This is a genomic window from Streptomyces sp. NBC_01515, from assembly GCF_045040345.1.
GTDB lineage: Bacteria > Actinomycetota > Actinomycetes > Streptomycetales > Streptomycetaceae > Streptomyces.
In genome coordinates, this window is the sequence record NZ_CP109416.1 from 576715 (window position 1) to 631068 (window position 54354).

60 protein-coding genes, 1 pseudogene and 2 riboswitches (2 of these 63 cut by a window edge) are annotated in these 54354 nt (G+C 70.3%); of the genes and pseudogenes, 28 read left to right on the forward strand and 33 right to left on the reverse strand.

Going from position 1 to position 54354, the window contains the following annotated elements; translation table 11 throughout:
- The 3 genes in view from OG407_RS02185 to OG407_RS02195 are tightly spaced (each overlapping or abutting the next) and all read right to left on the reverse strand, a layout consistent with a single transcriptional unit that may run on beyond the window.
- Positions 1–357, reverse strand: partial view of a dihydrofolate reductase family protein gene (locus OG407_RS02185; RefSeq protein WP_405854430.1) — the 5' portion only. 309 nt of this gene lie to the left of the window's left edge; the window shows 357 of its 666 coding nt (coding positions 1–357); the start codon lies at positions 355–357; its stop codon lies off the left edge, out of view.
- A complete protein-coding gene (locus tag OG407_RS02190; protein ID WP_405868247.1) occupies positions 357–884 on the reverse strand; it encodes an SRPBCC family protein in 528 nt (175 codons plus the stop codon). The genes OG407_RS02185 and OG407_RS02190 overlap by 1 nt, the downstream gene beginning before the upstream one ends.
- A complete protein-coding gene (locus OG407_RS02195) occupies positions 868–1233 on the reverse strand; it encodes an ArsR/SmtB family transcription factor (protein ID WP_405854432.1) in 366 nt (121 codons plus the stop codon). The genes OG407_RS02190 and OG407_RS02195 overlap by 17 nt, the downstream gene beginning before the upstream one ends.
- Before the next feature lie 119 nt (positions 1234–1352).
- On the opposite strand from OG407_RS02195, the pseudogene OG407_RS02200 reads away from it, so the two are divergent.
- The 4 genes and pseudogenes from OG407_RS02200 to OG407_RS02215 form a co-directional block, all read left to right on the forward strand.
- A pseudogene (locus OG407_RS02200) lies at positions 1353–1406 on the forward strand (hypothetical protein); the annotation flags it as partial.
- Between the two features lie 49 nt (positions 1407–1455).
- Positions 1456–2154, forward strand: coding sequence for a CocE/NonD family hydrolase C-terminal non-catalytic domain-containing protein (locus OG407_RS02205; RefSeq protein WP_405854434.1), 699 nt, complete (start codon positions 1456–1458; stop codon positions 2152–2154).
- A gap of 132 nt (positions 2155–2286) precedes the next feature.
- Positions 2287–2550, forward strand: coding sequence for a hypothetical protein (locus tag OG407_RS02210; RefSeq protein WP_405854436.1), 264 nt, complete (start codon positions 2287–2289; stop codon positions 2548–2550).
- Between the two features lie 25 nt (positions 2551–2575).
- Positions 2576–3067: a GNAT family N-acetyltransferase gene (locus tag OG407_RS02215; RefSeq protein ID WP_405854438.1), complete on the forward strand. Its 492-nt coding sequence runs from the start codon at positions 2576–2578 to the stop codon at positions 3065–3067.
- 388 nt (positions 3068–3455) lie between these two features.
- Here the strand turns inward: OG407_RS02215 and gap are convergent, their stop codons facing one another.
- The 4 genes from gap to OG407_RS02235 form a co-directional block, all read right to left on the reverse strand.
- Positions 3456–4454, reverse strand: a complete 999-nt coding sequence (gene gap, locus OG407_RS02220) for a type I glyceraldehyde-3-phosphate dehydrogenase (protein ID WP_405854440.1) — start codon at positions 4452–4454, stop codon at positions 3456–3458.
- A gap of 111 nt (positions 4455–4565) precedes the next feature.
- On the reverse strand, positions 4566–5522 hold the full coding sequence (locus OG407_RS02225; protein WP_405854442.1) for a GlxA family transcriptional regulator: 957 nt from the start codon (positions 5520–5522) through the stop codon (positions 4566–4568).
- 61 nt (positions 5523–5583) lie between these two features.
- Positions 5584–5961, reverse strand: coding sequence for a hypothetical protein (locus tag OG407_RS02230; RefSeq protein WP_033281017.1), 378 nt, complete (start codon positions 5959–5961; stop codon positions 5584–5586).
- Positions 5961–6197 (reverse strand): hypothetical protein, encoded by a 237-nt coding sequence (locus OG407_RS02235; RefSeq protein WP_365304615.1) that lies wholly within the window; start codon positions 6195–6197, stop codon positions 5961–5963. The genes OG407_RS02230 and OG407_RS02235 overlap by 1 nt, the downstream gene beginning before the upstream one ends.
- A 138-nt stretch (positions 6198–6335) precedes the next feature.
- On the opposite strand from OG407_RS02235, the gene OG407_RS02240 reads away from it, so the two are divergent.
- Positions 6336–7115: an SDR family NAD(P)-dependent oxidoreductase gene (locus OG407_RS02240; protein ID WP_405854445.1), complete on the forward strand. Its 780-nt coding sequence runs from the start codon at positions 6336–6338 to the stop codon at positions 7113–7115.
- Between the two features lie 48 nt (positions 7116–7163).
- On the opposite strand, the gene OG407_RS02245 is transcribed toward OG407_RS02240, so the two are convergent.
- The 3 genes from OG407_RS02245 to OG407_RS02255 are packed head-to-tail and all read right to left on the reverse strand — an operon-like array spanning position 7164 to position 10026.
- Positions 7164–7958, reverse strand: a complete 795-nt coding sequence (locus OG407_RS02245) for an ABC transporter ATP-binding protein (protein WP_405854447.1) — start codon at positions 7956–7958, stop codon at positions 7164–7166.
- Positions 7955–8968: a FecCD family ABC transporter permease gene (locus OG407_RS02250; RefSeq protein WP_405854449.1), complete on the reverse strand. Its 1014-nt coding sequence runs from the start codon at positions 8966–8968 to the stop codon at positions 7955–7957. The genes OG407_RS02245 and OG407_RS02250 overlap by 4 nt, the downstream gene beginning before the upstream one ends.
- Entirely contained in the window at positions 8965–10026 is a 1062-nt protein-coding gene (locus OG407_RS02255) for an ABC transporter substrate-binding protein (RefSeq protein ID WP_405854451.1), read from the reverse strand. Before OG407_RS02255 ends, OG407_RS02250 begins: the two co-directional genes overlap by 4 nt.
- 53 nt (positions 10027–10079) lie before the next feature.
- Positions 10080–10293, reverse strand: a riboswitch (cobalamin riboswitch).
- Between the two features lie 172 nt (positions 10294–10465).
- Between OG407_RS02255 and OG407_RS02260 the strand changes: the two genes are divergently transcribed.
- Together OG407_RS02260 and OG407_RS02265 are read left to right on the forward strand one after the other, a co-directional pair.
- Positions 10466–11314, forward strand: coding sequence for a universal stress protein (locus OG407_RS02260; protein WP_405854453.1), 849 nt, complete (start codon positions 10466–10468; stop codon positions 11312–11314).
- Between the two features lie 76 nt (positions 11315–11390).
- Complete coding sequence (locus OG407_RS02265) at positions 11391–12194, forward strand: SAM-dependent methyltransferase (RefSeq protein ID WP_405854455.1); 804 nt, start codon at positions 11391–11393, stop codon at positions 12192–12194.
- Between the two features lie 79 nt (positions 12195–12273).
- Here the strand turns inward: OG407_RS02265 and OG407_RS02270 are convergent, their stop codons facing one another.
- From OG407_RS02270 to OG407_RS02285, 4 genes are all read right to left on the reverse strand, one after another.
- Entirely contained in the window at positions 12274–13140 is an 867-nt protein-coding gene (locus OG407_RS02270) for a CbtA family protein (protein WP_405854457.1), read from the reverse strand.
- A 36-nt stretch (positions 13141–13176) separates the two neighbouring features.
- Positions 13177–13395 carry a CbtB domain-containing protein gene (locus OG407_RS02275; RefSeq protein ID WP_405854459.1) on the reverse strand — a complete coding sequence of 73 codons (219 nt, stop codon included), beginning with the start codon at positions 13393–13395 and terminating at the stop codon, positions 13177–13179.
- A 57-nt stretch (positions 13396–13452) separates the two neighbouring features.
- Positions 13453–13526: riboswitch (cobalamin riboswitch) on the reverse strand.
- A gap of 124 nt (positions 13527–13650) precedes the next feature.
- Positions 13651–13995: a hypothetical protein gene (locus OG407_RS02280; protein WP_405854461.1), complete on the reverse strand. Its 345-nt coding sequence runs from the start codon at positions 13993–13995 to the stop codon at positions 13651–13653.
- A gap of 49 nt (positions 13996–14044) precedes the next feature.
- The gene (locus tag OG407_RS02285; protein ID WP_405868249.1) at positions 14045–14371 is read right to left on the reverse strand and encodes a plasmid stabilization protein; all 327 of its coding nucleotides are present in this window, start codon (positions 14369–14371) and stop codon (positions 14045–14047) included.
- 337 nt (positions 14372–14708) lie between these two features.
- Here OG407_RS02285 and OG407_RS02290 point away from each other — a divergent pair, with 337 nt between their 5' ends.
- Entirely contained in the window at positions 14709–15869 is a 1161-nt protein-coding gene (locus tag OG407_RS02290; RefSeq protein ID WP_405854463.1) for a hypothetical protein, read from the forward strand.
- Positions 15870–15882: 13 nt separating this feature from the next.
- On the opposite strand, the gene OG407_RS02295 is transcribed toward OG407_RS02290, so the two are convergent.
- Positions 15883–16707, reverse strand: coding sequence for a hypothetical protein (locus OG407_RS02295; RefSeq protein WP_405854465.1), 825 nt, complete (start codon positions 16705–16707; stop codon positions 15883–15885).
- Positions 16708–16840: 133 nt separating this feature from the next.
- The gene (locus OG407_RS02300) at positions 16841–17665 is read right to left on the reverse strand and encodes a DUF427 domain-containing protein (RefSeq protein WP_405854467.1); all 825 of its coding nucleotides are present in this window, start codon (positions 17663–17665) and stop codon (positions 16841–16843) included.
- 241 nt (positions 17666–17906) lie between these two features.
- Between OG407_RS02300 and OG407_RS02305 the strand changes: the two genes are divergently transcribed.
- The 4 genes from OG407_RS02305 (at position 17907) to OG407_RS02320 (ending at position 21675) form a co-directional block, all read left to right on the forward strand.
- Entirely contained in the window at positions 17907–18395 is a 489-nt protein-coding gene (locus tag OG407_RS02305) for a beta-class carbonic anhydrase (protein ID WP_405854468.1), read from the forward strand.
- A 369-nt stretch (positions 18396–18764) separates the two neighbouring features.
- Entirely contained in the window at positions 18765–19202 is a 438-nt protein-coding gene (locus OG407_RS02310) for a sigma factor-like helix-turn-helix DNA-binding protein (protein WP_405854470.1), read from the forward strand.
- A gap of 456 nt (positions 19203–19658) precedes the next feature.
- A complete protein-coding gene (locus OG407_RS02315; RefSeq protein WP_405854472.1) occupies positions 19659–20486 on the forward strand; it encodes a DUF1684 domain-containing protein in 828 nt (275 codons plus the stop codon).
- 208 nt (positions 20487–20694) lie between these two features.
- On the forward strand, positions 20695–21675 hold the full coding sequence (locus OG407_RS02320) for an ArsR/SmtB family transcription factor (protein WP_405854474.1): 981 nt from the start codon (positions 20695–20697) through the stop codon (positions 21673–21675).
- A 185-nt stretch (positions 21676–21860) separates the two neighbouring features.
- Here the strand turns inward: OG407_RS02320 and OG407_RS02325 are convergent, their stop codons facing one another.
- Both OG407_RS02325 and OG407_RS02330 read right to left on the reverse strand, forming a co-directional pair.
- On the reverse strand, positions 21861–23261 hold the full coding sequence (locus OG407_RS02325) for an NtaA/DmoA family FMN-dependent monooxygenase (RefSeq protein ID WP_405854476.1): 1401 nt from the start codon (positions 23259–23261) through the stop codon (positions 21861–21863).
- Positions 23258–24358: an LLM class flavin-dependent oxidoreductase gene (locus OG407_RS02330; protein ID WP_405854478.1), complete on the reverse strand. Its 1101-nt coding sequence runs from the start codon at positions 24356–24358 to the stop codon at positions 23258–23260. The genes OG407_RS02325 and OG407_RS02330 overlap by 4 nt, the downstream gene beginning before the upstream one ends.
- A 455-nt stretch (positions 24359–24813) precedes the next feature.
- On the opposite strand from OG407_RS02330, the gene OG407_RS02335 reads away from it, so the two are divergent.
- Complete coding sequence (locus tag OG407_RS02335; RefSeq protein ID WP_405854480.1) at positions 24814–25593, forward strand: alpha/beta hydrolase; 780 nt, start codon at positions 24814–24816, stop codon at positions 25591–25593.
- 4 nt (positions 25594–25597) lie between these two features.
- Here OG407_RS02335 and OG407_RS02340 read toward each other — a convergent pair whose 3' ends face one another.
- Positions 25598–26833, reverse strand: a complete 1236-nt coding sequence (locus tag OG407_RS02340; RefSeq protein WP_405854482.1) for a 4-hydroxybenzoate 3-monooxygenase — start codon at positions 26831–26833, stop codon at positions 25598–25600.
- Between the two features lie 58 nt (positions 26834–26891).
- Positions 26892–27326 carry a hypothetical protein gene (locus OG407_RS02345; RefSeq protein WP_405854483.1) on the reverse strand — a complete coding sequence of 145 codons (435 nt, stop codon included), beginning with the start codon at positions 27324–27326 and terminating at the stop codon, positions 26892–26894.
- 283 nt (positions 27327–27609) lie between these two features.
- On the opposite strand from OG407_RS02345, the gene OG407_RS02350 reads away from it, so the two are divergent.
- The 3 genes from OG407_RS02350 (at position 27610) to OG407_RS02360 (ending at position 30851) form a co-directional block, all read left to right on the forward strand.
- The gene (locus OG407_RS02350; RefSeq protein WP_405854485.1) at positions 27610–29805 is read left to right on the forward strand and encodes an MMPL family transporter; all 2196 of its coding nucleotides are present in this window, start codon (positions 27610–27612) and stop codon (positions 29803–29805) included.
- A 369-nt stretch (positions 29806–30174) separates the two neighbouring features.
- The gene (locus tag OG407_RS02355; RefSeq protein ID WP_405854487.1) at positions 30175–30432 is read left to right on the forward strand and encodes a DUF5133 domain-containing protein; all 258 of its coding nucleotides are present in this window, start codon (positions 30175–30177) and stop codon (positions 30430–30432) included.
- Positions 30429–30851, forward strand: coding sequence for an SsgA family sporulation/cell division regulator (locus OG407_RS02360; RefSeq protein WP_405854489.1), 423 nt, complete (start codon positions 30429–30431; stop codon positions 30849–30851). Before OG407_RS02355 ends, OG407_RS02360 begins: the two co-directional genes overlap by 4 nt.
- A gap of 25 nt (positions 30852–30876) precedes the next feature.
- Here OG407_RS02360 and OG407_RS02365 read toward each other — a convergent pair whose 3' ends face one another.
- On the reverse strand, positions 30877–31665 hold the full coding sequence (locus OG407_RS02365) for a maleylpyruvate isomerase family mycothiol-dependent enzyme (RefSeq protein WP_405854491.1): 789 nt from the start codon (positions 31663–31665) through the stop codon (positions 30877–30879).
- Positions 31666–31743: 78 nt separating this feature from the next.
- Positions 31744–32106: an STAS domain-containing protein gene (locus OG407_RS02370; RefSeq protein WP_405854493.1), complete on the reverse strand. Its 363-nt coding sequence runs from the start codon at positions 32104–32106 to the stop codon at positions 31744–31746.
- Positions 32107–32288: 182 nt separating this feature from the next.
- On the opposite strand from OG407_RS02370, the gene OG407_RS02375 reads away from it, so the two are divergent.
- Positions 32289–32768 carry an ATP-binding protein gene (locus tag OG407_RS02375; protein ID WP_405854495.1) on the forward strand — a complete coding sequence of 160 codons (480 nt, stop codon included), beginning with the start codon at positions 32289–32291 and terminating at the stop codon, positions 32766–32768.
- 30 nt (positions 32769–32798) lie between these two features.
- On the opposite strand, the gene OG407_RS02380 is transcribed toward OG407_RS02375, so the two are convergent.
- A complete protein-coding gene (locus OG407_RS02380) occupies positions 32799–33542 on the reverse strand; it encodes a class I SAM-dependent methyltransferase (RefSeq protein ID WP_405854497.1) in 744 nt (247 codons plus the stop codon).
- Between the two features lie 288 nt (positions 33543–33830).
- Positions 33831–34727 (reverse strand): alpha/beta fold hydrolase, encoded by an 897-nt coding sequence (locus OG407_RS02385; protein WP_405854499.1) that lies wholly within the window; start codon positions 34725–34727, stop codon positions 33831–33833.
- Between the two features lie 244 nt (positions 34728–34971).
- On the opposite strand from OG407_RS02385, the gene OG407_RS02390 reads away from it, so the two are divergent.
- From OG407_RS02390 to OG407_RS02405, 4 genes are all read left to right on the forward strand, one after another.
- Positions 34972–35799: an alpha/beta fold hydrolase gene (locus tag OG407_RS02390; RefSeq protein ID WP_405854501.1), complete on the forward strand. Its 828-nt coding sequence runs from the start codon at positions 34972–34974 to the stop codon at positions 35797–35799.
- A 118-nt stretch (positions 35800–35917) separates the two neighbouring features.
- Positions 35918–36097, forward strand: a complete 180-nt coding sequence (locus OG407_RS02395) for a hypothetical protein (protein ID WP_405854503.1) — start codon at positions 35918–35920, stop codon at positions 36095–36097.
- A 179-nt stretch (positions 36098–36276) separates the two neighbouring features.
- Positions 36277–38079, forward strand: coding sequence for a thiamine pyrophosphate-requiring protein (locus OG407_RS02400; RefSeq protein ID WP_405854504.1), 1803 nt, complete (start codon positions 36277–36279; stop codon positions 38077–38079).
- Positions 38080–38176: 97 nt separating this feature from the next.
- Entirely contained in the window at positions 38177–38749 is a 573-nt protein-coding gene (locus OG407_RS02405) for a Dps family protein (RefSeq protein WP_405854506.1), read from the forward strand.
- A gap of 137 nt (positions 38750–38886) precedes the next feature.
- Here OG407_RS02405 and OG407_RS02410 read toward each other — a convergent pair whose 3' ends face one another.
- The gene (locus OG407_RS02410; protein ID WP_403597492.1) at positions 38887–39372 is read right to left on the reverse strand and encodes a MarR family transcriptional regulator; all 486 of its coding nucleotides are present in this window, start codon (positions 39370–39372) and stop codon (positions 38887–38889) included.
- Between the two features lie 160 nt (positions 39373–39532).
- On the opposite strand from OG407_RS02410, the gene OG407_RS02415 reads away from it, so the two are divergent.
- Positions 39533–40684, forward strand: a complete 1152-nt coding sequence (locus tag OG407_RS02415; RefSeq protein WP_405854508.1) for a PP2C family protein-serine/threonine phosphatase — start codon at positions 39533–39535, stop codon at positions 40682–40684.
- Positions 40685–40741: 57 nt separating this feature from the next.
- Positions 40742–41935, forward strand: a complete 1194-nt coding sequence (locus OG407_RS02420) for a PP2C family protein-serine/threonine phosphatase (protein WP_405854510.1) — start codon at positions 40742–40744, stop codon at positions 41933–41935.
- Here the strand turns inward: OG407_RS02420 and OG407_RS02425 are convergent, their stop codons facing one another.
- From OG407_RS02425 to OG407_RS02455, 7 genes are all read right to left on the reverse strand, one after another.
- Positions 41936–42424, reverse strand: a complete 489-nt coding sequence (locus tag OG407_RS02425) for a MarR family winged helix-turn-helix transcriptional regulator (RefSeq protein ID WP_405854512.1) — start codon at positions 42422–42424, stop codon at positions 41936–41938.
- 112 nt (positions 42425–42536) lie between these two features.
- Positions 42537–43163 carry an ANTAR domain-containing protein gene (locus OG407_RS02430; protein WP_405854514.1) on the reverse strand — a complete coding sequence of 209 codons (627 nt, stop codon included), beginning with the start codon at positions 43161–43163 and terminating at the stop codon, positions 42537–42539.
- A gap of 55 nt (positions 43164–43218) precedes the next feature.
- Positions 43219–43668: a response regulator gene (locus tag OG407_RS02435; RefSeq protein ID WP_405854516.1), complete on the reverse strand. Its 450-nt coding sequence runs from the start codon at positions 43666–43668 to the stop codon at positions 43219–43221.
- Positions 43665–45317, reverse strand: a complete 1653-nt coding sequence (locus tag OG407_RS02440) for an ATP-binding protein (protein ID WP_405854518.1) — start codon at positions 45315–45317, stop codon at positions 43665–43667. The genes OG407_RS02435 and OG407_RS02440 overlap by 4 nt, the downstream gene beginning before the upstream one ends.
- A gap of 85 nt (positions 45318–45402) precedes the next feature.
- Positions 45403–46629, reverse strand: coding sequence for a PP2C family protein-serine/threonine phosphatase (locus OG407_RS02445; protein ID WP_405854520.1), 1227 nt, complete (start codon positions 46627–46629; stop codon positions 45403–45405).
- A 416-nt stretch (positions 46630–47045) separates the two neighbouring features.
- Positions 47046–47843, reverse strand: coding sequence for a SigB/SigF/SigG family RNA polymerase sigma factor (locus OG407_RS02450; protein ID WP_405854522.1), 798 nt, complete (start codon positions 47841–47843; stop codon positions 47046–47048).
- 374 nt (positions 47844–48217) lie between these two features.
- Complete coding sequence (locus OG407_RS02455; RefSeq protein ID WP_365304714.1) at positions 48218–48577, reverse strand: helix-turn-helix domain-containing protein; 360 nt, start codon at positions 48575–48577, stop codon at positions 48218–48220.
- Positions 48578–48769: 192 nt separating this feature from the next.
- Between OG407_RS02455 and OG407_RS02460 the strand changes: the two genes are divergently transcribed.
- Positions 48770–49501: an STAS domain-containing protein gene (locus tag OG407_RS02460; RefSeq protein ID WP_405854524.1), complete on the forward strand. Its 732-nt coding sequence runs from the start codon at positions 48770–48772 to the stop codon at positions 49499–49501.
- A 53-nt stretch (positions 49502–49554) separates the two neighbouring features.
- On the opposite strand, the gene OG407_RS02465 is transcribed toward OG407_RS02460, so the two are convergent.
- Complete coding sequence (locus tag OG407_RS02465; protein ID WP_405854526.1) at positions 49555–50583, reverse strand: Ppx/GppA family phosphatase; 1029 nt, start codon at positions 50581–50583, stop codon at positions 49555–49557.
- Positions 50584–50786: 203 nt separating this feature from the next.
- Between OG407_RS02465 and OG407_RS02470 the strand changes: the two genes are divergently transcribed.
- The 4 genes from OG407_RS02470 to OG407_RS02485 form a co-directional block, all read left to right on the forward strand.
- Positions 50787–51371 carry a carboxymuconolactone decarboxylase family protein gene (locus OG407_RS02470; RefSeq protein WP_405854528.1) on the forward strand — a complete coding sequence of 195 codons (585 nt, stop codon included), beginning with the start codon at positions 50787–50789 and terminating at the stop codon, positions 51369–51371.
- Positions 51368–52249, forward strand: a complete 882-nt coding sequence (locus OG407_RS02475; protein WP_405854530.1) for an RNA polymerase sigma-70 factor — start codon at positions 51368–51370, stop codon at positions 52247–52249. Before OG407_RS02470 ends, OG407_RS02475 begins: the two co-directional genes overlap by 4 nt.
- A gap of 190 nt (positions 52250–52439) precedes the next feature.
- Positions 52440–53297, forward strand: a complete 858-nt coding sequence (locus OG407_RS02480; protein WP_405854532.1) for a hypothetical protein — start codon at positions 52440–52442, stop codon at positions 53295–53297.
- Positions 53297–54354, forward strand: partial view of a bifunctional serine/threonine-protein kinase/ABC transporter substrate-binding protein gene (locus OG407_RS02485; protein WP_405854534.1) — the 5' end (the start) only. The gene runs 1093 nt beyond the window's last position; 1058 of the gene's 2151 nt are visible here — the first part of the coding sequence; the start codon lies at positions 53297–53299; its stop codon lies off the right edge, out of view. Before OG407_RS02480 ends, OG407_RS02485 begins: the two co-directional genes overlap by 1 nt.

Here is a 54354-nt window from a genome sequence, read left to right on the forward strand (position 1 = left end):
GCGCCCGGTGTGGGTGAGGACGAACACCGGGGTGTGGAACGGCGCATCCTCCGGCCAGGACAGCTCACCGCCGTCGAACATGCGCCTGCCCATGACGCTCGCGCCCGTGCGCTCGAACGCCTCCCGCGCGATGTCGTTGTCGCGGCCCTCCTCGCCGCCCTCGCCCAGCTTCAGGTTCTCCCGGAAGAACCGCAGCGGGAACACCCAGGCCTGCAGCTCCGACCACTTCGCCATCCAGCGGTGGATCCTCGGGTCGCTCTGCCCCTCGGGCGAGAACACGTAGTCGACGGGCACGTCCTCCGGCGCCATGAAGCCGTCCAGGGACATCGTCACACTGAAGAACACCTTCCCGGCCATCAGCTCTCCGCTCCCTTCAAGTCCATCTCGTTCCGGGCGAGTTCGGCGACGTAGGCCGCCAGGTTGCCCAGCGTCTGCTCGCCGCCCTCGATCGCGTGGTACTTCTCCACCGCCTCGTCGCGGAGTTCCTTGGTGGGGAACACCGTGCGCATCACGATCCGGGTCTCGTCACCGGCCGCCTCGAAGGCCAGGACCGACTCGAAGGCGTTCGGGTCGTCACGCGACTCACCATGCAGCAGCGAGATCCGCTCGGGCGGGACGATCTCCCGCCAGGTGATCCACTCCTGGTAGTCGGTCCCGTCCGGCCCGTGCATCACGAAGTCCCAGGCCCCGCCGACGCGGAACTCGAAGGACCGCGTCGTAGTGGTGAAGCCTTCCGGTCCCCACCACCGCGACAGGTGCCGGACGCGCGTGAACGCCTCGAACACCAACTCCCGCGGGGCGCCGATCACCCGGGAGATCACGACCTCGCGGTCCGCGGTCACGGCCGCGTGCGCGGCATCGCCGCCGCTACTGCTCGTCGCCATCATCTGGTCCCTCCTCCTGCCTTGTCTGCTTCAGCTCCTGCACGTACTCGTCCAGCCGCTCGAAGCTCCCGCTCCAGAACCGCTCGAAGCCGCCCACCCACTCGTGGACCGGCCGCAGCCCGCTGGCGTCCAGGTCGTACAGCCGCTGCTTGCCCGCCCCGCGGACCCGCACCAGCCCGACCTCCCGGAGCACCCGCAGGTGCTTGGACGCCTGCGGCTGGGTCATCCCCAGGTTCCGCGCCAGCTCGGTCACCGGCCGCTCGCCGCCCCGCAGGAGCAGCAGGATCTCCCGCCGCTGCGGTTCGGCTATCGCGTTGAACGCATCCGAGGTCGTCGCCGCTCGTGCCATGGCGCCATCGTATGCCTATATCAGCATGTGTCAACGGCTCATGGCGCACCCGTGCACCCGTGCGGTCATGCGGTCATGCGGTCATGCGCAGAAGGGTCCGGCGCTCCCGCGCGGCCCTCATGGCGGCCGCGGTGCGCCTCGTGAGCGAGCGCGGCACCACGGACATCCCGGTCACCGATCTCGCCGAGGCGGCAAACGTCAGCCGTCGCCTCGTCTACCTGCATGCAGTTCGGGGACCGCGCCACTCTCCTGACGGAAGCCGCGATCGACCTGGTGCGACGGGAGTTGCTCCCCCGGGCCGGAGACGGCGGCGACACCTCCGAGGGAGTGGCCGCGCCGACGCGGCACTTCGCGGAACACCGCTCCTTCTACCGCCCGTTACTGACCGGCTCCTGCGCCTTCGCCATGACCAGCACCCTCAACAAACCAGCAGACGGCGGACGACCTCTCGGAGCTCATCGCGGGCGGAGCCGCCACGCCCGTCAACAACTGGGTGATCGACGGCGCGGACCCCCTCGGCCCCGCAGACCTCCCGACCGCGCTCACCCGTGCGCCGATCTGGTTCCGCTCCAGCCTGCGGACGCCGATGTGTTCGTGCGCCTCTGTGACGTGGACGAGAAAGGCCGATCCACGAACGTCTCCGACGGCCTGATCAGCCTCACCGAAGCCGACGACACGACCTGCGCGAAAGTCCAACTCTGGCCGACGGCCTACCGTTTCAAGCGCGGTCACCGCATCCGCGTCCAGATCTCCAGCGGCGCCTTCCCCCGCTACAACCGCAACCTCGACACAAGGGAACCCCGGGCGACCGCCACCACGCTCCGCGCAGCCGACCAGCGAGTACTCCACACCCCGGCCCACCCCTCCGCGGCGATCCTGCCGCTCGGCCGACCGAACCGACCCAACCTGGTGGGCCGTTGACGCACCAGCCACTGGGGCACTTGCCGCTGACGCACTAAGGGACATCCCGTAGAACCATCGCGGGTATTCCGGGCGTCCCTTACGACCTCAGGCCGATGTGGCTCAAGGGGCCGGCGGGCTTCAATGGCCCACATGCCCAGCGAAGTCGAATGCCCGCAGTACCATCACACCTTCGATTCCGGCGAGGTCCGCCCGGTCGATCCCGGCGTGGTGCGCTGGCTGACCGAGGAGTTGACCTGGTCGGGCCAGGAGCCCACCGAGCGCATGTACGCGAGCTACCTCTACTCGGCCGGCGCCATGCCCGTCTCCCGCCGGCGCTTCGTCCAAAACCTCGCCTACCTGGGCGTGCCGGAGACACGGGACCCGGACGGCACCTGCTTCCTCGTCAGGAAGTGACCAACTCCCCGAACAGGCCAGGAACATGCCCGAACTACAGCCACTCCGCGCCGCCCACGCCCCGGCGGTCCTGACCTTCGAGTTGGCCAACCGCGCCTACTTCGCCACCTCGATCTCCGACCGCGGCGACGCCTACTTCGACGAGTTCACCGCCGGCTTCGACGCCCTGCTGGCCGAACAGGAGGCCGGCATCTGCGCCTTCTACGTGCTCGTCGCCGAGGACGGCTCGGTCCTCGGCAGATTCAACCTGGTCGACATCACCGAGGAACACACGGCGACACTCGGCTACCGGGTGGCGCAACACGTCACCGGTCGCGGCGTGGCAACGGCAACCGTCAAGGAACTGTGCCGACTGGCCGCCTCACAACACGCCCTACGCACGATCAGAGCGGCCACCTCCCACGAGAACATCGCATCCCAAAGGGTCCTGGCCAAGGCCGGCTTCACCCCGGTCGGTCCCGCCCACCCGTCCGACATCGGCGGCAAGCAAGGCACTTGGTACCGGCGCGACGTCTAGGTCCAGCACCAACTCAGAGGCACTCACTCCAACAGGGCAGGAAGCTCCGGCGCAGGCAAGGGATAACACCCACGTCAGCGGGAGCGACCGTACGGCGCCGAGTTCGGCGTGCTGCGTGCTACGTGCTACGTGCTACGTGCTACGTGCTACCGAGGAGCTTGCCGTAGCCGTTGCCCGCGAACACCCCGACGGATGCCGGGCACGTCCGTGATCGCGTTGTGCGTTCCGGTGGGCAAGTCACCGACGCCGAGCCCGAGTTGACGGGCTCGGCGGGACACAGCGGGCACTTGGGGGCTTGGTGGAACGGGCATGGCGAGGCACTACGACACCGCCGGTCCCCCTGTCCCCCTCCCCCCGGCCCTGACGATCAACGCGGCCGCACGGCCGGTCAGCCCGCGGCGAGGAGTTCGAGTGTGTCGATCACACGGTTCGAGAAGCCCCACTCGTTGTCGTACCAGGCGACGACCTTCACATGGCGGCCGTCGACGCGGGTGAGGGCGGAGTCGAAGATCGACGACGCCGGGTTGCCGGTGATGTCGGAGGAGACGAGCGCGTCGTCGGAGTATTCGAGGACGCCGGCAAGGGGCCCGTCGGCCGCGGTGCGGTAGGCGGCGAGCACGTCCTCGCGGGTCACGTCCCGGGAGACGGTGGTGTTGAGTTCGACGATCGAGCCCACCGGCACGGGCACGCGGATCGAGTCGCCCGACAACTTGCCCTCCAGGTTGGGCAGTACATGCCCGATCGCCTTCGCGGCGCCCGTCGTGGTCGGCACGATGTTGACCGCGGCGGCCCTGGCTCGGCGGGCATCCCGGTGCGGGCCGTCCTGCAGGTTCTGCTCCTGCGTGTAGGCGTGCACCGTGGTCATGAAGCCGTGCTCGATACCGGCGAGTTCGTCCAGCACCGCGGCGAGGGGTGCCAGCGCGTTGGTCGTGCAGGAGGCGTTCGAGACGATCGTGTGCGTGGCCGGGTCGTAGGCGTCGTTGTTGACCCCGAACGCGAGGGTGACGTCGGCGCCGTCCGAGGGCGCGCTGACGAGTACCTTGCGCGCGCCCGCGTCGAGGTGGGCGCGGGCGGCCTTGGCGGAGGTGAAACGGCCCGTGGCCTCCAGCACGAGGTCCACTTCGAGTTCGGCCCAGGGCAGGTCGGCCGGTTCGCGCTCGGCGAGGACCTTGATGCGCCGGCCGTCGACGACAAGGGTGTCCCCGTCGACGGTCACGGGGCGGCCGAGCCGGCCGGACGTCGTGTCGAAGGCGAGCAGTCGCGCCAAAGTGGCGGGCTCCGTAAGGTCGTTGACGGCGACGACCTCCAGCTCGCTGTCGCGTTCGAGCAGGGCGCGCAGCACATTGCGTCCGATGCGGCCGAATCCATTGATGGCAATGCGAGTCATGAGTTAAGTCCCTTCGGTTCCCCACCAGGCTCGCGCGCGGCAGCCGTCGCGGACAGTGGCGCGATCGCCATGGTTCAAAAGGATCCCGCCACACCCCCGAGGAGGGCCGGGCTACTCCCCCTGCGCGAAGGTCCGCCGGTACTCGCTCGGCGTCGTACCGAGGAGACGGTGGAAGTGCAGCCGGAGATTCGCACCGGTGCCGAGACCGACGTCGGCGGCGATCTGCTCGACGCTGCGCTCGGACCGTTCGAGCAGCTCACGGGCCATGTCGATACGGGCGCGCATGACCCACTGCATCGGCGTGTAGCCGGTCTCGTCGACGAAGCGCCGCGAGAAGGTGCGCGGCGAGACCGCGGCCTGCCGGGCGAGCGTCTCCAGGGTGAGGGGTTCGCCGAGCCGGTGCAGCGCCCACTCGCGGGTCGCGGCGAACCGTTCACCGAGCGGCTCGGGCACACTGCGCGGCACGTACTGCGCCTGACCGCCGCTGCGGTAGGGGGCCGCGACCAGGCGCCGGGCCGCGTGATTGGACGCGGCCACCCCGAGGTCGCCGCGCAGGATGTGCAGGCACAGGTCGATGCCCGAGGCGGCGCCCGCCGAGGTCAGCACGCTGCCCTCGTCGACGAACAGGACGTTCTCGTCGACCTGGACGTGCGGGTACTTCGTCGCGAGCGCCCGCGTGTAGTGCCAGTGCGTCGTGGCGCGCTTCCCGTCGAGCAGCCCCGTGGCGGCGAGCGCGAAGGCCCCGGTCGAGATCGCGGCGAGCCGCGCGCCCCGGTCGTGCGCGGCGATCAGCGCGTCCAGGACACCCTGCGGCGGATCCTCCCGGTCCGGGAACCGGTACCCGGGCAGGAACACGATGTCGGCCCAGGTCAGCGCGTCGAGACCATCGGCCACGTGGTACGACAGCCCGTCGCCCCCGGTCACCAGTCCGGGCGCCGCACCGCACAACCGCACCTCGTACGGCATGCTCGCCCGCGTCGTGAACACCTGCGCGGGGATTCCGACGTCGAGCGGCTTGGCGCCTTCGAGGACGAGGACGGCGACGCGACGCAGACGGGCAGAAGACACGGGGACAGCCTACGCAGGGTTACGGGCCCACGTTCGCGGAGCCGTAGCAGGTCGCCGCAGGTCAGACCTTCCAGGACCGCAACTGATCGGCGACGGCGAGGACCCCGACCCGCGTGTCCCGGATCTTGCGGACAAGGTCGGAGAGGGCGCCGTAGGGCGGGTCGATCCCCTCCCCGGACTGGCCCATGTACTGGGCGGCGACGAACGCGGCGTAGAGGCTGTTGCGGTGCGGCAGTGGCTCCAGGCGCACGATGGTGTGCATGAGCGCGGCGGCCCGCCAGGCGGCGTCCGGGTCGGCGGCGGCGAGGGTCGGCAGCTTGGTCTTGTGCCGGGATACGGCGGCCACGAGCGCGGAGTAGTCGGAGACCGACATGTCCTCGCGGCCGAGGGCGGCCTCCTGGACGTCGAGCAGCCAGGAGACGTCGATGTACAGGTGCATCAGGCGGCCGCGGCCCCGTCACGCTCGGAAGGCGGCACCTCGTCGGGGAAGGCGTCGTCGAACTCCCCGCGCAGCCGCTCGGCCCACACGGACGCGCCGGCGACGAACCGGCCGCGCTGCATCTCGCGCACACCGAGGTCGTGCAGATACTGCTTGAGGCTCTTCCCCTCGGCCGCGGCGGCCGCACGCACTCCGTCAAGTTCCTCTTCGGTGAAGGACACATTCAGTGATGGCATGCTGCGATGGTACCTAGTTGGTGCCGCCGGTGCGAGGGGCATGCCATCAGAGCCGACACGGCAGGGGTGCGGGGCTGTCGGCCCACGTCCGACAGGGCCCCGTCCCACCCGCCCGGACCCGGCGCCTAAGCTGCGGCAATGCTCTCCAACGACTACCTCTCCGAACTGTTCTCACTCGACGGCCGAGTCGCCGTCGTGACCGGCGGCAGCTCCGGCATCGGCCGGGCCGCCGCCGGGGCACTCGCCCGGGCGGGGGCGAGCGTGGTCGTAGTGGCACGCAAGGAGCAGGAACTGACCGTCACGGTCGACGAGTTGACGGCGGCGGGCTGCCGGGCGGCGTGGGTGAGCGCCGATCTGAGCACCCGGGACGGTGTCCGGGCGGCGGCGGAAGCGGCAGCCGAGGTGTTCGGCGAGCCGGACATCCTCGTGAACAGCGCCGGCGTCAACTTGCGCCCGCCGATGGGTGAGTTGAGCGAGGAGGTATGGGACACCACGATGGCCCTGAACCTGGAGGCCCCCCACCTCCTGGGCCAGCGCTTCGGCCCCGGCATGGCCGAACGGGGCTTCGGCCGCATCATCCACATCACCTCCCAGCAGGCCCACCGCGCGTTCGCCCAGAGCGGCGCCTACGGCGTCTCCAAGGGCGCACTGGAGTCCCTGGCCCGCTCCCAGGCCGAGGCCTGGTCCCCCCACGGCGTCACCTGCAACACCCTGGTCCCGGGTTTCGTGATGACCCCGCTCAACGAACGACTCTCGTCCAACCCTGCGATGGTGACGGCCCTGGCCGCCCGCACCCTGATCGGCCGCAACGGCCTCGCCGAGGACTTCGCGGGCGCGACGGTGTTCCTGGCGAGCCGCGCCTCCGCTTACGTCACCGGGCAGTCGGTCTTCGTGGACGGCGGATTCTCCGTGCACTAGCCCAACACCGGCTGCACCTCGGCCAGTTGGAGAAGGGGTCGCCCGCCGCTACGACGCCCCGCTCCCCCGCCGCAGAAAACGAATCACAGGATGCCCAGGGTCGTGACTGACCTCGGCACGGACCCCGTAGACGTCCATGATCAGGGCCGGGGTGAGGACCTCGGTCGGGGTGCCCTCGGCGACCGTGCGGCCGGTGTCGAGGACGAGTAGGCGGTCGCAGTGCATCGCGGCGAGGTTGAGGTCGTGGAGGGCGATCACGGTGGTGACCGGGAGGTCGGCGATCAGGTCCAGCAGGTCCAACTGGTGCTGGATGTCCAGGTGGTTGGTCGGCTCGTCCAACAGGAGTTCGCGGGGTTCCTGGGCCAACGCGCGGGCGATCTGGGCGCGTTGGCGTTCGCCGCCGGAGAGGGTGTGCCAGGACTGGGCGGCCCGGTCGATCAACCCGGTGCGTTCGAGGGCCTCGGTGACGGCGTGGGCGTCGGCGGCCGACGCCGGTGACCAGGCGCGGCGGTGCGGGATGCGGCCGAGGGCGACGACCTCGCGGACGGTCAACTCGGTCTGGGTGTGGGTGTGTTGCTCGACGGTGGCGATACGGCGGGCGGTCGCGCGGCGCCCGATCTCGGGGAGCGGAAGACCGTCCAGCGTGACGACTCCGGTGGAGGTCGGGAGGACACCGGCCAGTAGGCGCAACAGGGTTGATTTTCCTGACCCGTTGGGGCCGAGGAGGCCGACGGTCTCGCCGGGGTGCAGGGCGAGCGTGACGCCGTCGACGATGAGTTGGCCGTCGGTGCGGCGGGCCACCCGGTCCGCGTGCAGGCCGGTGTCCGGAGCGCGGGTGCTCATGTCTTGCTCCGACCTCGGTGCAGGACAATCACGAACGCGGGTACGCCGATCAGTGACGTCACCACCCCCACCGGCACCTCCTGGGGATCGACGACGGTACGGGCGAGGGTGTCCACCCACACCAGGAAGACGGCTCCGGTCAGCGTGGTGACCGGCAGCAGTCGTACATGCCCGGAACCGGTCAACGCACGGGTGACATGCGGCAGGACCAGGCCGACGAAGCCGATCGCCCCGGCGCAGCTGACCAGGACGGCGGTGAGCAGCGCGGTGGCGCACAGCAGGATCAGCCGGGTTCGGGCGACGTTCACGCCGAGGCCTGCCGCTGCCTCCTCGCCGAAGGCGAACGCGTCCAACGTGGTGGCATGGCCCAGGCAGACGACCAGCACGAGCGCCAACGCGCCCGCGCACAGCAGCACTTGACCCCAGTCCGCGCCGGACAGCGAGCCGAGCAGCCAGAAGAGCACACCCTTGGTGGTCTCGGCGTCCGCCGACGTCAGCACCGTGAACGACGTGAGCGCGGAGAAGAGTTGCATGGCCGCCACGCCGGACAGCACCACCCGGTCCATGCTCGCGCCGAGGCTGTGGCTGAGCAGCATCACCAGCCCGAAGGAGAGCAGGGCACCGACGAACGCGCCCGCCGCCAGCGACACCGCCCCGCCGCCCACCCCGAGCACGACCACAGCGACCGCCCCCGTGGACGCCCCGGACGAGACGCCGAGCACGAACGGGTCCGCCAGCGGATTGCGCAGCAGGGACTGCATGACCGCGCCGCACAACGCGAGCCCGGCACCGCAGACGGCGGCGAGCAGCGTGCGCGGCATGCGCAGGTCCCAGACGATGCCGTCCCTGAGCGGGGCGAGCGTGCTCTCGCCGCCGCCGAGGTGGGACGCGATGGACGCCCACACGTCGGCCGTGGAGATGTCGGCGGGGCCGATGGTCACCGCGAAGGCCACGGAGACCAGCAGCGCGATGAGCCCGCCACCCGTCAACAGCAGGGTGCGGACGGTCACTTGGCGAGTCCGAAGTCGCGCAGGCCTGCGGCGACCTGCTCGATCCCTTCGACGGTGCGGATGGAGGGGTTCATCGCCTGGCCGCTGAGCAGGATGTACCGCTTCTTCTTGACGGCGGTGAGGTTGCGGGTGGCCGCGTTGGTCTCCAGGAAGTGGATCTTCGCCTTGGCGGTCTCGGCGGTCTGCGACTTGCGGGTCAGATCGCCGAGGACGATGACGTCGGGGTCGCGGTCGGCGACGGTCTCCCAGTTGATCTGGGGCCACTCGTCGTGGGTGTCGGAGAAGGCGTTCTTCGCTCCGACGGTGCGGGTGATGGCGCCGGGGGCGCCGCAGCAGCCCGCCAGGTAGGGCGACTGAGCGTTGGCGAACCAGTACATGAGGGTGGTGTCGGAGGCGTCGAGGCCGGTGGTGGCCTTGGTCACCCGCGCCTTCAGCTGGGCCACGAGCTGGTCGCCGCGCGCCTTCACGCCCATCGCGCGGGACAGGTCGCGTATCTCGCCGTAGACGCTGTCGAGCGTGAGCGGTGTGCTGCGCGAACCGTCGCCACCGCTGTCGTTGTCCTTGCCCGCGCAGTCGGACGGCGAGACGTACGTCGGCACGCCCAGCTTCTCGAACTGTTCGCGGGTCGCGACTCCGCCCTTGCCGAGCGTCGAGACGAAGGAGGCGGTGACGAAGTCGGGTTCGGCGTCGAGGACCTTCTCGAAGGAGGGGGCGTTGTCGGCGAGGCGCGGCACGCTCGCGTTCGCCTTCTCCAGGCCCTTGAGCACCGGGTCGGTCCAGGTGGCGGTGCCGGCGATGCGGTCGGCGAGGCCGAGGGAGAGCAGGATCTCGGTGGTGCCCTGGTTGAGGGAGACGACCCGCTCGGGGGCCGACTTCACCGTGACCTTGTGCCCGCAGTCGGTGAGCGTGAGCGGGAAGCCCGCGGCGGACTTCTCCGTCTCGCCGTCGGCGCTGTCGCCGTCGGATCCGCCGCACGCGGTGAGCAGCAGGGCGGGCGCGACGAGGAGGGCCGCGGTACGGCGGCGCAGTGGGACGGGGGCGGTACGGATCACGGGCATGCCTTGCCTGTCGGGGCTCGAACGCGGAGCCTGGCCTACGAACTCCCCCTCGCCGAGGGCGAGAAGGTGCCAGCAGGTCTTCGGACTCGGGTTCGTCCGGACGGGGCGCCTTCCCGGCGCGTCGCACACCGGCTCCCTCGGCCGGCCCGCGTCGCCCCAGTGGCGTGGATTGCCCCGCCCGTCCCCCTCACCGCTGCGCGTCAGTTCCGGATTCCCACCGGATTCCCTGGCCTCGGTTGTGGCGCGACTGGCCCGGCCAACGTATCAAGATCGGCGGTCGGCTCCCGCTGCGGGGTGCGGCACGGAGGTGCTCCTGAACCACTGCCGCTCTGTACCGGTACCGCTGGACTTTCCCCCGGTTCCGTCCGACCCCTGTGCGGCACGCTCCGCGCGGCGGATCGTAGAGGCCCCGACCCGCTCGCACGGAGGTCCAACGGCCATGGCCCAACTGATCGTTGTCGGTGTCGACGGTTCCGCGGACAGTCGCATCGCGGCCGACTGGGCAGCAACGGAAGCCGGGTTGCGTGGACTCGCCCTGCGGGTCGTCCACGTCTCGACACTCCCCGACGAGCAACTCCTCACCACCTGGCCCTACTTCCGCGAGCCCTCTCCCGACGCCCTCGTCACGTCCCTCGCGAAGGACCACCCCGAACTCCGGGCCGAGGTGGTCGCCCTCACCGGAGAGGTCGTGCCGGCCCTGCTCCCCCTGACCGCCGAGGCGGACTGCACGGTCCTCGGGCTGCGCGGTACGGGCGGTTTCGCGGGCCTGGCCCTCGGTTCCGTGGCCCACGGGGTCGCCGAGCACTCCGAGCGGCCGGTGGTGCTGGTGCCGAGCGGGTCCGTCCACAGCCGTCGCCCGCGGTCACCGTACGGCGTGACGCTGGGGGTCGACGGCGGCGAACTCCCCGGCGCCGTCGTCGACTTCGCCTTCGACGCCGCCTGCCGACGCGACACCGGCCTGCACGTCGTCCACGCCTGGCGGCTGCCCTCGCCCGCCGAGCACTGGATGCCGTACGCACCGCCCGAGAAGGACCGAGGACGCTGGGAGGACCAGGAGACGCAACGCCTCTCGGACGCGCTGCGGCCCTGGCGGGAGAAGTATCCGCACGTGGGTGTCTACGAGGATCTCCGTCTCCAGAGCCCGGCGGCCGCCCTGGTCCAGGCGTCGGTCCCGGCCTCGGCGGAACTGCTGGTGATCGGCCGCGCGGGCACGACACTCGGGCCCACCCTGCACGCCGTACTGGAACACACCGCGTGCCCGGTGGCCGTGGTCCCCCACCGCACCTGAGACCAGCTCCGCGCGTTACACTCGCGGGCCCGAACTCACCTGGCGACAAAGGCCGTTGGGCAACAGGAGAACCGAAGTGACGGATGCGGGATTCAGCGCGGACGACGTGGACACCGGCAAGCCCCAGTCGGCCCGCATGTACGACTACTTCCTGGGCGGCAAGGACAACTACCCCGTCGACTGGGAAGCCGCCGAGAAGGTCATCTCCCTGTTCCCCGCCGTCAGGCAGATGGCGCGGGTGAACCGCGACTTCATGCACCGGGCCTCGCGGCTGCTGGCGGAGCGGGGAATCAGCCAGTTCCTGGACATCGGCACCGGAATACCCACCCGCCCGAACCTCCACCAGGTGGTCCAGGCGATCAACCCCCGTGCCCGCGTGGTCTACGCGGACAACGACCCGATCGTCCTCAGGCATGCCGAGGCGCTTCTGCACAGCACGCCCGAGGGCAGCACCACCTACATCCAGGCCGACGTGCGCGAGCCGGGGAAGATCCTCGCGGCGGCGAAGGAGCAGCTGGACTTCGAGCAGCCGATCGCCCTGTCCCTGATGGCCCTCCTGCACCTGGTGGCGGACGAGGACGATCCCCATCGCATCGTGGGTGAACTGCTCGACTCCCTTACATCCGGGAGCTACCTGGCCCTGTCCCACGCGACCGGAGACTTCGATCCGGAGACCTGGGAGCGCGTCGTCGAGGTCTACCGCAAGGGCGGCACACCCGCCCAGGTACGCTCACGCGCCGAATTCACCGGTTTCTTCAGGGGACTTGAGCTTGTCGCCCCCGGCATAGAACTCGCCGCGCGCTGGCACCCCGAGCCCGGAAAACAGCACAGCGAGACCGACGAGATCCCGTTGTACGTCGGGGTCGCCCGCAAACCGTGAGCCCCAAGTCACGGACCGAGCGCGGTGATCGCATCGATCACCGCGCTCGCCGTAGAAGGAGAAAAGGTGGAAGAGGCCCTTACGCCGGGACGGGGTCCGGCTCCTGGGAGGGTGCGGTGGCGTCCGGGCGCGCGGGGTTGAGGAGGCGTTCGGCGAGGGGGGCGAAGATCAGGCCGAGGGCCGTCCAGAGGATGAGCTGCGCGGCGACCGAGTAGAAGCGGAAGGTGAAGAGCACGTCGGCGGGGAAGCCCGGGTAGACGATGGTGCCCTTGTCGTCCTTCAGCGGCAGTGGTGTCTCGGTGGCCTGGTTGCCGAAGTTGGCCTTGTTGTACGAGAGATGGCCCAGCTGCGGCAGGAGCAGCATGACGATCCCGATCGCGACGACGAACGCGGCGCCGGCGAGGAGGGTCGCGTTCCAGTTGCCGAAGCGGGCCTGGAGGTGCTTGCCGAGGTAGACGGCTCCCGCGAGGAAGGCGACGGAGCACACGACCATGATCAGGTACAGGGCGCTGCGCTGCTGGATGGTCTCTTCGTGACCGATCGCGGGCGGGTTGGCCGGGTACTTGAGGAACGGCACCAGGTACATGCCGAGGAATCCGCCGCCGGCGACGAGGAGCGCCAGGTTGCGTGCACGCAGCCCGCCGGTGCGACCGAGGCAGACGGTGTAGGCGACGGCGAACAGGGCACCCATCGCCATGCCGAAGAAGATCATGCCGACGCCGATGCCGACGTTGGCCTGGATGGTGCGGCTGAAGAGTTCGTGTTCGTGGCCCTCGACGGGCAGGCCTGCCGCCTTGTCCAGGGCGCTCTGGGCGGCGTCACGGCCGCTCTCGTAGTCGATGGCCTTGGCGATCTGTGGCTCGGCGAAGATGCGCGCGAACACGAAGGCGAGCAGGCCCGCCACTGCGCCGGCGAGTATGCCGCGCAGTATGAGCTTCTTTTCCATGTCGAGTTGTCCGTACGTCCAGGTGCCGGCGGAGGGTCAGTGGCAGGGGAAGCCGAGGAAGTGCCGGGCGTCGTGGACGAACTCGTGGACGTGCATGTCGTTGCCGAACACCGACACGGCGCCCTGGTCGACACCGACGAAGTAGTAGATGGCCAGGGCGATCAGCGCGGTGCCGACCAGCCAGACGATCGACTTCGAGACCGGCAGGACAACCGGCGTGGACACCGGACGGGTGGTGGAAATGCTGCTGCTCAAGGTGAGCCCTCCTTCGGGATCGTGCGTCCCTTGCGTGTACGGGCGAGTGAAGGTTCAGTGTCTGACTCGCCCTCCACCTACCGGCGGCGGGCTCACAGTGGCGCGACCGTGCTGGAATTCCACCAGCTTCCTTATGCCATCACTACAGGGGGAGAGTACGGCGCGTCTCTCCAGGCCGTCAATCAGGCCCGTTCCGCGTACGGCTCATGACAGAACCGTGTGTGCGCTGGGAGTTGCCTGCCGGCGCCCCTCCCGTCACCGCTTCGACGTGAGCCTCAGGTCGACCTCCTGTTCCTGGTCTCCGGACGCCGTGCCCCGCTCGTCCACGGCGAACGCGACGCTCAGCGCCTCACGCAGCTGGCCGACGGCGACGTAGCCGCCCTGGAGCGTGGCGGAGACCGAGCCCTCCAGGGGCATGGGGTCGGTCGGGATCCATTCCTGCGTCGGCTCGAACTCGGCGGTCCATACGGCGGTGCGGTCGCCCGGCGTCTCCTGGGGCACGTCGTCGGAGGGCCGGTCGGTGGGGAACGCCGTCCGCAGGACGCCGAAGACGGTGGTGGCGTCCTCCTTGGACGCTCCGGTGAGGGACACGGTGGCCATCGGGGGTCACTCTCCTTGTGTTCTTCGAGTACGGCGGCGGTCAGGTCGGTCAGTAGCCGAGGACCTTGGCCAGTTGCTGCTTGTTCATCGACGAACGGCCGTCGACACCGCGTTTCTTGGCCTCCGCGTAGAGCTGGTCCTTCGTCGGTCCCCGCGCCCCACTGTGGGAGCGCTCACCGCCGCGTCGCGGGGCGGACTTCGGGTCTCGGGTGGATGTCCTGCTCGCGGTCGCGGACTCACCGGCGCGGGCGCGCTCCTTGTTCACGGTGCGGGCGGCGATCTCCTTCGCCCTGCCCTCGGAGACACCTCGCTTCTCGGCGCCATCCTTGATGTGCTCGTACTGACGCTCGCGCTTCGCGCTGGAACCTCGCGGCACGGCGCTCACCTTCCTTTCCTCGCGGGTGCGGTCCGGCTCGGCCGTACCCGACCCGTTTTCCGGTGATTTCCCAGGTACCCGGCGTCCGCCGCTTCTCACGCGGTCCCCGGAACGCGTTGATTCCATCTGACGCACGGCCCGCGCGCGGTGCGAGCAGACAGCCACCGAACGGATGAGTGCGCGGGCGCTGCGGAGGCGCAGGGCGGCGGGCCGGGGTCACACGGGTGGCGTACTCGCGTGGCGGGGTGGCGGGTGGCCGCCTAGTAATGGACTGGATCAGCTTGTTCATCGCGCTTCGGGGGGCGATAGCAGCATCACCCTCTTCATGGAGCCGAGCATGACCATCCGCTCTTTCTCGCCCAGCCCGGACCAACCCGACATACCTCACGGCACCGCGGCCCACGCGTTCGCGCCCTCCGACGGAGGGCCGGCCGACGGAACGCCGCCGACGTCACGTCCGACGCAAGAGGGTCCCGCTCAGACCGGCCCCGAGGGCGAGAACGTCGATCCGATGCACCGCCTGGTGCATGCCGCCGTCGCCGACCGGCCGCTCGACGAGGTGCTCCAGCTCATCACCTTGCTGGAGCAGTCACCGAAGTACGCGCAGGCCACCGTCGACGCCCTGCGTGCGGTCGGTGTCGACCGGTCCGTGGAGGACGTCACCCGACTCGTGACCCTGCTGACCCAGCCGCCGCGCAGTCCCGACGCCGCCGACGAGGCGATCCGCGCTGCGGCCGAACGCCGGCCCGTGGAAGAGGTCACCCGGCTGATGGCCCTGCTCCAGCGGGCTCCGGTGGAGCCGCACTGCGGCGAGGAGGCGGTACGGGCCGCGGCCGGCCGGCCCGTCGAGGAACTCGTCCAGCTGATCGGCCGCCTGGCCGAGGAACAGGACGCGTCCGCCCGGGCCCCGGGACCGACGGCGGAGCGGTCTACGGCTCCGCTGTACGAGACACCCGGACGGACCCCGGCGGACACGCACGATCCAGAACCCGCGGGTGACCGTCCGGCCGCTCGTCAGCGCCGCCCACGACGTCCGCGTACCGCCACCCGCCGCACCGCTCCCCCGGTCTGGCCGAGGCTGATCGCGGCGACGGCGCTCATCCTGTGCGGGCTGTCGTACTTCCCGCTGCACCGTGACGGAGCCTCCGGCACCGCCTACGGGTTCGCGCTCGGTGTCTCGATCCTGTGCGTCCTGCTGGCACCGGCGCTGGTCCTGCACGGCGGCCTGTTCGTGCTCGCCATGTCCGTGGTGGTGCCGGCCGCGCTGGCCGCCCTCCAGTTGTTCGACGGGCGGTTCCACTCCTCGCGCCTCTCCCAGGCGCTGCGGATCACCGCCGCGCCGCCCTGGTTCGCGGGTCTGATGGCCGCACTGGCCGCACTGGCGGCGCTCACGGCGCTGCTGGCGCTGCTCGCCTCGCGGCGGTTCGGCCGGCAGCTGGACCTTCCCGGCCATCCCGATCACCGGGCGCTGGCCGACGCGAACCAGGCGCCTCAGTAGGGTCGGCCCCCGCTCAATTCGCGGTGGCGTCGGAGCCGTTCACGGCGTCACCGCTCGCGGACGGCACGCTCGACGCCGAGGCCGCGGGGCTGGAGGCGGCGCTGTGGCTCGGCTTGGCACTGGAGCCGGCGCTGTTCTCCGGCTCCGCGCTCGCGGACGGCGAGGCCGTGCCGCCCGAGTACGACCCCGCGCTGCTGGACGTGAGCGGCGTGGGTGTCGGGCTGTGTGCGGGAGCACTCTTTCCGGCCGAACCGCCGCCCAGCGACGTTCCGCTGCCGGATTCGTTTCTCACCGCGGCCGCGATCGGCTTGCCCATGACGATTTCCGCCGCGGTCACCGTGACCATCGCCAGGGCGAACACCAGGCCGGTCGCCAGGGCGAACTTCTTCCAGCCGATGGACCGCCAGAAGGACCCGGACGTGGATCGATAGGTGGTGACCGATTCGTCGGCGGAGGCTTCGGCGGCATCGTCGGAGGGGTCGTCTGCCGGTGTCGCGGCACCGGCCGAGGTGCCGTCCCGTAGCGCGAACGCCGCCCGGGCGTCCGCGCGTTGTACGGCCCGCTCCTCACTCGGTGTCAGCGCCATCGCGACCGACGGCACCCTTCTGCGGATCCCCTCGCCCGTACGTCGGAAGGCGTGCTGGAAGACCGCCGCGCCGGTGGTGGCGCTGGCGCTGACCACGGCGGCGCCGATGATCGTCCCGGCCACCCCCAACAGGGACGCAATCACCGCGCCCACCACGGTGGCAAGCGCACTCGCCACCACCTGCACAGCGGTCAGATCGAGCACCTTGCGCTTCGGCTCCTGCTTCTTCTCATCCTTTTTGTGACTCTCCATCAATGTCCTTCAATATCCTTTGACAGTTCCGGAGCACGACAGCCATCGAAGAGGCATGTGCAAGGTGTCGACTGCCCTGTTGGCGGTGTTTCACCTCAACTGGAAGCAACAGGGCTGGACTTCACCGGTACCGTCAGTCCGACGACTGCCCCGGGAGCGCATCGGTGAACGGCGTGACCGGGCGTTCCACGATCTCGCCGTCCACGAAGATGTCGACGGCCTCGTTGTAGAAGGCGAGCAGATCCTTCACGGCACCGACCGCGGGCAACGGCTCCGGATAGCTCCAGACGATGTTCGCCAGAACACCGGAAACGCCGGCCTCCCCGCGCCACGACCAGTACGTGGCGGATCCCTTGTAGGGGCAACCGGTGCTGAGGCCGGTCGGCTCGAACAGGTCCAGGCGGACGTCATCGCGCGGGATGTAGTACCGGGTCGGCAGGCCGGTCTCGAAGAGCAGGACGGGGCGGTGGGTGTCGGCGACGACCGTGCCGTCGATCTCGACCCGGACGTGACGGCTGCTGGGGATGGCGTCGACCCGCTTGTGCGGGTCACGGGGGTGGATGAAGATCTCTTCCTCCTCCTCGTACCAGTGGTCCAGGCCCCGCCCGACCCGCCGGAACCACTCGAAGGCGATGTACCCGGCCAGGTCGTCGGCGGGGTAGGTCCAGGCCGCGTTCTCCACCAACTCCCCGCCGATTTCAACGTCGTAGAAGACGCGTGATCCGGTGTGCGTGCCGGTCGGCGGGTTCTTCGCCGGGTGGAGCAGGTCCTCGCGGACCTCGTCATGGGGGAAGGCGTACGTCGGTACGGGTACGGCCGGCTCCCATACGAGGACGGGGTGCCTGCTGTCCACGACGGTGGTGTCGCCCTTGCGGCCGCGAACCCAGCGGGGACTCGGCTCCCAGAGGAGGCCTTCGGGGGTGGTCCTGACGTCTCGTGCGGTGGGGAAGGTGCTCATGAGCGTTCCTCCGTGATCCGTAGGTTGCGGGGCGGGCCGGGAGACCGGTGCGGCCGGCCGTTGCTTGCCAGTTTGCGGTGGTGGAGGGTTCACTGGTCGGGTGCAGACCTTCGCCACCACGCTGACGGGCTTCTGGCCCTCGCGTCGTGTCCACGTCTTCGACCTGTTCTGTTGCCGTGCACCCTGCCCGACTCCCGCACGGCACCGCTGAGAACACACGAGACGAGAACCGAGGTCCACCATGTCCGTGACCGATGAACTGCTGGCCAACAACGCCCGTTACGCCGAGACCTTCGAGGGCCCTCTGCCCCTTCCGCCCGCCAGGCACCTCGCCGTCGTGGCCTGCATGGACGCCCGCCTCAACGTGTACGCGATCCTCGGCCTGAACGAGGGCGAGGCCCATGTCATCCGCAACGCGGGCGGTGTCGTCACGCAGGACGAGATCCGCTCGCTCGCGATCAGCCAACGGCTCCTGGGCACCGAGGAGATCATCCTCATCCACCACACGGACTGCGGCATGCTGACCTTCACGGACGACGGCTTCAAGGCCGCGATCGAGGAGGACACCGGTATCCGTCCGTCCTGGGCCGCGGAGGCCTTCACCGATCTGGACTCCGACGTACGGCAGTCGATCGCCCGCATCAAGGCCGACCCCTCCATCGTGCACAAGGACCGGATCAGGGGCTTCGTCTTCGACGTGGCCACCGGGAAGCTCAACGAGGTCGGCTGAGAACCGTCCGGCCGGGTCGATCGAAAATGATCGAAGGGGAAATAAGGCGCCCCTTTTATCCTCCGAATGGGATCGACCCGCGATGGAATTGGACGACCTCCGACCGCGATGTTTGGTGCGCAAAAATGACTTTGCATGGAGGGCGGGGACAGCTCAACTGCCCCGCCCTGCGCGGTAGTTTCCTTATCGGGTCCACGGAGGACCCGCCCGGGAAAGTGCTCAATCACATCCCCGGGGACGAAACAGACCGACAAGGAAACAATCAAATGGACGAGCCGATTCGTCGAGGGCGTGGCCCTTTCCCTTGCCACATCCGAGCTCGCGGGATTGTGCACCGGGATCGACTCCCCGTCATCGGCGGTTGATCCCGTGATCGCGGACCTCGGTTTCGCGGCCTTCGCCGAACGGAACCGCCCGCGTTACACGCTCTACGCCAGGGATCGGCTGTCCTCGGTCGCACGTTCCACGGCTGTCGTGGAAGCCACGCTGGTGTCCGCCCACGAACGCTGGCAGTGGCTGATGTGCCAGCCCTGCCCCGCGGCCGAGGTCTGGGACGAACTCCGCCGTCAGGTCGAGCGGCGGGGCGAGCGTGCCGCCTCGCAGGACCCGGTCCTGGCCGTGCTGTACCAGCGGCTCCCCAACGCGTGCGCGGACAGCGTGGTGTTGTGCCGCCGGCTGGGGTTCCCCCTCGCCGAGGCGGCCGAGTTGATGGGCGTCGAACCGTCCGCGGTCGAAGCGGCTCTCGCCGCCGCGCGGCGGACCTTCCCCCAACTCATCGGTGCGGAGGCGCCCTTGAGGCATCTCTGACCCCTCCGGTGCCCCCTCTGTCCCCTCCCCGCGTACGCGGTCTCCTTGCGTTCGCTCGGATCCGCCACCTTTCGCCAACCTGCGCCACGGGTCACCCGAACCAGCGGTGGTGTGGCCGCGTGCCGCCCTCCTAGGATGGGCGCACTTTCCGACCTTTTTCGTCGCGGCCTCGAAACCGCACAGGTGGAATCCCCATGAAATCCCGTCATGCAATTTCATGGCTCGACGTGAAGAAAATGCTAGCGGCTCGAAATCGAACAATGCCGTCCCGCGTACGGGTGGACGGTGTCCCGCTCGGTGGTACGGGTGGCGAAGGAGCGCACGGTGGTCTGCTCCTGGTCCGACGTGACACGAAGCTGTCACACACGGACCGGAATCCCCCGCCGGGCCTCCGGGGTTGGCACTGGTACGACCCCGCTTCGAGGCCGGGCCCCGCACGACGAAGGAGCGACCACCATGACCGTTGACCTGACCACGACCGACCTCCAGGCCTTCACCCAGGACTGGCTGGAGTGGTATCGCGGGCAGGAGGAACGCCTCGCCGCTCCGCACGGGTTCCTGGCGATCACCGGGCTGCACTGGCTGGACGCCCGGCCGCAGCGCTTCCCGGACGCGCCGGGTGCCTGGTGGACCGACGCCGACGGGGTCGCCGTAGCCCTCGACGAAGGGGAGGAACTCGTCGTGGACGGAACGCCGGTGCGGGGTGAGCACCGCTTCGGCGTGCTGCCCGAGCGGGGTGGGGTGAACGCGGTCTGGGGTGATGCCGTGATCGAGGTGGCGAAGCGCGGCGGGAACGACATCGTGCGGCCCCGGCACCCGGACGCGCCGCTGCGCACCGACTTCGCCGGTACGCCCGCCTATGCGCCGGATCCCCGCTGGGTGGCCAGGGGGCGCTATACGGCCTTCGAGACGCCGCGTCCTACGACCGTGGGCGCGGCGGTCGAGGGGCTGGAGCACGTGTACGACGCGCCGGGCCGGGTCGAGTTCGAGCTGGACGGGCAGTCGCTCGCCCTGACCGCCTTCCCCGGACGGGGGCCGGGCGGACTGCTGGTGCTCTTCACCGACGCCACCTCCGGGGTGACCACGTACGCCGCGAACCGGGCCCTCGCGCTCGCCCCGCCGGACGCCGACGGCACGGTCGTCCTGGACTTCAACCGCGCGACGAACCTGCCGTGCGCCTACACCGACCTGGCCACCTGCCCGCTGCCGCCGGCGGAGAACCGGCTGCACGTGTCCATCGAGGCCGGGCAGAAGACACCCCGTGAGCGGGGAGGAACGGTCTGATCGTCGCCCCGGACGCGTCCACGGCACCATCGGTGAGCAGCCGGGTTCGTTGAACCCGGCTGCTCACCGGGACGCGGTACCTCCATCCGTTTCCCCCATCGACAACCATGCGCAGCCCTCAGTCGTCCCCATTAGTGGCGCGAAGGTTTTCGCGCGGCCGCAACCCCCACCGACACTGCGCGCGGACGACGCGCGGGAAAGAGGCCGCATGCTCCGTATCCACTTCACCTCGCAGGACCTGCAGAGCATCCGGGTGGCCCGCCGGCCCCACGCTCTCTGGGAACTCGTGTGTGGTGTCTGCCGGTTGGACGCCCGGCAAGGGGCGCTGGAGTTCGGGCCCTGGCGCCGGTCGGTGCGCGAGGGGCTCGCGAAGGACCCGCGGGCCCGGCGGGCCCTGTTGCCCTTGCAGACGCTGATTCCTCCGGTGGGTTACATCCCCGACTTCCTCACGCCGTCGGTCACGGGCGGCGGTCTGGCCGTAGGCCTCGACCAGGTGCGGAGCACCTCCCGCAGCCGGCTGACCCGTGAGCTGTCCCTGCTCGCCGAGACGCGTCGGCTGCCGTCCTGGGTGTCGACCCTCGACAGACCGGGCGCCAAGGCCTTGGGGACGTTGACGCGCGCCCTGGAACTGTCCTGCAAGACGCTGCTCGAACCGTACTGGCCCCGCATCCAGACCGCCGTCGGCAACGATGTCGAGCTGCGGTCCCGCGCGCTCCTCGACGGCGGCACCTCCGGACTGCTCAACGCGCTGCGCCCGCACGCCCGTTGGCACGCTCCGGTCCTTGAGGTGGACTATCCCGTCGACCGCGAGCTGCACCTGGAAGGGCGCGGCCTGCTGCTCATCCCGTCGTACTTCTGCTGGCGCAGGCCCACCGCGCTCGCGGACCCCACGCTCGGGCCGGTGCTCGTCTACCCGGTCGCCAAACAGCCCCTGGAGATCGTGCGGGCGAGCAGGGACGGGCTGGAGCGGCTGCTGGGCCGTACCCGGACTGTGGTCCTGGCGGATCTGGCCAGCCATGGCGCGCGTACGACGTCCGAGGTGGCGACGGCGGCCAACATCGCGCTGCCCAGCGCCAGTTACCAGCTCGGCGTGCTGCGTGACGGAGGCCTGATCGCCAGTCACCGGGAGGGCCAGTTCGTGCGGCACTCGGCGACTCCGCTGGGCCTGCGCTTACTTGACGAACGGTGACCGGGTCAAACCTCGCCGGTGCGACTTTGAAGGGCTTCGAACTCATTGCCGCCCCGTGCCCCTCACCGTCATCGTTGGTGACGGTCGCCGTGGGAGTCACGGCGGCGCCGGGCCTGGGCGACGCGGGCGCGGTGGCCACCGGACACAGGGGGACGGTGGGCACCGCGTCCGCGGCGTCGGTTCCGTCAGCCCGCCCGGCGGCGGTCCGTCGCGGTGCGGTGGGTGAGGGGTTCGCGCAGGTCCAGGTGTTCGCGGAGGGTCGTACCGGTGTAGTCGGTGCGGTAGACGCCGCGTTCCTGGAGTGCGGGGACGAGGTGGTCGACGATGTCGTCGAGGCCGTCGGGGATCAGGTACGGCGTGACGTTGAAGCCGTCGACGGCGCCGTGCCGGACGAAGTGGGCGAACTTGTCGGCCAGGCCCTCCGGGGTGCCGACGTGGCCGCGCTGGGGGCCGAGCGCGATGACGGTCTCGCGCAGCGACCAGCGATTGGCGTCGGCCTTCTCCCGCCATTCGGCGACCACTTGACGGGGATCGGCGATGCGCCGCGCGCCGAAGGACCCGTCGTTCTCGGCGACGACCGGGTCCTCCTTGGGCAGCGGCCCGTCGGCGTCGCGGCCGGAGAGGTCGATGCCCCACAGGAGTCCGGCGATGCCCAACGCGGTTGCGGGGGTGACCTGTTGGAGCCGGATCCAGCGCTTCTTCTCCAGGGCCTCCTCCTCCGTGGCACCGATGATGATCTCGGTGCCCGGGAGGATGCGCAGGTCGTCCTCGGGGCGGCCGACGGCTCGCAGCCGGCGCCGTAGGTCGTCGGCGAAGGCGAGCGCGTCGTCGAAGTCGTTGCCATGCGCGGAGAAGATGACGTCGGCGTTGCGGGCGGCAAAGTCCCGGCCCTCGCCGGAGTCTCCGGCCTGGAAGATGACCGGGTGTCCCTGGGCGCTGCGCGGCAGGGTGGGTGCGAGGTCGACGTCGAACTGCGGTCCCTGGTGGCGGACTTGGCGTACGGCGCCGGGTGCGGCCCACTCCGTGGCGTCCGCCGCGCCGGACACGGCCGCGTCCTCCCAGCTGTCCCAGATCGCGCGGGCGACGGTGAGGAACTCCTCGGCGCGGCGGTAGCGGTCGGCGTGGTCGAGGTAGCCGCCGCGGCGGAAGTTGGCGCCGGTCCAGGCGTTGTCGGTGGTCACCACGTTCCAGCCGGCGCGGCCCTCGGAGAGCAGGTCGAGGCCGGACAGGCGGCGGGCGAGATCAGCGGCTTCGTTGAAGGTGGTGTTGGACGTGCTGACCAGACCGATCCGGTCCGTCACCGCTGCCAGCGCGGCGAGTTGGGTGATGGCATCGGGCCTTCCGGCGACGTCGAGATCGTGGATCTGGCCGTCGACCTCGCGCAGCCGCAGCCCTTCCCCCAGGAAGAACGCGTCGAACAGGCCCCGTTCGGCGGTCTGCGCGACCCGCCGGAAGTTGGCGGGATCGATCTGCGAACCGCTGGCCGGGTCCGACCAGACGGTCCAGTGGTTGACGCCCTGGAAGAAGACACCGAGGTGGAGTTGGGCGTCGGGACGGGGGACGTCGAGGGGATCGGTGCGGGTCATCGTGCGTCCTCCTGGGCGGCCGCGGCGGCGTAGCGGTTGACGGGCCGGTCGAGGCCCAGGTGGGTGCGCAGGGACGCGCCGGGCAACGGGAGTACGGCGTAACGCCGTTCGAAGAGATGGGGCAGGACGAGCTGGGACAGTTCCGGGAGGTCCTCGTCCAACACCAGCGGGTGCAGGCGCACTCCGTCCACCACGCCCCTCAACTCCCCCAGCAGCGCGGCGAGTCCGGCGGCGGAACCGATGTGGCGCAGGCGCCCCCGGTCGCTCCAGGGCGCGTGCAGCTCAAGGTCGGCGACGCGTTCCTCGGCCGTGGCGTGCGCGGTGTCGAGGGCGACCTCGACCTCGGCGAAGGTGCGCGGTGTTCCGGTGGCGGACGCGCTCGCGGTGACGGCGGCGAGATCGTGGCCCTCGACAAAAGCCACGTCGAGCTGATCGCCGGGGACGCTGTCGGGGCTGCCGAGCACGACGAGTTGGCCCTGCGGTGGACGCGGCACGATCGCCGGGCCCTTCACCGTGTAGGTGCCGCCGGTGAAGTCGACGTAGTGCAGCCGGTCGCGGTCGAGGTAGCGGCTGGTGGCGACGGAGCGGATGACCGCGTCGTCCTCCCAGGAGTCCCACAGATCGCGCACGACCTCGACACCGTCACGCGACTCGCGGGCGCGGGCCGCGGCCCCCTCGACGAGCGGGCGGCCCCAGACGGAGGCCGCCTCGGGCCGCGTCTCCTCGCTCACCACCCAGCCGGCGCGCCCGACCGAGATGTGGTCCAGGGACGCCAACTGGCTTGATACGTGGAAGGGTTCGGCGTAGGTGAGCGGCACGACCGGCGCGATGCCGACGACGCTCGTCGACGCGGCGATGAACGCGGCCCGCTCCACCGCGCCGATCCGGCCGACCACGTCGGGGCCGGCGCCGGGCGGAAGCGCGCCGTCGTCCAGGGTGAGCAGGGTGAACCCGGCGTTCTCCGCCGCGGCGGCGACGCGGGCCACCCGGCGTGGGCTCAGCAGTTGGTCGGGCGAGTGGGCGGCGCGGCGCCAGGCCGCGGGATGGGCGCCGTCGCCGTCGATTTCGAGGGCGAGCCGCAGGGCGGGGCCGGACATGGGGTTCCTTCCGAGAACACGTCGAGACGGCCGGCCGGGGGGCCGACATGGGTCAGGGGCGTGCGGAAGGACAGACGGCGGAGGCGGTACGGCAGTAGTCGACATGCCGCCGGATGATCAGCCACGCGCCCGGGACGGCACCGTGGGGTGCGGCGTCGCGTACGCGCATCGGGGCCTCCATCCGTCCGGGACCGATCGCCTCAACTTACGTCGTCGGCCCGGGAAGGTGTCAAGAACATTAGATGTACGCGCATGCAGCGGTGCCGAGACGGAAAAGCGTTGGCCGCGACGGGGACCGGGCTGCTAACTTGCCGTTGGCCGTGACACCGCATGAGGAGGTGAGACCCATGAACGCAGTATCCAGGTGGGTGCTCCCCCTCTTTTCCACGGTTGGGCCAGCGGCATAGGTGTCGCCGGGAGCGCCTCACACCAAGGCGATCCCGAAAGGCAACATCATGGAACTCTCCCAACATTCAGTGCACTTCACCGCTGAGACATCGTCGAACGGTGTCCTCGTCCGCGACTTCACCGTCGGCGAACTCACCGGCGCGCTCTGGTCCCCGGCGGCCTCCGCCTCCGTACGCGCTCCCCTGGTCCTGATGGGCCACGGCGGCGGCAACCACTGCAAGGCACCGGCCATGGCGGGCCGTGCGGAGCGCCTCGTGAACGGCGGCGGTTTCCACGTCGCCACCATCGACGCACCCGGCCACGGCGACCGCCCGCGCACGCCGCACGACGAGCGCGAAATCGCCCTGATGCAAAGGAAGATGGCGGCGGGCGAACCGGTCGGCGAGATCGTCGTCCGCTACAACGCCCACCTCGCCGAGCGTGCCGTACCGGAGTGGCTGGCGACCCTGGACGCCCTCCAGGAACTCCCGGAGATCGGCACCGGAGGACCCGTCGGCTACTACGGCCTCAACATGGGCACCGCGATCGGGGTACCGCTGACAGCGGCCGAACCCCGCATCACCGCCGCGGTGTTGGGCCTCTTCTGGTACGACGACTCGCTCGCCGAGACGGCGCGGCGGATCACCGTTCCGATCGAGTTCGCGTTGCAGTGGGACGACGAACACATCCCCCGCTCGTCCGGTCTCGCGTTGTTCGACGCCTTCGCCTCGAAGGAGAAGTCGTTGCACGTCAACTCGGGCTCGCACAAGGAACTGCCCCGGTTCGAGGCGGACAGCTCGGTCCGGTTCTTCGCCCGGCACCTGACCGTCGGCGGCCCTGCGTCGTAACGCCTCAACGTGGCTGCGGCCCGGCACCTTCTCCGAAATCCATCCCCGTCATGAGTTCGGAGAAGGCACCGGCCGCGGCAGCGGACGTGAAGAGCCGGTCGAGTTGAGCGCGGGCCAAACTGCGGTGAAAAGGACCGGAGTTGGTGGCGTCACCGGCGTCGTGGAGCATCCGGGTCATCCAGTGCGAGAACTCCTGGTCGCTCCACACGCGGCGCAGACACCGCTCCGAGTAGGTGCGCAGGGCGGTGTCGTCGTGGTCGTGGACGGCGTCCCGCACGGCTCGGGCGAAGAGATCGGCGTCGTAGAGAGCGAGGTTCATCCCCTTGCCGCCCATCGGCGAGACGATGTGGGCCGCGTCGCCGACGAGGAAGAGGCGGCCGTACCGCATCGGGTCGTGGACCAGGCTGCGGAGCCGGAAGATCTCGCGGTCGGTGATCGGGCCGGAGACGAGGGCCTGGTCGCCGAGCCGGGTGCGCAGTGCGTCCCAGACGCGGGCGTCGGGCCACGCGTCGGGGCGGTCGTCCGGCGGGCACTGGAGGTAGTAGCGGCTGGCGTACGGGCCGCGCGGGAAGTGCGCGGCGAAGCCCTGCGGGCTGACGGCCAGGAGCGGGTGGGCGGGCGGCGGCGCGTCGGCCATGACCGTCAGCCATCCGATGCCGTGATCGAAGGCGTACGGCGTGAGGGCCCCGTCGGGGACGGCGCCCCGGCTGATGCCGTGATCGCCGTCGCAACCCGCGACGTAGGAGCAGGTGATCGTACGGAGGCCGCCGTCGGCGGTGCGGTAGCGGACGGTGGGGTGGTCGCCGGCCAGGTCGTGCAGGGAGACGTCCGCGGCCTCGAAGCGCAGGTCGCCGCCGTCCTCCAGGTACGCGGCGGTGAGCTTCTGGACCAGCATCTGCTGGGGGCAGAGGCGGGCCGTAGGACCCTCGGAGCCGTCGTAGTCGTTCACCAGATGGGTCTCGCCGTCGACGCGCAGCTCCAGGATGCCGTCGTGCGGGACGCCGCCCAGGACGCGGTCGGCCAGCCCCCAGGAGTCGAACATGCGGACGGCGCGGGTCTCGACGATGCCGGCGCGCTGGCGCTGTGCCACGTACTCGCGGGTCTGTCGTTCCAGGACGACGCAGTCGATGCCGCTGCGCCGCAACAGGTTCGCGACGGTCAGCCCGGCCGGGCCCGCGCCGATCACCACCACGGTCGTGGATTCCGGCGGCTCGCTCAACTCCCGCACACTGTCCGTCACTTGACCACCTCCGGAATCACCCTACCGACGTCGAGGGCCCGGCCGACCGGCCACCGGCTCACTTCACCTCGATCGTCACCTTCCAGGTCTCGACGAGCAGGGGGCAGAGGCTGCCGGGGTCGGGGACGCAGCGGCGTTGCGCGCTGACGGTGGCGACGCCGCGGGAGACCGCGTGGAAGACCGCCGTGGCGTCTCCGGACGGGTAGGTGGCGTCGGCGGCATGTGCGAGCACCGCGGAGTTACCGGACTCCGGAGCGGTCCAGGCGTAGGTGAATCCGCGCTCGCGGGAGTGGGTGAGCCGGATCTCGACGTCGCCGCCGGAACTCGCGGGCACCGTGCGGCCGTTGTCCGCGCCGGTGAGGACGACGCGCCCCGCCTGGCGCACGTGCGGCGCCTGGTTCTGGGCGGCGGCCGGCGTCCCGGCGGATGTCGTGACGGCCACGAGGACCAACCCCGCGGCTCCAAAAGCCGTGGACCACTTCGCTGCTCCCATGATTCCCTCTCCTCGCACCCGCCGGACCGGCGGTCTCCGAAGGCGGCGAGCGTGCCGCCCAGCGGCACAACGTGGCGGAGGAGGACGGGTCACAGACAACCACCCGTTCGTGCGGACCTGTGCCGCGGCAATACGTGTGTTATGAATCTTCACGCGTGACCGATATGACAAGACTACAGACAACCGTTCGACCGGCCCCACGGGTGAGGACCGGTCGGGGTCGCCGATGCCGGGGTCCGCTCCCCGGGCTGCGGTGATCTTCCTTCCCAGGAGGACCTCCCGCATGTTTCGACGTATAGGCACCGGGGTCGTCAGACATCCCGTCTGGACCATCGTGGCCTGGCTGATCGCCGCGGTGGCGATTGTCGCCACCGCGCCAGGCCTGCCCTCCAACAGTGACGAGAGCAGTTTCCTGCCCAAGAGTTACGAGTCCATCAAAGCGGCGGATCTGCAGGTGAAGGCGTTCCCCAGCGCCTTCACTCCGTCCGCGATCGCGCTGTACCAGCGCACCGACGGCGGCAAGCTGACCGCCGCCGACAAGAAGGATGTCGCCCGGATCACGACCGAGCTGGGCAAGAAGCACATCGACCAGGTGCAGAAGGTGGTCCCCGGCCAGCCGTCCAAGGACGGCAGGTACACCATGACCCTGGTCCAGATGGACAGCAAGAAGGCCGGTCAGCCGGTGCAGGCGGACGCCGCGAAGGTGTTGCGCGACGACGTCAAGCAGCTGGCCAAGGGCACGGACCTCGACGTGAAGCTCGGCGGTTCCGCCGCGCAGGCCCTCGACCAGCAGGACTCCTCGAAGCGCGGCGAGGCGCTGATCGGCATCGGGACGTTCCTCATCATCCTGGTGACCCTGCTGATCATCTTCCGGGCGCCGATCCTCGCCTTCCTTCCCCTGGTCCTGATCGGCGTGGTGGCGTCCATCGCCAACGGGCTGATCGCGTACGCCACCAAGCTGTTCGGTCTCCAGGCCAACAGTTCCGTCTCGTCGATCCTGATCGTCGTGCTGTTCGGCGTGGGCACGGACTACTTCCTGTTCCTCATGTTCCGGTACCGAGAACGGCTGCGGGCGGGTGACGAACCGAAGCAGGCCATGGTCAACGCGGTCGCCCGGGTCGGCGAGGCCATCGCCTCGGCCGCCGGCGCGGTCATCATCGCGTTCCTGGCGCTGGTGCTGTCCACGCTGGGCTTCCTCAAGCAGATGGGCCCGGCGCTGGCCATCTCGGTCACCGTCACCCTGATCGCGGGCCTGACCCTGATCCCGGCCGTGGTGTCGCTCATCGGGCCGAAGGTGTTCTGGCCCTCCAAGTCCTGGCAACAGGAGCCGCAGAACGCCCGGTTCGCGGCCCTCGGCCGGGGGGTGCAGCGCCGGCCCGCGCTCACGGCCGCGCTCTCCGGGCTCGTCCTCGTCGCGCTGTCGCTGGGCACGCTCGGCTACAAGGCCACCTTCGACCTGGCCTCGGGTTCCATGCCCAAGACCAAGGAGTCGATGGTCGTCCAGGACGAGATGCAGAAGGCGTACTCGGCGGGCGCCGCCGCCCCCACCGACGTCTATCTCTCCAGCACCGACGGCAAGCCGCTCGACAAGTCCGCCTTCACCGCCTACGCGGAGAAGCTCGGGGCCGTGGACGGTGTGGCGAACGCCCGGATGAGCCAGGTCAACAAGGACGGCACCACGGCGGACTTCACCGTCACGCTGAAGTACGAGGCGTCCACGGAGAAGGCGATCGACGCCGTGGGCCGGGTGCGCGACGTCGCGCACTCCACCGCGCCCGACGGCACCGAGGCGCTGGTCGGCGGCATGTCCTCGATCTACAAGGACATCAACAGCGCGGTCAACCACGACTACCGGACCGTGTTCCCCGTCGCCGCCCTGCTGATCATGCTGATCCTGGGCCTGCTCCTGCGCAGTGTGGTCGCACCGTGGTACCTCATCGCCTCGGTGGGTCTCGGCTTCGGCGCCACTCTCGGTGCGACCGTGTGGATCTTCCAGGACGCGCAGGGACACCCGGGGCTGATGTTCATGCTCCCGGTGATCATGTATCTCTTCGTGGTGGCCATCGGCACGGACTACAACATCCTCATGATCGCCCGGCTCCGCGAGGAGGCCCGCGAGGGCCGCGATCCACGCGAGGCGGCGAGCATGGCGCTACGGCACGCGGGACCGACCGTGGCCGCGGCCGGTTTCATCCTCGCGGCGACCTTCGCGACGATGATGCTGGCCGGCAACGCGCTGCTCACGGAGATGGGGTTCGCCGTCTCCTTCGGCATCGCCGTCGCCGCCTTCGTGATGGCGATGTTCTTCACGCCGAGCCTCACCGCCCTGATCGGCCACGCCGCCTGGTGGCCCGGCAACGCCGACCGTTCCCACGAAACTCCGGGCGGCACGAGCGCCGATGCCGACTCCTCAGGGCCGACCTCCGGCACCGGGGACCAGGACTCGGTCAGCCACGGTCAGGCGGACCGTCGCAACTAGCAACCAGCAATAGTGCGGGGCCTGTTCACCGATCTGTACGACCGGTGGGCAGGCCCCGCACCCACGTATCTGCTCCTGCCGGTCGTCCCGGAGAGCCGGGAACGCATCGAGGGCGCGCGTCGCGGCCCGGTCCCCGGACGCGCCTCAACTCCTGGATGACGCAAGGCGCATCGCGCGCGGCCGGAACCGTGCCGGACCGTACGCCGGACCTGTTTCGGGCCCTGCGGACGGGGCACAAGCGAGCGCAGTCCAGTGCTTCGGCCAGCAGGCACCCTTCTTCCCGTGCGAGGAGTGTCATCGTGCCCCTTCCCTCCAGCCGCGACCGCGTGTCGACGAGCCCGGGTTCCGCCGAGAACGTGGAGGCCTGACGTGATCGTGCCGAACCCGGCGGTACTGCAACAGGCGGTCGACCGCTACCTGACGCTCGCGGCCGACGGGGACATGGCCGTCGCCGTGCCCCTGCAGAACGCCGCCTACACCCTGTGCGTGCTGACCGGCACCCGCACGGCGGAGGAGGCCATGGCAGCCGTACGCCTGCTGCACTCCCCCAACCCCTCCCACCGGCGGCAGACGTTCACCGACTCCCCGGGCGAAACCGCGCCCGGCGAACGGGAGTTTGTGTCGTGACGGAGCGCTCGGGCGACGTTCCACCGAGGGTCGGCACGACCGGGCTCGTGGTGCTCGCGGACGACGAAGGGGCCATCGTCGCCGCGGAGTTGGTGTACCGGCCGGACGACTGCCTGGCGGTGCGCCTGGTGTTGCTCGGACCCGACGGTATGGAGGTCACCTGGACCTTCGCCTGGGAACTGCTCGCGCTGGGCCTGATGTTCCCGGCGGGCGACGGGGACATCACCGTACGACCCGCGCCGGGGCCGATCGCGGGCGTCGAGGTGGCCCTCGTGTCACCGTCCGTCGCACGCGTGTGGCTGCCCGCGGAGAAGGCCGCGGACTTCGTACGGAAGGTGCGGAGAAGAGTCGGTGGCGACGTCAGCGGCATCGCCCCGGCACTCGACCTGGAACTGGCCGCGATCACGAGCGGGGCGTAGCGGAGGCGGCTCGCGTCGGCGCGTCCTACGCGCTCGGGTCCCAGGCCAGGAGCAGGTCGAAGAGGCGTGGATCGCCGTCCACCTTCAGGGAGTTCACCGGGATGCGGTCGTACAGGACCAGGACCAGCTCACCGGCGGTGCCCTGGAGGGTGGCGCCGACCGCGTCTTTGCCGGTGCCGGTACCGGTGCCGGTGGCGGGCGCGAGGAGTTCGGTGACTCGTGCGCCGTCGGCGGCAAGCGAGAGGCGCCAGGAACGGCCCTCGGTGGCGTGGTACTCGACGGCGGCGGGCTCGTGCGGCCAGGGGTCCGTCCCGGCGCAGCAGGTGGACAGGAACTCGTCGACACCGTCGAGTGCCGCCTCGCCCGGCAGCGGCTGCGGGTCTCCTACGGTGATCTGGGCGTCGTAGGCGTGCACCATGGCCTCCTGGACCTGGTGCCGGGCCACGGCGCCGGAGGTCTGCGGAGACTGCGATCCGGCCCACCATGTCCAGCAGCCACGATCCGGGCCGAACTCCCTTAGTGCGCGCAGGAGTTGATCCGTGGACTCCGCCGACCAGGTCAGAAGGTCCGCACGCTCCCGCGGCGCCTCCGAGAGGGTCACGTCGGGTCGGGCGTCGGCGGGTCCCGCGGTGACGATTCCGGCCCAGCTGCGCTGCACCCCGCCGAGGTGCTGCACGAGGTCGCGCACCGTCCACTCCGGGCAGGTCGGCACCGGCGCGTCGAGGCTCGGCGCGGAGGCGACCGCGGCCCGGAACGCGACCGACCGTTCGTCGATCAGCCGCAGCAGGACGGGGAACTCCAGGATCTCTGTCACGCGGCCTGTCTATCACCACGCTTGAACACCCAGCCAGCGGATTTCACGACCGCCCCGACGCGCAACGCTCCCCAACGGTCAGCCGTCGAGGGCCTGTTGGACCGTCGGACGGCACTCGATGAATCCGTCGATGCCGACGAGTTGGATGATGCGCAACACGGGCGGGGCGGCCCCGGCCAGCCGCAGCCAGCCGCCCGCTTCGGCGAGGGCGGTGTGCACGGCGATGAGGATGTTGATGCCGCTGGAGTCCATGAACGTGACGTGGCGCAGGTCGATGACAACGCGCGGTGCGGCGCCCTCCGGCAGGGTCAGCGCCTCCCTCAGTGTGCCGCCCGTCTGCTGGTCGATCTCTCCGGCAACAGCCACGACCAAGGTGCCGTCGACGACGTCGGTCCTGACCGACAACGGCCCCGGCTGCCCCGCGTGTTCGGTGTCCACCATCTGTCCTCATACACAAGTCGGCGAGCGCTACGGATCAGGATTTCCCCCGAAGTGCTGCCCCGCATCGTACGGTTGATGCTTGTGTCCGGTGGAGCTGTCCGATGGACCGACGGAGATTGACGGAGTGCGCGTTGCTTCACGGGGTATGCGCCGGGCACGCGGAAGGCGGTGAAACGATCCGGATGGAACCAGATTCATCGGAGGACGACGACACAGCGCCGCAGGCCCGGGCCCTGCGGTCCACCGTGGCGTTGGACGGGGACGGCTCGTGCATCGCCGAGGCCCGCCGGCTGGCCGCGATGTTCCTCGCGCGGGCCCAGGCCGAATACGGACTGCCGGTGTCGGACCGTGCCATGGACCTCACGCAGTTGGTCGTCAGCGAGTTGGTCACCAACGCCCGTAAGTACGCGCCCGGCCCGGTGCTGATGGATCTGCGGATCGTCGATGCCCTGGTCGAGGTGGAGGTGTGGGACTCCGACCCGGTGCTCCCGGTCGCCCGTGCGGCCGACGCCCAACGGGTGGGGCAGCACGGGCTGGAGATCGTACGGGCGGTGGCGCGAGGCTTCGAGGCGCAGCGCGAACCCGTCGGCAAACGCATCACCGCCCGCATCCCCTTGACGGACGCCCCGGACGGCGTAGCAGGTGGGACACAGGCGCCGTAAGTGCCGTATCGCACGGCCGAGTTGAGGCGGCTACGACGTCGGCGGGACTCGATAGACGGAGACATGGGAACGCGACTCGGCGGTGAACTCGGCCCCGGACCAGTCCCCGTGCCTGCTCTCCAGCTCGAACCCGGCCAGCTGGGCCATGAGGTCGAGTTCGGCCGGCCAGATGTACCGGTGTGGGCTGCGCTCCAGCTGCGCCTGCTCCGTCTCGTCGAACCGGAAGTGGTGCGATACGACGTGCTGACGCAGGGTGTCGTACGTGTCCAGGCCGATGTAGTCGGAGTCGGTCCGCCAGACAGTGGCCGTCTGCCCCGGTGGAAGTTTGCGCAACTCCGGCACCCAGAGCTCGATCACGAACCGTCCGCCAGGCGTGAGGTGCCGGGCGGCGTTACGGAAACACTCGACCTGCTCGGCCTGGGTGAGCAGGTTCGAGATCGTGTTGTAGACGAGATAGACCAGGCTGTACGTCCCGGGCGCGACGGTGGTCGCCATGTCCCCGATGATCACGGGGATCGTCGCTTCGTCGGCCTTGGTGCGCAGTTGCTCCACCATCGGCTCCGACAACTCGATCCCGGCGACAGGGACTCCGCGCTCGGCGAGCGGCACGGCGACCCGCCCGGTCCCGATGGCGAACTCCAACGCGGCCCCGTCCCGCGCGAGTTGCGCGAGGCGGTCCACGGTCGGCCGCAGCGTGTCGGGGGCGAACATGCCGGTGCCGGGCGTGTCATACCGCTGGGCAACGTCAGCACCCCAAAGCGTCTCCTGTCGCATTCCGTCAACGTTCACTGACTGCCGGTGAGTTGTCCAACGAATTTCCCCGCCTCGCCGGCCAACACCAGTGCCTGGTCACAACTGCGCGTCGGCGGACGGGTATTGCTCGGTCAGTCCGTTTCGCGGGGCATCGACGACGGCCGGGGCACGCTCGAATCGATCGGGTACAAGCCCTGGAGGTCTCACTCGGCCTTCAACTCCCCCAGCAGGACATCCAGGAGGGAACCGTCCGGGCCGAGCAGTGGGCAGCGGCGACGCGGGCCGGGGTTGGGGGGCCTGCGCCAGCGGTCAGGCTGTCACCGTCTCGACGTGGTGGATGAACTCGCCGATGCGGTCGGCGAGTTCGAGCCACAGTTCCTGCGGAAGGCCGTGGCCCATTCCCTCCACGATCAGCAGGTCGGCGCCCGGAACGGCGGCGGCCGTGGCGCGACCGCCGCTGACGTCGCACACGATGTCGTCGGCGCCGTGCACGACCAGTGTGGGCACGCGCAGCGACCTCAACCGCTCGGTGCGGTCGCCCGTGGCCACCACCGCGAGGCCCTGGCGCTGGATACCGAGGGCGTCGTAGCCCCGGTCGAAGACACGGCCGGCCCGCTCGGCCGCGGCGGTAGCGTCGAACGGGAAGCCCGGTGACGCGGCGAGCCGCAGGGCACGCACCTGCCACTCGACGAAGGCATCCCGGTCCTGCGGCGGTGCTCCCAGTTCGGCGAACACGGAGAAGTCGGCCTCACCGACGCCGGGCTCGCCGGTCGTGGACATCATCGAGGTGAGCGAGCGGGTCCGCTCCGGGTGCTCGATCGCGATCATCTGGGCGATCATCCCGCCCATCGAGGAGCCGACGAGATGTGCCCCGGTCAGGCCGAGCGCGTCGAGCAGGCCCACGGTGTCGGCCGCCAGGTCGGAGAGTGTGTAGGACGCCGTGGAGAGGTCGCCGGCCAGGGCCGCCGGGAAGTCCGGTACGGGTGCGTCGGGGAAGTGGGTCGAGCGGCCGGCGTCGCGGGTGTCGAACCGGATCACGTGCAGACCCCGGTCGACCAGCGCCCGGCAGAATCCCTCCGGCCAATTGATCATCTGGGCGCCCGCCCCCATGATCAGCAGGACCGGCGGTGCCTCGGGGTCACCGAAACGTTCGTGGGCGATCTCGATTCCGGACGGGCCGACGTTCCGTGCTGTCAGTTCTGGCATGGCCGAAACGGTAGCCATCGCACGGGTGCGAAAGATCGAACTGCGGTCTGACGTTTTTCGCTCCATCCCCGGGTTACGGTGGAAGCGGCCAGGAATTCGCTCGACACGCGGAAGTTCCTCGCCTCGCCTAGAGTGTTGTGGTCGACGTGCTCATTCCGGTCGCCTCTCGCCGCTGACCCTTTGCCGTCGCCGAATCTCCGTATGACGTACTCGAACAGTTCGATCATTTCGGGAGGAACACGCCATGCCCTTCGCCACCAGCTCGGACGGCACACAGATCTTCTACAAGGACTGGGGAGCGGGGCAGCCCGTCGTCTTCTCCCACGGCTGGCCGCTGACCGCCGACGCGTGGGATCCCCAGCTGAAGTTGATGGCCGACAACGGTTTCCGGGCCGTAGCGCACGACCGGCGTGGAGGCGGGCGTTCCGGTCAGCCCTGGGACGGCAACAACCTCGACACGTACGCCGACGATCTCGCGTCGGTCATCGAAGCCCTGGATCTCCGTGACGTGATCCTGGTCGGGCACTCGACCGGCGGCGGTGAGGTCACCCGCTACATCGGCCGGCACGGTTCCGGCCGGGTCGCCAAGGCCGTCCTGGTCGGGGCGATCCCGCCGCTCATGCTCAAGACGGACGCGAATCCGGAGGGGCTGCCGATCGAGGTCTTCGACGAGATCCGTAACGGTGTGGAGGCGGACCGTTCGCAGTTCTACAAGGATCTCAGTGCCCCGTTCTACGGCGCCAACCGGGACGACTCGACCGTCACCCAGGGAACCCGGGACGAGTTCTGGCTCTGGAGCATGACCGTGGGAATCAAGGGCGCTTATGACTGCGTCAAGGCATTCTCCGAGACCGACCTCACCGAAGACCTCAAGAAGATAGACGTCCCGACATTGATCGTGCACGGCGACGACGACCAGATCGTTCCCATCGTGGCCTCCGGCGACAAATCGTCGAAGCTCGTCAAGGACGCCATCTACAAGGTCTACCCGGGCGCCCCGCACGGCCTGGCGATGGTGCCGAAATTCGCCGAGCGATTCAACGCGGATCTCCTTGAGTTCGCCCGGAGTTGATCGCCGCGGTCCGGAGGCCGAGCCTGTCCGTCGGCGTTTGAGTCCGTGCGCGGCGGGGACCCGAACGGTTAGCTCCAGGACCGAACATTTCTGACGCAGAGAGAGAAGTTGAAGCGCTGTGACCGCGCGCACCGTCAAGAAGGAAGACCGGCATCTGCCGCCCGAGACCGGTTGGGCGAAGGCCCGCCGCCGTAGCGGGAAGGCCGTACGCACCTGCATCCCGCCCGTCGACGACAACAGCGTGACACCGCCTCCGCAGACACTCACCGAGGGCAACATCGTCAGAGGCGACGACTGACGAGCCGGAGGAACAGGGGCCGGGCAACGGGCCGGAGGCCGATGGCTTCCGGCCCGCGGCATGCCGAGGAAGTGAAGGCGGCGAGGGAAGCCGACTTCCGGGGTACCCGTAGGTCCGCACCGATCCGGGGCACCCGTAGGCCGCACCGGACGGACACCCCCACCGGAAGGACCCCGCCCATGTCCACCAAGGTCTCCGACCACCTCCTCCAGCGATTGCGCGAGTGGGACGTCACCCACGTCTTCGCCTACCCGGGCGACGGCATCAACGGACTCCTCGCCGCCTGGGGCCGCGCGGACGACAACCCCCGTTTCGTCCAGGCACGGCACGAGGAGATGGCCGCGTTCGAGGCCGTCGGCTACGCCAAGTTCTCCGGCAAGGTCGGTGTCTGCGTGGCCACTTCGGGGCCCGGCGCCATTCATCTCCTCAACGGCCTCTACGACGCGAAGCTCGACCACGTGCCCGTCGTCGCGATCGTCGGGCAGACCAACCGCAGTGCCATGGGCGGCAGTTACCAGCAGGAGGTCGATCTGCTGAGCCTCTACAAGGATGTCGCCTCCGACTTCTGCGAGATGGTCACCGTCCCGGAGCAGTTGCCGAACGTCCTCGACCGGGCGCTGCGCACCGCCATGGCGCGCCGCACGGTGACCGCCGTGATCATTCCGGCCGACGTCCAGGACCTCCCCTATGCCCCGCCCGAGCACGCCTTCAAGATGGTGCCGTCCAGTCCGGGCATGCCGCACTCCACGGTGGTACCGGACGACGACGATCTGCGGCGGGCCGCCGATGTCCTCAACTCCGGTGGAAAGACGGCCGTCTTGATCGGGCAGGGCGCTCGCGGTGCCCGTGCGGAGGTGATGGCGGTCGCCGACCGGCTCGGTGCCGGGGTGGCCAAGGCGCTGCTCGGCAAGGACGCGTTGGACGACGACCTGCCCTATGTCACGGGCGCGATCGGCCTGTTGGGCACACAGCCGTCGTACGAGATGATGCGCGAGTGCGACTCGCTGCTGGTGATCGGGTCGTCGTTCCCCTACTCGCAGTTCCTGCCGAAGTTCGGGAAGGCGCGGGGCGTGCAGATCGACATCGATCCGCACATGGTGGGGCTGCGCTATCCCTTCGAGGTGAATCTCGTCGGTGACGCCGCCGCGACGCTGCGCCGACTGCTGCCGTTGCTGGAGCAGATGGAGGATCCGGCGTGGCGGGTCAAGATCGAGGCCAATGTGGTCCGTTGGTGGGAGGTCTTGGAGCGGCGGGCCGCCGTCGAGGCCGATCCGGTCAACCCGGAGTACGTCGTGCACGCGCTCAATGGCCTGCTCCCGGACGATGTGATCCTGTCCGCCGACTCCGGCTCGGCCGCCAACTGGTATGCCCGGCACCTGAAGTTGAGCGGTGCGATGCGCGGCTCGCTGTCGGGGACGCTCGCCACGATGGGTGCGGGGGTGCCGTATGCCATCGGTGCGAAGTTCGCGCACGGTGACCGGCCGGCCATCGCGCTCGTCGGGGACGGGGCGATGCAGATGAACGGCATGGCCGAGCTGATCACCGTCGCCAAGTACTGGCAGGAATGGGCGGATCCGCGGCTGATCGTCGCCGTGCTCAACAACCGGGATCTGAATCAGGTGACGTGGGAGATGCGGGCCATGGAAGGCGCCCCGCAGTTCCTGCCCTCGCAGTCGATCCCGGATGTCGCCTACGCCGACTTCGCCCGCTCCCTGGGCCTGACCGGCATCCGGGTGGAGAAGCCGGACGAGGTGACCGGTGCCTGGGAGAGCGCGCTGGCCGCCGACCGGCCGTGCGTGCTGGACTTCGTGACCGATCCCGCCGTACCGCCGATCCCGCCGCACTCCACCCTGGAGCAGATCGAGGCCGCCGCGTCCTCCGTCCTCAAGGGCGACAGTGATCGCGCCGCCGTGCTCAGGCAGGGGTTCAAGGCCAAGATCCAGGATCTCCTGCCCGGCGGAGGGCACTCGGGCCAATCGTGACGTATCGCTCAGGGAGGGGATGTCTGACCTCGCCGGACCGGGGCACCCGTGACCAGGTAAGGAACCGCACGCCCTACCGAATGACCTGAGGTGAACCATGACCAGGGAGATCAAGGACCTGACCCCGAAGTACACCGTTCCCGGTATCGAGCGCGAGGCCGCGGGCCGGCTGATCGGTGTGCTGCGGCTGCGGCTCCACTCACTGAACGATCTCCACCTGACGTTGAAGCACGTGCACTGGAACGTCGTCGGGCCGCACTTCATCGCCGTGCACGAGATGATCGACCCGCAGGTCGACCGGGTGCGCGAGATGGCCGACGACGTGGCCGAGCGCATCGCCGCGCTCGGCGGGGTCGCGCCGGGCACCCCGGGCGCGCTGGTCGCCGAGCGCACCTGGGACGACTACTCCATCGGCCGGGCCGACGCCATCGCCCACCTCGGCGCGCTCGACCTCGTGTACACGGGGTTGATCGAGGACGTCCGGGCCGGGGTCAAGGAGGCGGGCGACATCGACCCCGCCACCGAGGACCTGCTGATCGGGCAGCTGCGCGACCTGGAGCAGTTCCAGTGGTTCGTGCGGGCGCACCTGGAGAGCTCGGGCGGCACGCTCGCCACCGGTGACGCGCACTCCGAGTCCGAGGCGGCGGCCAAGGGCGCCGAACTCGGCTGAGGACGAGGGCACCCCAGACACTTGCCGTTTGACAACTATGGCCATGAGGCAAGAAAGTAGCGGGTGTCGTCGCAGCAGGGGGAAGGATCTGGGATGTCCCGGTCGGCGGAGGCCACTCCGTGCACCGGGCGGCCCGGTCAGGCGGTGCGGCTGCCGGAAGAGTCCTCTTGGTCGTGTATCTGCGCCGCCGCCACCGCACAGAACGCCTCAAGGCCGGTGAGGAGCGCGCTGCGCCCGGCGGCCGGCATCTGTTCCAGCACCGCCCCGAGCGCCTCCTCGCGCCGGGCCCGCAGATCCGACAAGAAGGAACGCCCCAGGCTGCTGAGGTACAGGCGCACCTCGCGCCGGTCCGTGGGGCTCACCTCGCGGTCGACGAACCCGGCGGCCTGCAGTCGGTCGCACAGCCGGCTGGTCGACGGCGGGGTCGAGGCCAAGTGGTCGGCGAGGGTGCGCAGGTTGATGCCCTCATGGTGTTCCAGGATGAACAGGACCCGCAGCTGCGAGGCGGATGCGGGCGCCGTCGAGGCGCGCCCCCACAGGACTTCCAGCAGTTCCGCGGCCGTAGAGGTGACGCGCGCGACCTCGTCGGGTTCGGGGCGGGGGTGGAAGGACGTCACGGTCACACTCTCGCAGGCACAGGGACAGACCCCAGCCTACTAGGCACGCGCAACGGACACGGATGGACGAGACAACACGCGACGCCGGGGCCGTACGGCCCGCCGCAGAGCGGGCGACGCGTGCCTCGGGTGAGAGATTGGCATACCTACGATCGTGAACAGATTCATGGCTGTCGAGCGGGCGCTGCGCACGGCGGCTCCCCACGAACTGCCCGACGTCGTCGGGCAGTTGCTGGGTCGGCACTACGCGGCGGACTCCGTGGACCTGCTCATGGCCGACTACGGCCTGACCGTCCTGCAGCCCGTGACCGACCTGCCGCACACCCTGCCGCCGGTCTCCCTGCACAACACCCCGGCGGGCCGCGCCTTCGGCGCCCAGGAACCGTTCGTGGAGGGCAACCTCGGCGACGGCAGTGTGCGCGTGCATCTTCCGATCAGCGTCCGCGGGGACCGTCTCGGCGTGCTCTCGGTGACGCTGCCCGGCGGCGACCACGCGCGCGAGTGCCTGCCCGAACTGGCCGAGCTGGCCGAGGTGTTGGGGCACGAGGTGCTGGTCGCCGAGCGCGACACGGACCTGTATCTGCGGGCCCGGCGCAAGGACCGGCTCACGCTGGCGGCGGAGATGCAGTGGCAGCTGCTGCCCGGCCGCTCGTGCTCCCGTTCCGAGTTCGACCTGGGCGCGCAGCTGGAGCCCGCGTACGCCATCCACGGGGACAACTTCGACTGGTCCGCCACGGCCGACCACCTCACGCTCTACGTGTCGAACGGCATGGGCGAGGGCATAGAGGCATCGCTCCTGACGAACCTGGCGGTCAACGCCCTGCGCAACGCGCGCCGGGCCGGCATCCCCCTCGCCGACCAGGCGGCCCTCGCGGACCAGGCCGTGTACGCGCACTACCAGGGCCGTAGCCACATGTCCGTGTTGATGTTCGACTTCGACCTCACCACCGGGCGGGCGCGGGTGGTGGACGCCGGATCGCCGCAGACGCTGCGACTGCGCGACGGGGTGGTGGAGCGGATCGCCTTCGACGCGCAGTTGCCGCTGGGCATGTTCGAGGAGACCGACTACATCGAGCAGGACTTCCGGATCGAGCCCGGGGACCGGCTCCTGTTCGTCAGCGACGGGGTGTACGCCGTCGCCTCGCCCAAGGGTGAGGCGTACGGGGACGCGGCGCTGGCGCGGGCGATCCAGCACACCAGGCTGCTGCCCGCCGCCGAGGTGCCGAGGGCCGTGCTGCGCGAGCTGACCGGCCATCGCGGTACGCCGACTCCGGACGACGACGCCTTGGTGGTGTGCCTGGACTGGCGCGGGCGGTGACCGTCGTACCCCGCACCCACCGGCGTGACGCTAGTGTGAAGACACTGAGCCGGAAGGGTGAACGCCGTGAGCACCTCTGAGTCGCTCCCCTCTGTGGAGAGCGAGTTGCGGTCGGCCCCGCCCAACGCTCTGGTGGAGACGGCCCGCGGCCTGCTCGGTGACCGCGCCGGAGCCCGGGACGTCACCCTCCTCCTCGCCGACTACGGCCTGCGCGTGCTGCGTCCGGTCGCCCCGCTGCCGGGCACCGGCGAACCCCTCTCCGCCTACGACGGCCCGGCCGCACGGGCGTTCACCGTGCAGACGCCCGTCGTCGAACCGCCCGAGGACGGGACGGCGGCCGTGCACGTGCCCGTCACCGTGCGCGGCGACCGGCTGGGCGTCCTCTCCGCCCGGCTGCCCGCCGCCGGTGCCGACACCGCCGGGGTGCGCGCTCTCGCCGCGTTCGCGACCGCGCTGGGCCACGAGATCGCGACGGCGGAGCGCGACACCGACCTGTACCTGCTGGCCCGCCGTACGCGGCGGCTCACGCTGGCCGCCGAGATGCAGTGGCAGCTCCTGCCGGGGCGCGGCTGCGGGCGGCCGGAGTTCGTGATCGGCGCCCATCTGGAGCCCGCGTACACCGTCGGCGGCGACAACTTCGACTGGAGCACCGACGGCAGCCGGCTCACCGTGACGGTCACCGACGGCATGGGCCGCGGCATCGACGCCTCCCTGCTCACCAGCGTCACGGTCGGCGCCCTGCGCAACGCCCGCCGGGCCGGCGTGAGCCTCTCCGACCAGGCCCGCCTTGCCGACCAGGCCGTCTACGCCCAGTTCGGCGGCAAGGTGTACGCCTCGACCCTGCTGCTCCGCTTCGACCTCGCGACGGGCACCGTCCAGGCCGTCGACGCGGGCTCGCCCCGGCTCTACCGCCGCCGCGGCGACACGGTGAAGCAGATCGAACTGGAGGCACAACTCCCGCTCGGCATGTTCGAGGAGACGGCATACGAGGAGCAGATCTTCTCCGTACGGCCCGGTGACCGGCTGGTGGCGGTGAGCACCGGCGTCCACGGGGCCCGTTCGCCGGAGGGCACCCTGTTCGGCGAGGACGCCCTGCGCCGGGCGCTCGACGCGGCGCCGACACAGGCTCCGCAGGAGGTCGCGCGCTCGGTGGTGGCGAGCCTGGTCGAGCACTTCGGCAGTACCGACCTGACGGCCGACGCCGCCGTGGTCTGCCTGGACTGGAACGGGCGCGACCCCGCGACGCCGTGATCATCCGCCCTCGGCGCGCGCCCGGTCTCGTTGCGCCTCGACGAATGCCCGAAGGCCCTGCTCCAGGGCCCCGCGATCGTCCGGTTCCATGCCGCGTACGACCTCGGTCAGCGCCCGGGACCTGAGGTCGGCCACCTCGGCGAGCACTTCGCGGCCGTGGGTGGTGAGGCGCAGTTGTATTTCCCTGCGGTTGTGCGGTGCGGCCTCCCTGAGCAGCAGTCCGGCCGCCTCCAGCCGGTCGCACAGTCTGCTCACCGTGGGCAGGCCGGCGTCGAGCCGTTCCGCCAGCATGGTCAGGTTCGCACCCGGTGTGGCCTCCAGGGCGTGCAGGGCGCGCAGTTGATGCGGGGAGAGCCGTACGGACGCCTCCGCCGCCACCGTGGTCCAGAGTTCGGACAGGCCGTCCACGGCATCGGCGATCCGGCCCGCGACTGCGTCCGTGCCGTCCGCCTGCGCCGGTTTCCGGTCCGCCTCCCCGTGCGATGCCACGCGTTCGACACCTCAGGGAAGTCGGCAGTGTGGTGATTCGCCGCTCATGGGGTTGGCCTACCCGAGATTGCCACCCCCAAGCGGCCCGGTTTCCGGGAGCTTGGACGCCCGCTCAGTCGCGGTCGGGGTAGAGCACGCCCGAGATCCGCTGGTGCAGGTCGTGCTGGGGTCGGCCGGGTGCCGTGGGCGCGGCCTCGCGCACGGCCTGGGCAAGCGTGCGGAGTTTGACGTTGGCCTGCTGGGAGTGGCGGCGCAGGACGCGCATCGCGACGTCCGCGTCGATGCCGTAGAGCGCCATGAGCACACCGCGCGCGAGGTCGACGTCCTCCTGCGAGACGCGGGCACGCTCGATGTCGGAGTCGGCGGCACGCCGTGCCTCCTGCCGTACGGACTTCGTCACGTCGACGGCGAACCCGCGCACCACGACCACCTCGCCGTCGTCGCCGGTACGGCCGTCGCCCACGAGGACGACGCTGCGTTCCTCGTCCGGTGTGCCGACCACGCGGAGATAGCAGCTGAAGGGGAGGCCGGTGGCCCTGCCGTGTTCCAGGGCGCTGTCGAGGCCGGTGTGGTCCTCGCTGTGGACGTGGCCGCGCAGCAGCTTGGCGGTGGGCGTGACGGCGTCGGGCTCGTAGCCGAGCAGGCGGAACATCTCGTCCGACCACCACCAGGTGTCCTCCGGCAGCCGGTGCAGGAACACCCCGGTGATCTCGTCGGCTCGGTCGTCCTCCGACACCATGGCCCTCACCAACTCGACGCCCGGTTCATCACCTCGTACCAGTGACCCTAGTCCCTCAGCCGAAGCGGTGGGGCAGCCGGACGACCTGCACGAAGAAGTCGTCGATCTGCCGGACCGCGGAGATGAACTGGTCGAGGTCGACCGGCTTGGTGACATAGGCGTTGGCGTGCAGTTTGTAGCTGCGCAGGATGTCCTCCTCGGCCGACGACGTGGTCAGGACGACGACGGGGATGTGCGCCAGCTCCGGGTCGGACTTGATCTTCTCCAGGACCTGGCGGCCGTCGTACTTCGGCAGGTTGAGGTCGAGGAGGATGAGGTCGGGCTGCGGGGCGTCGGTGTGCTCGCCGCGCTTGTAGAGGAAGTCCAGGGCCTCCTCGCCGTCCCGGACGACGTGCAGGGTGTTGCCGATCTTGTTGTCCTCAAAGGCTTCCCGGGTCATCAGTTCGTCGCCGGGATCGTCCTCTACCAGAAGGACATCGATCGGGGTCGCGTCAGGGAGGGTCATGTCAGGGCCTTCTCGTCTGTGGAGGTGGAGGTGCCGGTCCCGTCGACGGGCTCGGCGGTCTCGGCGGCTTCGATGGCGTCGGTCGCGTCGGCGGACGGGAGGGTGAAGCAGAAGCGGGTGCCTTCGCCGACCCGGGACTCGATCCAGATCCGGCCGCCGTGGTGTTCGACGATCTTCTTGCAGAGGGCGAGTCCGATGCCGGTGCCGCCGTAGGCGTCGCGGCTGTGCAGCCGCTGGAAGATGACGAAGACCTTGTCGGTGAACTCCTCGGGGATGCCGATCCCGTTGTCGGCGACGCACACGCGCCACATGCCGGGGTTATCGGGGTCGGGGTCGCAGGTGACGGTCACGTGCGGGGCGCGGTCCGGGCGGCGGAACTTCAGGGCGTTGCCCACGAGGTTCTGCCAGAGCATCGTCAGCAGCGTCGGGTCGCCGACGGTCTCGGGCAGGGTCTCGGGCCGGTCGATCCGGGCCTCCGACTCCTCGACGGCCGCCGCGAGGTTCCGCAGGGCCTTGTCCAGCGTCTGGCCGAGGCCGACCCGCTCCCGGGTGTCGTCGAGACGTCCGACGCGGGAGAAGGTGAGCAGGTCGTTGATGAGGACCTGCATGCGTTTGGCGCCGTCGACGGCGAAGTCGATGTACTGCAGGCCGCGGTCGTCAAGCTTGTCGCCGTAGCGCTTCTCCAGGAGCTGGCAGAACGAGGCGACCTTGCGCAGCGGCTCCTGCAGATCGTGCGAGGCGACGTAGGCGAACTGCTCCAACTCGGCGTTGGACCGGCGCAGTTCGACCGCCTGCGCGTCCAGCTCCGCCGCCTGTCTGCTCAACGCCTCCTCCTGGTCGCGGGAGGCGTCGAGTTCGGCCACGATCCGTCTGCGCATGCCCTCCACGGCTCCGGCCACCGCGGTGAGGTCGGCCGGGCCGTCCCCGGTGATGCGGTGCGCGAAGTCACCGCCCGCGACCTGTTCCGACGCTTTGCTCAGCGCCTCAAGCGGCCGGGTCACCAGCAGTCGTACGAGTACGGCGAGGGCGACGCCGGTCAGCAGGAAGACGGCGACCATGCCGCTCAGGACGGTGTTGCGCACCGTCCGCTGGTGGGCGAGGTGGGCCCGGCCCTCCTTCACGGCTTTCGCGAGGTCGGCGTTCTGCTTCGCCCAGAGGGTGCGCAGGTGGTCGAACTCGTGCTTGCCGCTGTCCACGGTGGCCTGGTCGACGGCGTGCGGCCGGCCGGGGGTGACGGCGGCGGCGAGGGGCTCGGCGTAGTCCTGCCGCCAGGCCGCCGCCCCGCGCTCCACGGCCCGCAGATCGGCGAGCAGTTCGGGCCGGTCATGGAGTTGTGCGCGGAGCCGAGCGGCCGAGCGGGCCTCGTCCTGCTTGCCGCTCGTGTACGGGGTGAGGAACTGCTTGTCGGCGGCGATCGCGTAGCCGCGGATGCCGGTCTCCTGGTTGACCAGGGCGGCCTGCAGCCGGTACGCCTCGGTCTGGGAGGGCTGGACGCGCAGCAGGAGATCGTCGGTGACCCGGGCCGTCTGGCTCAGGAGGTTGGCGCCGATCGCGGTGCCGATCACCACCAGCAGCACCATGAGCGACAGCGCCAGGAAGAACCATCCCTGGACCGTCAGCCGGCGCCCGATCCCTGTTCCGCCCGCCATGTCCCTCACCGTTCGTCTCGTTTCGACACCCTCTCGTCCCACCTGCTCATTTCCGGCGCGGTGAATCACGTCCGGGGCAGGTGCTTCAAGTCCAGTGCAGGTGCATCACGGCCACGTCGTCCGCCAGGCCGCCCTGTGCCTCGGCCAGGCTCTCGGCGCAGGCGATGAGTTCGTCGACGAACGGCTCCGGTGCCAGCGCGGCGCGTTCGCGGGCGAGCCGTAGCAGCCCTTCCTCTCCCAGTCGCTCCGAGCCGCGCCCGACATGCCCTTCGAAGAGGCCGTCGGTGAACAGCACCACGGCGGCATCGGTCGGTACGGCCAGTTCCTCGACCGGCCAGTCCGCGTGGCCGGGGACCACGCCCAGTGCCGGGCCGCCGGGTACCTCGACCCACTCCACGCGACCGCCGTCCCGCATCAGCAGCCCGTGGTGTCCGGCCCGCACGACTTTGGCCGTCCGTTCGCCGGGTGCGGCGGCGAGGCTGACGAGGGTGGCGAAGACCTCGCTCCGGGCGCGCTCGGCGACGAGGAGTTCCTCCAGGCGGGCCACCTGCTCGGCGCCCGTGACACCGCTGAGGACCAGTGTGCGCCAGGCGATGCGCAGGGCCACACCGAGGGCGGCCTCGTCGGGACCGTGCCCGGAGACGTCACCGACCACCGCGTGGACCGTGCCGTCGACGCTCTGCACGATGTCGTAGAAGTCGCCGCCGAGCAGCGCCTGCGCGCGGCCGGGACGGTAGCGGGCCACCGCTTCGACGCCCTCGCCGCGCAGCAGGGGGCGGGGCAGCAGCCCCCGTTCCAGGCGGGCGTTCTCCTGGGCCTGCATGCGGCTGGCCTGGAGCGCGACGGCCGCCCGCTCGGCCTGCTTTCGCTGGATCGCGTAGCGCACGGCCCGGCCGAAGAGGCCCGGCTCCACCCGGCCCTTGACGAGGTAGTCCTGTGCGCCGGCGGCGACGGCGGCCAGTCCGGTCTCCTCCTCGGCGAGGCCGGTGAGGACCACGACAGCCGCCCGCTCGGCGCCGGCCCGGACCCGGGAGAGTGCCTCAAGTCCCTGGGCGTCCGGGAGGTGCAGGTCGAGCAGGACGCAGTCCGGCACGTCGGCCGCGAGCACCTCGGCGGCCTCGGCCATCGACCGCACCCACTGCAGACGTATCTTCAGCGCGCTGTCGGCGACCAGTTCCTCCACCAACAGCGCGTCGCCGGCGTCGTCCTCGACCAGCAGGACGGCGGGCTGCCAGGCCACCCAGGTCTCCGGGCCGACCTCTTCGCCACCCACCGACAGCAGGTCGTCGGCCCGCGGCTGTGGCACCACCATGGCCCTGCCCTCCCCACCGAACCGTCTCGCGTGACCATAGTTGCCGTCAGACAACAGTCGAGAGCATACCGGTACGTCGGGAGGTCCCGTACGCACTCGCTCCGACCGCCGGCGGAAGGGCCCAACAGGCCCTGCGTTCCGCGTTGTTGAGGGTACGACGGCCACCTGCTCGTCGGCGAGGAACCCCCTCCCTCACCGGCCTGTCACCGCATGTGCGCACCGGGCGACGAGGGGTCGTCCGGTGGTGCGCCGCGTCCACCCAATGGGCCGGTTGTTGTTTGAACCGGCCCCAGCCCGGTAGTCCGAAGAGGGCGGCAGGCTGCCCAACCGCTCCCGGGAGGGTTCGGCAGTGAGCCCGCCACCGGCCGCCCCGGGAGCACTCCCGCGGGGCGGCCGGCCTCCCCTTCCCGGCGCGGCTAGGCGGCGTCGGCCAGTACGCGTTCACGCACCGTGGCGCAGGAGGTGGTGATCAGCCGGGAGACGTGCATCTGGGAGACGCCGAGCTGCTCCGCGATGCAGCTCTGGGTCATGCCGCGGAAGAAACGGAGGTAGAGGATGACGCGCTCGCGTTCGGGGAGCGTCCGCAGGGCGGGCTTGACCGCCTCGCGGTCGACGACCAGGTCGAATCCGGCGTCCCACTCCCCCAGCAGGCCGACCAGCGTCATACCCGCGTCCTCCCCCGGCGTCTCGGCGTCCAGCGAGAGCGCGGTGAAGCTGTCCAGCGCCTCCAGACCGGCCTGCACGTCCTCCTCGCTCAGCTGCGCGTACTCGGCGATCTCGGCGACGCCCGGGCGCGCGTCCGGCCCCGTCGCGGCCAGGTCCCGCAGGGCGACGCGCACCTTGTTGCGGAGTTCCTGGACGCGCCGGGGCACGTGCAGGGCCCACATGTGGTCGCGGAAGTGGCGCTTGATCTCGCCGGTGACGGTCGGCACGGCGTAGCTCTCGAAGGCGTGGCCGCGGTCGGGGTCGTAGCCGTCGACGGCCTTGACGAGGCCGAGTGCCGCGACCTGGCGCAGATCCTCGTAGGGCTCGCCCTTTCCCCGATAGCGGCCGGCGATGCGTTCGGACATGGGGAGCCAGACCCGGACGAGTTCGTCGCGCAGGGCGACCCGTTCGGGTCCGGCGGGCAGGTGCGAGAGGCGATTGAAGGCGGCGGCCGTGCGGGGGGCGTCGTCGTGCGGATGGCGCTTCCGGGTGACGGTGACTGTGTCCATGGCGGTGCTCACAACTCCCTCAAGGGGTTGTCGAAGGACGGTCCCCATGGGAGCGGGCACGCACTGAGCAGGCGGAACACACCCGCGATCCGGCATACGCCGGCTCCCACGGACGTGCCTCCTGTCCGAAGCACTCACCCTGCGCCTTCCCCCGCGCGGCACCCTGAAACAAATGTACGAAGGCGATGACTCCCGGCCGCCAAAACGTGACGAAAGGTGACCAACCGGGTGGGCGGGTGAGCGTCCGCCGGGACGAGGAGATGAAGCACGAACCCCTGGAGGCGGTCCGGCCGGAACCGGCGAAGATCCTCGGCCGCACGTCGTGCAGAGCCCGACACCCGACGCCGTGACGGCCCCCGCCCCAACTCGCCCAGTCACTCGGCGAGTTCGGAGTCCCGCTCGTCGGCCGGTGCCGTGGACGAGTGCTCGCGCCGATCGTCGTGCTGGGCGAGGGTGGAGAGCAGCGCCTCGACGGTCATGCCGGCCTCGGCCGGATGCCGGAGGATCGTTCCCGGCTGGATGCGGTAGGCGTTGGTCCGCCCCTCCCGCGTGTGCGTGAGATAACCGTCCTGCTCCAGATCGGCGATGATCTTCTGTACGGCTCTTTCCGTGAGCCTGCATCGCACGGCGATGTCACGGATTCGGGTGCGGTGATCCTCGGCGATCGCGGCCAGCACTCGCGCGTGACTGGTGAGGAACGTCCATCCGGCGTGTGTCTCGGGTACTCCGTCCATGCCCTCCAGCATAGGCCCCGTCTTTCACGTATCCCGAGACACGAAACAGATTTCGTGTATATCTTGACGCGCTAAATGCTGCGGGTGAGACTTGACCGGGCAGAAAACAGGGCGGATGCCTCGGGAGCGGCTGCCATGCAAGAACACGAACGTAGCGCTCCTCTCAGGAGCGGGGTCCGGACGATATGCGCGGTGTCCCCCGTTTCCACGGTGGATTCCCCGTCCTCCGCGGCGGATCCCCCGTCGGTCTCCGCCTCCCTGAAGATCGTGACGCGGCCGGCCGGTACCCGGACGGTCGTCGTGGTCTCCGGGGAGATCGACATCGACACGGAACAAGCGGTGCGGCGCGCCCTGGGGCCGGCACTCGCCCGGTCGTCCGGAGGGCTGGACCTCGACCTGGCCGGAGTCGGTTTCTGCGACTGCGCCGGGCTCAACGTCCTGCTGTCCGTCCGCAGGCTCGCCCTGGCGGACGGCAAGACGCTCGGCGTCCGGGCCGCCAGCGCCGCTGTCGCGAGGCTGTTCGCGCTCACCGACACGTCGTCGCTGTTCAGCCACACGACAGGGCACAAGGGCGCCGGTGGGGTGGTCACCCCCTGGCGCGAACATTCCCCCACGACGCACGACCTGATGGAGGAGAACGACGTGTCCGACGAGGCCGAGGAGCTGCGCGTCGAGGTCGGGCAGCTCAAGCGCGCGATGCTGACCCGGCCGGTCATCGACCTGGCCCGCGGAGTCCTCATGGCCTCCTTCGGTCTCAGCCGCGAGGACTCGTGGAGCGTCCTGGTCGACGTCTCCCAGCGCTCGAACACCAAACTCCATCAACTGGCCGAGGAACTCGTCGACTCGGTCAACGGAGCACCACTGCCCGAGGACGTACAACAGCGCATCTCGACGGCGGTCACCGAGATCTCACGCCCGGCGTAGGCCGGCGCGGCGCGGACGACCGCCACCTGCCGACGCGTGCCGGTCGACGTCCGCTACCTGCCGACGGGGGTCCGCTCCGGCACCGGCGCGATACGCAGGGCGACCGCCCCCGCGGCTTCGGTGTCGTCGCTGCGCCGCGCCATCTCCGTCCACCAGGCCCCGCCGTCCTCGATGTACCGCAACATCACTCCCTCGCGGATGCCCCAGGGGCAGACGGTGACGGTCTTGATGCCGGTGAGCTTCATGACCGTGTGCCCGACCACGGCTCCGGCCAGGCTCTGCGCGGCCCGCGGTGCCGAGACACCGGGCAGCAGGGCCCGGTCGGGGGCGGCGAGGGCGGCCAGCCGGTCGAGGCCCACGCGCAGGTCCGCCCGCGCCAACCGCCGTTCCACAAAGGGACCTTGACGTCCGGGAGCGGCACCGCAGAGCCGGGCCAGCTGTTGAAAGGTGCGGGACGTCACGACGGTGGTGCGGGGCCCTTCCCAGCGGATCCGTGCGGCCACGTCCCGCAGTTGGTGCCGTACCTCGCGGCGCAGCGCCTTCACCGCGCGCTCGGGCGGCGGGTCCTGGCCGTAGAGGAAGTCGCGGGTCAGCCGGCCCGCGCCGAGCGGCAGGGACGCGACGAAGTCGGGCAACCGGCCGCGCCCGAAGGCGGCTTCGAAGGATCCGCCGCCGATGTCGAAGAGCGCGAGCGGTCCGGCGCGCCAGCCCATCCAGCGGCGGGCGCCGAGGAAGGTCAGCTCGCCCTCGACCTCTCCCGGGAGCGTGCAGAGCCGTACGCCGGTCTCGGTGCGGACCGTGCGGAGCACGTCGACTCGGTTCGGCGCGCCCCGAACCACCGCTGTGGCAAAGGCGAGTGGGCCTGCCGCGCCCCAGCTCCGGGCGGTTTCCGCGGCGGCCGACACCGCCTTCACGAGGTGGCGTACGGAGTCCTCGGGGATCTCCCCGTACGGCTGGCCGACGCGCTCGGAGAGCCGTAGCTTCCACTTGGCCGTGTGAACGGGCAGTGGTACGCCGTCCTCCAGGTCCGCCACCACGAGCCGAACCGTGTTCGACCCCACGTCCACCACACTCATTCGCATGAACCGGTGAGTACCCAAAGGTCGAACCATCAGTCGTCCTGATTGATCCGCGCTTCGAGGCGTTGGTCACTCAGCCGCGCGAAGCGGCCACGCGCGGTGGCCGGCCAGTGCGCCCGGTCCCGGTGTCACATCCGCGAGCCGGGCGGTGTCTTCATGTCGAACCGCCACCCAGGCACACGTACGACACATACAAGGAGAAAACCATGACGCCTCGCGTTCCCAGGGCCGAACTTCCCGCCGAGCTCCGCGAGACCATGATCCAGCAGCTCGGGACCGTGCCCGAGCCCGTCGAGGTGCTGTGGAACCAGCCCCAACTCGCCGAGGCCAACCAGGAGTTCGCGGCGAAGGTGGGCACCTGGGACGCAGCCGACCAGAGCCTCAAGACGTTCGCGCACATGGCCGTCGCGGCCCAGGTCGGCTGCAGCTGGTGCCTCGACGTCAACTACTTCCAAGCGCTGAACCAGAACCTCGACCTGGCCAAGGCGAGCCAGGTGCCACGCTGGCGGCGGTCGGAGGTGTTCACACCGCTGGAGCGGGATGTGCTCGCGTACGCGGAGGCCATGACGAACACACCGCCGACCGTCACCGACGAGCTGTCGAAGAGCCTGCTCGACCGGCTCGGCCCGGCCGCGCTCGTCGAACTCACCGTGTTCATCGGCTTCGCCAACATGGCGGCCAGGTGCAACACCGCGCACGGGATCACCTCGCAGGGCTACTCGGACTCGTGCGAGATTCCGCTGGCCTCCCGGACGGGGCACGCCGGCGCCGACGTAGCGTCGACGGCATGACCACCGACGAGACGACCGAGGACCCCTTCGTCGCCCATCGCGGCCTCCTGTTCACGGTCGCCTACGAGATGCTCGGGTCGGCGGCCGACGCGGAGGACGTGCTGCAGGAGTCCTGGCTGCGGTGGGCCGACGTCGACCGGTCACAGGTGCGGGACCCGCGGTCGTACCTGCTCCGGCTGGTCACCCGGCAGGCGCTCAACCAGCTGCGCACGGTGTCGCGCCGCCGCGAGGAGTATGTCGGCGAGTGGCTGCCGGAACCCCTGCTGACCAGTCCCGATGTCGCCGAGGACGTCGAACTCGCGGAGAACGTCTCGATCGCGATGCTGACCGTGCTGGAGACGCTCGGGCCCACCGAGCGGGCGGTGTTCGTGCTGCGCGAGGTCTTCGAGATGCCGTACGGCGAGATCGCCGAGGTCATCGGGAAGTCCGCGGCCACGGTGCGGCAGGTCGCGCGGCGGGCCCGGGACCATGTGGCGGCCCGGCGGCCGCGGGTCCGGGTGAGCCGGTCGGAGCAACAGGCCGTGGTGGAACGATTCTTGCGCGCCCTGCGCACCGGGCAGTTGCAGGAGCTGATGGAGGTGATGGCACCGGACGTGGTGCTGGTGACCGATGGTGGCGGTGTGGTCCCCGCCGCGCTCGCCCCGATCCACGGCGTCGGGCTGGTGGCGCCGATCCTCGCCCGCGCGCACGAGTTGGTGGCCGCGCTCGACACCACGGTCGTGTGGCTCAACGGCGAACCGGCGGGCCGGATCGAGTTCGACGGCGAACCGTCCGCGATCAGTGTCGTGGTGGAGGACGGCCGGGTCACCCGTATCTACGTGGTGCGCAATCCGCGGAAACTGACGCAGCTGGACGAGCCGACCGAACTCGTCAGGTGAGTCTGCCGCCGTTCCGAACTTCCCTCCGCACAGGGTGAGTTGAGGCGCCCGGGCACTACGCTCGTCTCGACTGTACGCATCCTGTGCGAAGCCGGAAACAGCCGCGGCGGGCGGGGAACCGTCCCGTGACCGAGCGCATCGGTACTGGCATGGGGTCGGCCGCACGGCAGGCCGTGGAGGGGGCGACGTCGTGGCGTGTGCCGGAGCACTGCGGGTCAGCGGGGTGGCGGCGCTCTGCGGGGCCCTGGTGGTGGGCTGCACAGGGGGTGGCGGAGGTTCCAAGTCACCGCCGACGACGTCGCCCGGGACGTCCCGGAGCAGTACCGCCGACCCGCGGCCCACGGCGTCGGCCACCCCCGGGACGGATCCGAGCAGGGAACCGAAGACCGCGGCGCAGGCTCGGGCCCTGATCCAACAGGTCATCTCCGGCCCGGAGTTGTTCGGGACCGGGGTGGTGCGGGCGACGCCGTACGAGAGTGAACCCGGGCAGTGGGCGGTGTTGGGCGACGACTGCCTGTGGCGGCTGCGCCCGTTACCCGGCGACGCGTTGGCCACGCTGACCCGGCACTTCGAGGTGCCCGCCTCCGGCGCGAAGGGGGCCGTACGGCTGTCCGCGACGGTCACGGTGCATCGCACGGCGTTGGACGCGTCGTGGGAACAGGCTCGGATGCTGGAGGAGGACCTCGACTGCACCGAACAGACCCAGCGGCCGGGTGAACGCCTCACGGGGCTCCAGTCGTTGTCGTTCGCGCGCGGCGAGGGCGGCAACACCAGCGGCGACGATCTGCTGCTGGAGACGGGACAGTGCGTCAGCGACACGCGCGGGGGCCCGTACCCGTACTGGTGGCAACAGGCCGTGCTGGGCCCGGTGGTGAGCGGTACGTCCGTGTGCGGCGGGCGCGGTCGCAGCGAGGAGGAGCTCAACTCCCTTGTGGCGGAGGTGCTTCCGAGGATGCTGCTGAGGGTGGAGCAGGAGATCGGACGCTCCGGCGGGTCGGCGTCCGGTGAGCCGAGTCCATCCGGGTCGGGCACGAAGGGCGGGTCGTGATGGAGCGGCTGCTTCCCTCCGATCCGTCGCGGCTCGGCGGATACCGGCTGTTGGGGCGTCTGGGTGCGGGCGGCATGGGTGTGGTCTACCTGGCGCGGGGTGGAGCCGGTGAGCTTGCCGCGGTGAAGGTGATCCAGCCCGAGTTCGCCCAACAGGCGGAGTTCCGGGCGCGGTTCCGGCGTGAGGCGGATTCCGCGCGCGGGGTGGACAGTCCGTGGGTGGTGCCGGTGCTGGGCGCGGACACGGAGGGCCAGGCGCCGTGGCTGGCGACCTCGTTCGTGCCGGGGCCGTCGCTGGCCGAGGCGGTGGCGGAGTGCGGGCCGCTGCCGGCGCGGGTGGTGCGGGTGCTGGGCAAGGTGTTGGCGCGGGCGCTGGACGCCGTGCATCGGGCGGGGTTGGTGCACCGGGACGTCAAGCCGGGCAATGTGCTGCTCGCGCTGGACGGGCCCCGGCTGATCGACTTCGGGATCGCCCGGCCCACGGCGGCCGAGGAGACGGAGCTGACCTCGGACAGCATGGTCGTGGGCACGCCCGGGTTCCTCTCCCCGGAGCAGGCGCGGGCGCTGCCGGTGGGGCCGGCGAGCGATGTGTTCTCGCTGGGCTGCGTGCTGGCGTACACGGTGACCGGGCGGCTGCCGTTCGGGAGCGGCGCGGCGGACGCGCTGCTGTACCGGACCGTGCACGACACGCCGGATCTGGACGGCGTCGAGGACGTCGAGCTGCGGGACCTGTTGGAGCGCTGCCTCGCCAAGGAGCCCGAGCGGCGGCCCCGACTCGCCGAGGTGGACGCGGAGTTGGTGGAGGACGCGCCGACCGGTTCGATCGGCTGGCTGCCGGACCCGGTGGTCCGGATGGTCGCCGACCGGTCGGCGGAGATGCTGGCGCTGCCCGGTATCGAGCCGACCGAGATCTCCGGCGAGTCCGAGTCCCAACGGCCGGGCCGACGCCAGGTGTTGGCCCTGACGACAGGCGCGTCGGCGCTGCTCGCGGCCGGTGGCGGCGCGGCGCTGTGGGCGGTACTGCGGGACAACGACGGGAAGACACCGGCGAGTTCGGC

What these genes read in the sequence shown, in the direction of transcription:
- OG407_RS02240 (WP_405854445.1), top strand. Translation starts at nt 6,336, where the DNA reads ATGCTCTCCAACGACTACCTCTCCGAACTGTTCTCACTCGACGGCCGA.
- OG407_RS02450 (WP_405854522.1), bottom strand. Translation starts at nt 47,843, where the DNA reads ATGGACACAGTCACCGTCACCCGGAAGCGCCATCCGCACGACGACGCC.
- OG407_RS02290 (WP_405854463.1), top strand. Translation starts at nt 14,709, where the DNA reads ATGACCATCCGCTCTTTCTCGCCCAGCCCGGACCAACCCGACATACCT.
- OG407_RS02470 (WP_405854528.1), top strand. Translation starts at nt 50,787, where the DNA reads ATGACGCCTCGCGTTCCCAGGGCCGAACTTCCCGCCGAGCTCCGCGAG.
- OG407_RS02335 (WP_405854480.1), top strand. Translation starts at nt 24,814, where the DNA reads ATGGAACTCTCCCAACATTCAGTGCACTTCACCGCTGAGACATCGTCG.
- OG407_RS02315 (WP_405854472.1), top strand. Translation starts at nt 19,659, where the DNA reads ATGACCGTTGACCTGACCACGACCGACCTCCAGGCCTTCACCCAGGAC.
- OG407_RS02455 (WP_365304714.1), bottom strand. Translation starts at nt 48,577, where the DNA reads ATGGACGGAGTACCCGAGACACACGCCGGATGGACGTTCCTCACCAGT.
- OG407_RS02260 (WP_405854453.1), top strand. Translation starts at nt 10,466, where the DNA reads ATGGCCCAACTGATCGTTGTCGGTGTCGACGGTTCCGCGGACAGTCGC.
- OG407_RS02270 (WP_405854457.1), bottom strand. Translation starts at nt 13,140, where the DNA reads ATGGAAAAGAAGCTCATACTGCGCGGCATACTCGCCGGCGCAGTGGCG.
- OG407_RS02350 (WP_405854485.1), top strand. Translation starts at nt 27,610, where the DNA reads ATGTTTCGACGTATAGGCACCGGGGTCGTCAGACATCCCGTCTGGACC.
- OG407_RS02400 (WP_405854504.1), top strand. Translation starts at nt 36,277, where the DNA reads ATGTCCACCAAGGTCTCCGACCACCTCCTCCAGCGATTGCGCGAGTGG.
- OG407_RS02195 (WP_405854432.1), bottom strand. Translation starts at nt 1,233, where the DNA reads ATGGCACGAGCGGCGACGACCTCGGATGCGTTCAACGCGATAGCCGAA.
- OG407_RS02190 (WP_405868247.1), bottom strand. Translation starts at nt 884, where the DNA reads ATGGCGACGAGCAGTAGCGGCGGCGATGCCGCGCACGCGGCCGTGACC.
- OG407_RS02235 (WP_365304615.1), bottom strand. Translation starts at nt 6,197, where the DNA reads ATGCCATCACTGAATGTGTCCTTCACCGAAGAGGAACTTGACGGAGTG.
- OG407_RS02280 (WP_405854461.1), bottom strand. Translation starts at nt 13,995, where the DNA reads ATGGCCACCGTGTCCCTCACCGGAGCGTCCAAGGAGGACGCCACCACC.
- OG407_RS02415 (WP_405854508.1), top strand. Translation starts at nt 39,533, where the DNA reads ATGGCTGTCGAGCGGGCGCTGCGCACGGCGGCTCCCCACGAACTGCCC.
- OG407_RS02345 (WP_405854483.1), bottom strand. Translation starts at nt 27,326, where the DNA reads ATGGGAGCAGCGAAGTGGTCCACGGCTTTTGGAGCCGCGGGGTTGGTC.
- OG407_RS02325 (WP_405854476.1), bottom strand. Translation starts at nt 23,261, where the DNA reads ATGACCCGCACCGATCCCCTCGACGTCCCCCGTCCCGACGCCCAACTC.
- OG407_RS02215 (WP_405854438.1), top strand. Translation starts at nt 2,576, where the DNA reads ATGCCCGAACTACAGCCACTCCGCGCCGCCCACGCCCCGGCGGTCCTG.
- OG407_RS02475 (WP_405854530.1), top strand. Translation starts at nt 51,368, where the DNA reads ATGACCACCGACGAGACGACCGAGGACCCCTTCGTCGCCCATCGCGGC.
- OG407_RS02390 (WP_405854501.1), top strand. Translation starts at nt 34,972, where the DNA reads ATGCCCTTCGCCACCAGCTCGGACGGCACACAGATCTTCTACAAGGAC.
- OG407_RS02385 (WP_405854499.1), bottom strand. Translation starts at nt 34,727, where the DNA reads ATGCCAGAACTGACAGCACGGAACGTCGGCCCGTCCGGAATCGAGATC.
- OG407_RS02320 (WP_405854474.1), top strand. Translation starts at nt 20,695, where the DNA reads ATGCTCCGTATCCACTTCACCTCGCAGGACCTGCAGAGCATCCGGGTG.
- OG407_RS02370 (WP_405854493.1), bottom strand. Translation starts at nt 32,106, where the DNA reads ATGGTGGACACCGAACACGCGGGGCAGCCGGGGCCGTTGTCGGTCAGG.
- OG407_RS02295 (WP_405854465.1), bottom strand. Translation starts at nt 16,707, where the DNA reads ATGGAGAGTCACAAAAAGGATGAGAAGAAGCAGGAGCCGAAGCGCAAG.
- OG407_RS02205 (WP_405854434.1), top strand. Translation starts at nt 1,456, where the DNA reads ATGCAGTTCGGGGACCGCGCCACTCTCCTGACGGAAGCCGCGATCGAC.
- gap (WP_405854440.1), bottom strand. Translation starts at nt 4,454, where the DNA reads ATGACTCGCATTGCCATCAATGGATTCGGCCGCATCGGACGCAATGTG.
- OG407_RS02245 (WP_405854447.1), bottom strand. Translation starts at nt 7,958, where the DNA reads ATGAGCACCCGCGCTCCGGACACCGGCCTGCACGCGGACCGGGTGGCC.
- OG407_RS02435 (WP_405854516.1), bottom strand. Translation starts at nt 43,668, where the DNA reads ATGACCCTCCCTGACGCGACCCCGATCGATGTCCTTCTGGTAGAGGAC.
- OG407_RS02375 (WP_405854495.1), top strand. Translation starts at nt 32,289, where the DNA reads ATGGAACCAGATTCATCGGAGGACGACGACACAGCGCCGCAGGCCCGG.
- OG407_RS02255 (WP_405854451.1), bottom strand. Translation starts at nt 10,026, where the DNA reads ATGCCCGTGATCCGTACCGCCCCCGTCCCACTGCGCCGCCGTACCGCG.
- OG407_RS02405 (WP_405854506.1), top strand. Translation starts at nt 38,177, where the DNA reads ATGACCAGGGAGATCAAGGACCTGACCCCGAAGTACACCGTTCCCGGT.
- OG407_RS02430 (WP_405854514.1), bottom strand. Translation starts at nt 43,163, where the DNA reads ATGGTGTCGGAGGACGACCGAGCCGACGAGATCACCGGGGTGTTCCTG.
- OG407_RS02230 (WP_033281017.1), bottom strand. Translation starts at nt 5,961, where the DNA reads ATGCACCTGTACATCGACGTCTCCTGGCTGCTCGACGTCCAGGAGGCC.
- OG407_RS02210 (WP_405854436.1), top strand. Translation starts at nt 2,287, where the DNA reads ATGCCCAGCGAAGTCGAATGCCCGCAGTACCATCACACCTTCGATTCC.
- OG407_RS02445 (WP_405854520.1), bottom strand. Translation starts at nt 46,629, where the DNA reads ATGGTGGTGCCACAGCCGCGGGCCGACGACCTGCTGTCGGTGGGTGGC.
- OG407_RS02300 (WP_405854467.1), bottom strand. Translation starts at nt 17,665, where the DNA reads ATGAGCACCTTCCCCACCGCACGAGACGTCAGGACCACCCCCGAAGGC.
- OG407_RS02305 (WP_405854468.1), top strand. Translation starts at nt 17,907, where the DNA reads ATGTCCGTGACCGATGAACTGCTGGCCAACAACGCCCGTTACGCCGAG.
- OG407_RS02380 (WP_405854497.1), bottom strand. Translation starts at nt 33,542, where the DNA reads ATGCGACAGGAGACGCTTTGGGGTGCTGACGTTGCCCAGCGGTATGAC.
- OG407_RS02440 (WP_405854518.1), bottom strand. Translation starts at nt 45,317, where the DNA reads ATGGCGGGCGGAACAGGGATCGGGCGCCGGCTGACGGTCCAGGGATGG.
- OG407_RS02465 (WP_405854526.1), bottom strand. Translation starts at nt 50,583, where the DNA reads ATGCGAATGAGTGTGGTGGACGTGGGGTCGAACACGGTTCGGCTCGTG.
- OG407_RS02330 (WP_405854478.1), bottom strand. Translation starts at nt 24,358, where the DNA reads ATGTCCGGCCCCGCCCTGCGGCTCGCCCTCGAAATCGACGGCGACGGC.